At 72.2% G+C, this 55805-nt stretch carries 54 protein-coding genes, 1 tRNA gene and 1 pseudogene (2 of these 56 only partly in view); 33 read left to right on the top strand and 23 right to left on the bottom strand.

Features of this window, described 5'->3' with window-relative positions:
- From ACZ56L_RS06745 to clpB, 4 genes are all read right to left on the bottom strand, one after another.
- A protein-coding gene (locus ACZ56L_RS06745) for a serine hydrolase domain-containing protein (protein WP_471062273.1) crosses the window boundary here: on the bottom strand, positions 1-636 show its 5' portion. It extends 204 nt beyond the left edge of the window; only the first 636 of its 840 coding nucleotides appear in the window; the start codon lies at positions 634-636; the stop codon falls past the left edge of the window.
- 49 nt (positions 637-685) lie between these two features.
- Complete coding sequence (locus ACZ56L_RS06740) at positions 686-1090, bottom strand: thiol-disulfide oxidoreductase DCC family protein (RefSeq protein ID WP_345221246.1); 405 nt, start codon at positions 1088-1090, stop codon at positions 686-688.
- A 111-nt stretch (positions 1091-1201) separates the two neighbouring features.
- The gene (locus ACZ56L_RS06735; RefSeq protein WP_345221244.1) at positions 1202-1744 is read right to left on the bottom strand and encodes a type III secretion system chaperone family protein; all 543 of its coding nucleotides are present in this window, start codon (positions 1742-1744) and stop codon (positions 1202-1204) included.
- 134 nt (positions 1745-1878) lie between these two features.
- Complete coding sequence (gene clpB, locus ACZ56L_RS06730; RefSeq protein ID WP_471062270.1) at positions 1879-4491, bottom strand: ATP-dependent chaperone ClpB; 2613 nt, start codon at positions 4489-4491, stop codon at positions 1879-1881.
- Between the two features lie 157 nt (positions 4492-4648).
- Here clpB and ACZ56L_RS06725 point away from each other — a divergent pair, with 157 nt between their 5' ends.
- Positions 4649-5053 (top strand): pyridoxamine 5'-phosphate oxidase family protein, encoded by a 405-nt coding sequence (locus ACZ56L_RS06725; RefSeq protein ID WP_471062268.1) that lies wholly within the window; start codon positions 4649-4651, stop codon positions 5051-5053.
- 107 nt (positions 5054-5160) lie between these two features.
- Here ACZ56L_RS06725 and ACZ56L_RS06720 read toward each other — a convergent pair whose 3' ends face one another.
- On the bottom strand, positions 5161-5538 hold the full coding sequence (locus ACZ56L_RS06720; RefSeq protein WP_345221239.1) for a (2Fe-2S)-binding protein: 378 nt from the start codon (positions 5536-5538) through the stop codon (positions 5161-5163).
- A gap of 478 nt (positions 5539-6016) precedes the next feature.
- Between ACZ56L_RS06720 and ACZ56L_RS06715 the strand changes: the two genes are divergently transcribed.
- From ACZ56L_RS06715 to ACZ56L_RS06705, 3 genes are all read left to right on the top strand, one after another.
- Positions 6017-6859 carry a helix-turn-helix transcriptional regulator gene (locus tag ACZ56L_RS06715; protein WP_380836720.1) on the top strand — a complete coding sequence of 281 codons (843 nt, stop codon included), beginning with the start codon at positions 6017-6019 and terminating at the stop codon, positions 6857-6859.
- A 34-nt stretch (positions 6860-6893) separates the two neighbouring features.
- On the top strand, positions 6894-7538 hold the full coding sequence (locus ACZ56L_RS06710) for a helix-turn-helix transcriptional regulator (protein WP_471062266.1): 645 nt from the start codon (positions 6894-6896) through the stop codon (positions 7536-7538).
- A 92-nt stretch (positions 7539-7630) separates the two neighbouring features.
- Positions 7631-8185 carry a hypothetical protein gene (locus ACZ56L_RS06705; RefSeq protein ID WP_471062264.1) on the top strand — a complete coding sequence of 185 codons (555 nt, stop codon included), beginning with the start codon at positions 7631-7633 and terminating at the stop codon, positions 8183-8185.
- A 54-nt stretch (positions 8186-8239) separates the two neighbouring features.
- Here the strand turns inward: ACZ56L_RS06705 and ACZ56L_RS06700 are convergent, their stop codons facing one another.
- The 6 genes from ACZ56L_RS06700 to ACZ56L_RS06675 all read right to left on the bottom strand — a co-directional run bounded on the left by ACZ56L_RS06700 (position 8240) and on the right by ACZ56L_RS06675 (position 14637).
- Entirely contained in the window at positions 8240-8686 is a 447-nt protein-coding gene (locus tag ACZ56L_RS06700; RefSeq protein WP_345221235.1) for a heat shock protein transcriptional repressor HspR, read from the bottom strand.
- A gap of 7 nt (positions 8687-8693) precedes the next feature.
- The gene (dnaJ, locus tag ACZ56L_RS06695) at positions 8694-9866 is read right to left on the bottom strand and encodes a molecular chaperone DnaJ (protein ID WP_345221234.1); all 1173 of its coding nucleotides are present in this window, start codon (positions 9864-9866) and stop codon (positions 8694-8696) included.
- A gap of 39 nt (positions 9867-9905) precedes the next feature.
- Complete coding sequence (gene grpE / locus ACZ56L_RS06690; protein ID WP_471062261.1) at positions 9906-10577, bottom strand: nucleotide exchange factor GrpE; 672 nt, start codon at positions 10575-10577, stop codon at positions 9906-9908.
- Entirely contained in the window at positions 10577-12433 is a 1857-nt protein-coding gene (gene dnaK / locus ACZ56L_RS06685; RefSeq protein WP_345221232.1) for a molecular chaperone DnaK, read from the bottom strand. Before dnaK ends, grpE begins: the two co-directional genes overlap by 1 nt.
- A 344-nt stretch (positions 12434-12777) precedes the next feature.
- On the bottom strand, positions 12778-13908 hold the full coding sequence (locus ACZ56L_RS06680) for an LCP family protein (RefSeq protein WP_468691959.1): 1131 nt from the start codon (positions 13906-13908) through the stop codon (positions 12778-12780).
- A 15-nt stretch (positions 13909-13923) separates the two neighbouring features.
- Positions 13924-14637 (bottom strand): NAD-dependent epimerase/dehydratase family protein, encoded by a 714-nt coding sequence (locus ACZ56L_RS06675; protein WP_471062258.1) that lies wholly within the window; start codon positions 14635-14637, stop codon positions 13924-13926.
- Between the two features lie 153 nt (positions 14638-14790).
- On the opposite strand from ACZ56L_RS06675, the gene ACZ56L_RS06670 reads away from it, so the two are divergent.
- From ACZ56L_RS06670 to ACZ56L_RS06655, 4 genes are all read left to right on the top strand, one after another.
- Complete coding sequence (locus tag ACZ56L_RS06670; protein WP_471062256.1) at positions 14791-15390, top strand: sugar transferase; 600 nt, start codon at positions 14791-14793, stop codon at positions 15388-15390.
- 78 nt (positions 15391-15468) lie between these two features.
- On the top strand, positions 15469-15831 hold the full coding sequence (locus tag ACZ56L_RS06665) for a hypothetical protein (RefSeq protein ID WP_471062254.1): 363 nt from the start codon (positions 15469-15471) through the stop codon (positions 15829-15831).
- Between the two features lie 1051 nt (positions 15832-16882).
- A complete protein-coding gene (locus ACZ56L_RS06660; RefSeq protein WP_471062252.1) occupies positions 16883-19165 on the top strand; it encodes a (Fe-S)-binding protein in 2283 nt (760 codons plus the stop codon).
- 258 nt (positions 19166-19423) lie between these two features.
- On the top strand, positions 19424-20389 hold the full coding sequence (locus ACZ56L_RS06655) for a Yip1 family protein (RefSeq protein WP_345221225.1): 966 nt from the start codon (positions 19424-19426) through the stop codon (positions 20387-20389).
- 108 nt (positions 20390-20497) lie between these two features.
- On the opposite strand, the gene ACZ56L_RS06650 is transcribed toward ACZ56L_RS06655, so the two are convergent.
- The 3 genes from ACZ56L_RS06650 to ACZ56L_RS06640 all read right to left on the bottom strand — a co-directional run bounded on the left by ACZ56L_RS06650 (position 20498) and on the right by ACZ56L_RS06640 (position 21867).
- Positions 20498-20995, bottom strand: a complete 498-nt coding sequence (locus ACZ56L_RS06650; protein WP_345221223.1) for a phosphoribosyltransferase — start codon at positions 20993-20995, stop codon at positions 20498-20500.
- Between the two features lie 8 nt (positions 20996-21003).
- A complete protein-coding gene (dcd, locus tag ACZ56L_RS06645) occupies positions 21004-21579 on the bottom strand; it encodes a dCTP deaminase (RefSeq protein ID WP_345221221.1) in 576 nt (191 codons plus the stop codon).
- 84 nt (positions 21580-21663) lie between these two features.
- Complete coding sequence (locus ACZ56L_RS06640) at positions 21664-21867, bottom strand: hypothetical protein (RefSeq protein ID WP_229897511.1); 204 nt, start codon at positions 21865-21867, stop codon at positions 21664-21666.
- 124 nt (positions 21868-21991) lie between these two features.
- Here ACZ56L_RS06640 and ACZ56L_RS06635 point away from each other — a divergent pair.
- From ACZ56L_RS06635 to ACZ56L_RS06595, 9 genes and pseudogenes are all read left to right on the top strand, one after another.
- A tRNA-Gly gene (locus ACZ56L_RS06635) sits at positions 21992-22065 on the top strand.
- Between the two features lie 135 nt (positions 22066-22200).
- Positions 22201-23181 carry an HNH endonuclease gene (locus ACZ56L_RS06630; protein ID WP_471062248.1) on the top strand — a complete coding sequence of 327 codons (981 nt, stop codon included), beginning with the start codon at positions 22201-22203 and terminating at the stop codon, positions 23179-23181.
- A 31-nt stretch (positions 23182-23212) separates the two neighbouring features.
- Complete coding sequence (locus ACZ56L_RS06625) at positions 23213-23461, top strand: type II toxin-antitoxin system CcdA family antitoxin (RefSeq protein WP_471062246.1); 249 nt, start codon at positions 23213-23215, stop codon at positions 23459-23461.
- Positions 23458-23859: a DNA-binding protein gene (locus ACZ56L_RS06620; protein ID WP_471062244.1), complete on the top strand. Its 402-nt coding sequence runs from the start codon at positions 23458-23460 to the stop codon at positions 23857-23859. The genes ACZ56L_RS06625 and ACZ56L_RS06620 overlap by 4 nt, the downstream gene beginning before the upstream one ends.
- A 728-nt stretch (positions 23860-24587) precedes the next feature.
- Positions 24588-24972 (top strand): annotated as a pseudogene (locus tag ACZ56L_RS06615) (hypothetical protein).
- A 164-nt stretch (positions 24973-25136) separates the two neighbouring features.
- Positions 25137-26672 (top strand): ATP-dependent DNA ligase, encoded by a 1536-nt coding sequence (locus ACZ56L_RS06610; RefSeq protein WP_471062242.1) that lies wholly within the window; start codon positions 25137-25139, stop codon positions 26670-26672.
- A 608-nt stretch (positions 26673-27280) separates the two neighbouring features.
- Positions 27281-27745: a cytidine deaminase family protein gene (locus ACZ56L_RS06605; RefSeq protein WP_345221164.1), complete on the top strand. Its 465-nt coding sequence runs from the start codon at positions 27281-27283 to the stop codon at positions 27743-27745.
- Positions 27742-28575, top strand: a complete 834-nt coding sequence (locus tag ACZ56L_RS06600; RefSeq protein WP_471062240.1) for a sulfurtransferase — start codon at positions 27742-27744, stop codon at positions 28573-28575. Before ACZ56L_RS06605 ends, ACZ56L_RS06600 begins: the two co-directional genes overlap by 4 nt.
- Before the next feature lie 133 nt (positions 28576-28708).
- Positions 28709-29230 carry a hypothetical protein gene (locus ACZ56L_RS06595; protein WP_471062238.1) on the top strand — a complete coding sequence of 174 codons (522 nt, stop codon included), beginning with the start codon at positions 28709-28711 and terminating at the stop codon, positions 29228-29230.
- A gap of 98 nt (positions 29231-29328) precedes the next feature.
- On the opposite strand, the gene ACZ56L_RS06590 is transcribed toward ACZ56L_RS06595, so the two are convergent.
- Positions 29329-30918, bottom strand: a complete 1590-nt coding sequence (locus tag ACZ56L_RS06590; protein ID WP_471062236.1) for an alpha/beta hydrolase — start codon at positions 30916-30918, stop codon at positions 29329-29331.
- Positions 30919-31254: 336 nt separating this feature from the next.
- On the opposite strand from ACZ56L_RS06590, the gene ACZ56L_RS06585 reads away from it, so the two are divergent.
- From ACZ56L_RS06585 to mnhG, 6 genes are read left to right on the top strand one after another with little or no spacing between them, the layout of a single operon-like run.
- The gene (locus ACZ56L_RS06585; RefSeq protein ID WP_471062234.1) at positions 31255-34239 is read left to right on the top strand and encodes a Na+/H+ antiporter subunit A; all 2985 of its coding nucleotides are present in this window, start codon (positions 31255-31257) and stop codon (positions 34237-34239) included.
- On the top strand, positions 34236-34898 hold the full coding sequence (locus ACZ56L_RS06580) for a Na(+)/H(+) antiporter subunit C (RefSeq protein ID WP_471062232.1): 663 nt from the start codon (positions 34236-34238) through the stop codon (positions 34896-34898). Before ACZ56L_RS06585 ends, ACZ56L_RS06580 begins: the two co-directional genes overlap by 4 nt.
- Positions 34895-36487, top strand: a complete 1593-nt coding sequence (locus ACZ56L_RS06575; protein ID WP_471062230.1) for a Na+/H+ antiporter subunit D — start codon at positions 34895-34897, stop codon at positions 36485-36487. Before ACZ56L_RS06580 ends, ACZ56L_RS06575 begins: the two co-directional genes overlap by 4 nt.
- The gene (locus ACZ56L_RS06570) at positions 36484-37218 is read left to right on the top strand and encodes a Na+/H+ antiporter subunit E (RefSeq protein ID WP_471062228.1); all 735 of its coding nucleotides are present in this window, start codon (positions 36484-36486) and stop codon (positions 37216-37218) included. Before ACZ56L_RS06575 ends, ACZ56L_RS06570 begins: the two co-directional genes overlap by 4 nt.
- Complete coding sequence (locus ACZ56L_RS06565) at positions 37215-37511, top strand: MrpF/PhaF family protein (protein ID WP_471062226.1); 297 nt, start codon at positions 37215-37217, stop codon at positions 37509-37511. The genes ACZ56L_RS06570 and ACZ56L_RS06565 overlap by 4 nt, the downstream gene beginning before the upstream one ends.
- Positions 37508-37867: a monovalent cation/H(+) antiporter subunit G gene (mnhG, locus tag ACZ56L_RS06560; protein ID WP_471062224.1), complete on the top strand. Its 360-nt coding sequence runs from the start codon at positions 37508-37510 to the stop codon at positions 37865-37867. Before ACZ56L_RS06565 ends, mnhG begins: the two co-directional genes overlap by 4 nt.
- A 70-nt stretch (positions 37868-37937) precedes the next feature.
- On the opposite strand, the gene ACZ56L_RS06555 is transcribed toward mnhG, so the two are convergent.
- Positions 37938-38957, bottom strand: a complete 1020-nt coding sequence (locus tag ACZ56L_RS06555; RefSeq protein ID WP_345221144.1) for a PRC and DUF2382 domain-containing protein — start codon at positions 38955-38957, stop codon at positions 37938-37940.
- Positions 38958-39319: 362 nt separating this feature from the next.
- Between ACZ56L_RS06555 and ACZ56L_RS06550 the strand changes: the two genes are divergently transcribed.
- The gene (locus ACZ56L_RS06550; RefSeq protein ID WP_471062222.1) at positions 39320-41701 is read left to right on the top strand and encodes an ATP-binding protein; all 2382 of its coding nucleotides are present in this window, start codon (positions 39320-39322) and stop codon (positions 41699-41701) included.
- 56 nt (positions 41702-41757) lie between these two features.
- Here the strand turns inward: ACZ56L_RS06550 and ACZ56L_RS06545 are convergent, their stop codons facing one another.
- On the bottom strand, positions 41758-41895 hold the full coding sequence (locus ACZ56L_RS06545; protein WP_345221140.1) for a hypothetical protein: 138 nt from the start codon (positions 41893-41895) through the stop codon (positions 41758-41760).
- 294 nt (positions 41896-42189) lie between these two features.
- Between ACZ56L_RS06545 and ACZ56L_RS06540 the strand changes: the two genes are divergently transcribed.
- The 3 genes from ACZ56L_RS06540 to ACZ56L_RS06530 all read left to right on the top strand — a co-directional run bounded on the left by ACZ56L_RS06540 (position 42190) and on the right by ACZ56L_RS06530 (position 44449).
- On the top strand, positions 42190-42612 hold the full coding sequence (locus ACZ56L_RS06540; protein WP_345221138.1) for an ATP-binding protein: 423 nt from the start codon (positions 42190-42192) through the stop codon (positions 42610-42612).
- 96 nt (positions 42613-42708) lie between these two features.
- Complete coding sequence (locus ACZ56L_RS06535; protein ID WP_345226346.1) at positions 42709-43197, top strand: cation:proton antiporter regulatory subunit; 489 nt, start codon at positions 42709-42711, stop codon at positions 43195-43197.
- 19 nt (positions 43198-43216) lie between these two features.
- Positions 43217-44449 carry a cation:proton antiporter gene (locus ACZ56L_RS06530; protein ID WP_345221136.1) on the top strand — a complete coding sequence of 411 codons (1233 nt, stop codon included), beginning with the start codon at positions 43217-43219 and terminating at the stop codon, positions 44447-44449.
- 127 nt (positions 44450-44576) lie between these two features.
- Here the strand turns inward: ACZ56L_RS06530 and ACZ56L_RS06525 are convergent, their stop codons facing one another.
- On the bottom strand, positions 44577-45242 hold the full coding sequence (locus ACZ56L_RS06525; RefSeq protein WP_471062219.1) for a CatB-related O-acetyltransferase: 666 nt from the start codon (positions 45240-45242) through the stop codon (positions 44577-44579).
- 144 nt (positions 45243-45386) lie between these two features.
- Positions 45387-46625, bottom strand: a complete 1239-nt coding sequence (locus tag ACZ56L_RS06520; RefSeq protein ID WP_471062217.1) for an MFS transporter — start codon at positions 46623-46625, stop codon at positions 45387-45389.
- Between the two features lie 170 nt (positions 46626-46795).
- Between ACZ56L_RS06520 and ACZ56L_RS06515 the strand changes: the two genes are divergently transcribed.
- Together ACZ56L_RS06515 and ACZ56L_RS06510 are read left to right on the top strand one after the other, a co-directional pair.
- Entirely contained in the window at positions 46796-47695 is a 900-nt protein-coding gene (locus tag ACZ56L_RS06515; RefSeq protein WP_471062215.1) for a winged helix-turn-helix transcriptional regulator, read from the top strand.
- A 115-nt stretch (positions 47696-47810) separates the two neighbouring features.
- Positions 47811-49403, top strand: coding sequence for an alpha/beta fold hydrolase (locus tag ACZ56L_RS06510; RefSeq protein WP_471062213.1), 1593 nt, complete (start codon positions 47811-47813; stop codon positions 49401-49403).
- Positions 49404-49418: 15 nt separating this feature from the next.
- Here the strand turns inward: ACZ56L_RS06510 and ACZ56L_RS06505 are convergent, their stop codons facing one another.
- The gene (locus tag ACZ56L_RS06505) at positions 49419-49652 is read right to left on the bottom strand and encodes a hypothetical protein (RefSeq protein WP_471062211.1); all 234 of its coding nucleotides are present in this window, start codon (positions 49650-49652) and stop codon (positions 49419-49421) included.
- A gap of 201 nt (positions 49653-49853) precedes the next feature.
- Here ACZ56L_RS06505 and ACZ56L_RS06500 point away from each other — a divergent pair, with 201 nt between their 5' ends.
- The 3 genes from ACZ56L_RS06500 to ACZ56L_RS06490 are packed head-to-tail and all read left to right on the top strand — an operon-like array spanning position 49854 to position 52107.
- Entirely contained in the window at positions 49854-51011 is a 1158-nt protein-coding gene (locus ACZ56L_RS06500; protein ID WP_471062813.1) for an LLM class flavin-dependent oxidoreductase, read from the top strand.
- Positions 51008-51634: an FMN reductase gene (locus tag ACZ56L_RS06495; protein ID WP_471062209.1), complete on the top strand. Its 627-nt coding sequence runs from the start codon at positions 51008-51010 to the stop codon at positions 51632-51634. Before ACZ56L_RS06500 ends, ACZ56L_RS06495 begins: the two co-directional genes overlap by 4 nt.
- Positions 51635-51684: 50 nt before the next feature.
- A complete protein-coding gene (locus tag ACZ56L_RS06490) occupies positions 51685-52107 on the top strand; it encodes a universal stress protein (RefSeq protein ID WP_471062207.1) in 423 nt (140 codons plus the stop codon).
- Positions 52108-52145: 38 nt separating this feature from the next.
- Here ACZ56L_RS06490 and ACZ56L_RS06485 read toward each other — a convergent pair whose 3' ends face one another.
- The 3 genes from ACZ56L_RS06485 to ACZ56L_RS06475 form a co-directional block, all read right to left on the bottom strand.
- Positions 52146-53033 (bottom strand): ABC transporter permease, encoded by an 888-nt coding sequence (locus ACZ56L_RS06485; protein WP_471062205.1) that lies wholly within the window; start codon positions 53031-53033, stop codon positions 52146-52148.
- Positions 53030-54040 carry an ATP-binding cassette domain-containing protein gene (locus ACZ56L_RS06480; RefSeq protein WP_345221116.1) on the bottom strand — a complete coding sequence of 337 codons (1011 nt, stop codon included), beginning with the start codon at positions 54038-54040 and terminating at the stop codon, positions 53030-53032. Before ACZ56L_RS06480 ends, ACZ56L_RS06485 begins: the two co-directional genes overlap by 4 nt.
- Before the next feature lie 264 nt (positions 54041-54304).
- A complete protein-coding gene (locus ACZ56L_RS06475; protein ID WP_471062202.1) occupies positions 54305-54724 on the bottom strand; it encodes a hypothetical protein in 420 nt (139 codons plus the stop codon).
- A gap of 187 nt (positions 54725-54911) precedes the next feature.
- Here ACZ56L_RS06475 and ACZ56L_RS06470 point away from each other — a divergent pair, with 187 nt between their 5' ends.
- Positions 54912-55805, top strand: the 5' portion of a protein-coding gene (locus tag ACZ56L_RS06470; RefSeq protein WP_401754989.1) for a hypothetical protein. Its footprint extends 12 nt past the window's final position; only the first 894 of its 906 coding nucleotides appear in the window; the start codon lies at positions 54912-54914; its stop codon lies beyond the right edge, outside the window.

Below are 55805 nucleotides of genomic sequence, written 5' to 3'. Positions count from 1 at the left end.
CCGCTCGACGAGCAGGCCGGTCACCAGAGCGGCGGCGGCCCGCGGCGTGGCCCACAGCCCCCCGGCCGGGAGGATGGCGCCGGTCATGGTCCAGGGGCGGCGCGGCCGCCCGAACAGGCCCCGGCTGAGCAGCCGCCGGTCCTGCGGCGGCGCGGCGGACACCTCGGTGACGTCCAGCGGGCCGAGCACGTGCCGGTCGAGCAGTTCCTCGTACGACAGGTCCGCGGCGGCGGCGAGGGCGGCGCCCAGGACGGCGTACCCGAGGTTGGAGTACTCCTCGACGGCGCCCGGCTCGGCCACGGTCAGCGAGCCCAGGTCGCGGAGCAGCACGTCCAGCGCGGCGGCGTCGAAGTCCGCGTAGGGATCGCGGCGGCGCAGCCCCGGCGGCACCCGGGGCAGGCCGGAGGTGTGCTGCGCGAGGTGCCGCAGGGTGATGCCGGTGCCGGGCGGCACGGGGAGGAACTCCTCCAGGGGCGCGTCGGTGTCGACGGTCCCGGCGTCGCTCAGCCGGGCCAGCACGGTGCCGGTGAGCGCCTTGCTCAGGGAACCGATCTGGACGTAGCGGTCGGCGGCGTGCCCGTGCCGGATCTCGGGGCTGCGGCCGCTGCGGAATATGCAGGTGGGGACGTGGCTCACGGAGGGTTCTCGTCGCTCTCGTCGGGGCGGGGCGCTCGGCGGGACGTGTTCAGTCGGGCGGGCGGGGGACCGCGCAGGCCGCGGTGCCGCCGGGCAGCCGGTGCCGGTTGGCCGCCACCCACCGGTAGACCAGGTGGGCGAGGGGGCGTACGAACGGCAGCCGCAGAACGAACCCGGCCGCACGGTAGCGGCGGGCCGGGGACGACCCGAGGAAGCGGCTCACCGCGTCCGCGCCGCCGTAGCGGGCCGCCCCCCGGTGGAACAGGACGACTTCCCGGTCCAGCCGTGCCAGATGCGGCCCGGTCAGCTCCTCGGGAAGGGCCTGCCAGGGCACGGCGGCGATCCGGGGTCTGGCGTGCTCACGGATCAGCCGCACCGAGCTCTCGCAGAACCCGCAGTCGCCGTCGAAGGCCAGCACGGTGCGCGCCGGGGAGGTCTGGGGGCCGCTGGACATGAGTTCCTCTCGTGGTGCGCGGGGAGGGGCGTGGGCCCGGCACGACGCAAGCCCGGTCGCCGTGGCGGCCGGGCTTGCGTCGTGCGGGCGTGCCGCCGGGGTCCCGGGGGCTCAGGCCTCGTCGTCGCCCTTGTCCTTGTCGTCCTCCACCGCGGAGTCGACGTCCTTCTCCAGGCCGAGCTGCTCGACGACCCACTTGTCGAACTCGATGGAGGCGCGGACCCAGCTGACCGTGGAGGACACGAAGTGCTCCAGGGAGACGCCGGTGCCGATCAGCATCTGCGCCTCGCCGATGAGGCGGACGGAGCCGTCGTCGTGGGTGTGGCTGTAGACCTTCGGCCACAGGGTGCGGCGGTTCCAGTCGTCGAGGAGCTCCAGGAGCTGGAGCTTGTCCTCGATGCTGTGCGGGCGGTCGTAGAACGTCCGGACCGAGAAGACCTGCTGGTCGTCCTCGCCGCGGAACATGAAGTACGTGCGGAACTCTTCCCACGGCGCGGCGAGGTCGCCCTCGTCGTCGACGACGTACTTCAGCTCCATCTGGTCCAGAAGCTGCTTGACCAGGTCCTGGTCGGGGATGACGGGGCCTGCCGGTCCCTCGGGCTGCGGTTCGGGCTGTCCCCCGAAATTCGGAATCGAGGACGGGTCGATGCTCACCGTGTATTTCCCTTCGTACGGTTGCCGTCATCCTCTCCCATTGCGGGAGGGGGAACGCAAGCCCCGGCGGGTGCGATCCGCTGCGCGCTGAGAGAACACCGCGCGGCGCACCCGCCGGGACCGGCCCGTGCTCCTTACAGCTGCTTCTCGGCGGGGGCGCCCGCAACCGGCCCCACCAGCAGCTCGTCCCCGACGCGCTCGACGCGGACCGTGTCGCCGTCGGTGACCTCGCCGGCCAGGATCTCCTTGGCCAGCCGGTCGCCGATGGCGGTCTGGATGAGGCGGCGCAGCGGCCGGGCGCCGTACGCCGGGTCGTTGCCCTCCTCCGCCAGCCAGGCCAGGGCCTCGGGCGTGACGTCCAGGGTGAGCCGGCGGTCGGCCAGGCGCTTGGCGAGGCGGGCCACCTGGAGCTCGGCGATGTGGGCGAGCTCGTCCTTGTTCAGGGCCGAGAAGACGACCAGGTCGTCGAGGCGGTTCAGGAACTCCGGCTTGAAGGAGGACCGCACAACTTCGAGGACCTGCTGCTTCTTGACCTCCTCGGGGCTCGCCGGGTCCATCAGGTACTGGCTGCCGAGGTTGGAGGTCAGGATCAGGATGGTGTTGCGGAAGTCGACCGTCCGCCCCTGGCCGTCGGTGAGGCGGCCGTCGTCCAGCACCTGGAGCAGGACGTCGAAGACCTCCGGGTGCGCCTTCTCGACCTCGTCCAGCAGCACCACGCTGTACGGGCGCCGCCGCACGGCCTCGGTGAGCTGGCCGCCCTCCTCGTACCCGACGTAGCCGGGCGGCGCGCCGACCAGCCGCGCGACGGAGTGCTTCTCGCCGTACTCGCTCATGTCGATGCGGACCATGGCGCGCTCGTCGTCGAAGAGGAAGTCCGCGAGGGCCTTGGCCAGCTCGGTCTTGCCGACGCCGGTGGGGCCGAGGAAGAGGAAGGAGCCCGTGGGGCGGTCGGGGTCGGCGATGCCGGCCCTGGTGCGGCGGACGGCGTCCGAGACGGCCCGCACGGCCTCGCCCTGGCCGATCAGGCGCTTGCCCAGCTCGGCCTCCATGCGCAGCAGCTTCTGCGTCTCGCCTTCGAGGAGGCGGCCGGCCGGGATGCCGGTCCAGGAGCCGACCACGTCGGCGATGTCGTCCGGGCCGACCTCCTCCTTGACCATGGTGTCGACCTCGCGGACCTCCGCCTCGGCCTCGGCGGCCTCCTCCAGCTCGCGCTCCAGGCCGGGGATCTCCCCGTACAGCAGCTTGGAGGCGGTGTCGAAGTCGCCGTCGCGCTGGGCCCGCTCGGCGGTGCCGCGCAGCTCGTCCAGCTTCTCCTTCAGCTCACCGACCCGGTTGAGGCCCTGCTTCTCCTTCTCCCACCGGGCGTTCAGCCCGCGCAGCTCCTCCTCCCGGTCGGCGAGGTCGCGGCGCAGCTTCTCCAGGCGCTGCACGGAACCGGCGTCGGTCTCGTTCTTGAGCGCCAGCTCCTCCATCTTGAGCCGGTCCACGACGCGCTGGAGCTCGTCGATCTCCACGGGGGAGGAGTCGATCTCCATCCGGAGCCTGGACGCGGCCTCGTCCACCAGGTCGATGGCCTTGTCCGGGAGGAAGCGGGAGGTGATGTACCGGTCGGACAGGGTCGCGGCGGCGACCAGCGAGGAGTCCGCGATCTGCACCTTGTGGTGGGCCTCGTAGCGGCCCTTGAGCCCGCGCAGGATCGCGATGGTGTCCTCGACGGACGGCTCGGCGACCAGCACCTGCTGGAAGCGGCGCTCCAGGGCGGGGTCCTTCTCGATGCGCTCGCGGTACTCGTCGAGCGTGGTCGCGCCGACCATCCGCAGCTCGCCGCGGGCCAGCATGGGCTTGAGCATGTTGCCCGCGTCCATGGCGGAGTCACCGCCCGCGCCGGCCCCCACGACGGTGTGCAGCTCGTCGATGAACGTGATGATCTGGCCGTCGCTCTCCTTGATCTCGGAGAGGACGGTCTTCAGCCGCTCCTCGAACTCGCCCCGGTACTTCGCGCCGGCGACCATCGCCCCGAGGTCCAGCGACACGAGCCGCTTGTTCTTGAGCGACTCGGGCACGTCCCCCTTCACGATGCGCTGCGCCAGCCCCTCGACGACGGCGGTCTTGCCGACGCCGGGCTCACCGATGAGCACGGGGTTGTTCTTCGTACGGCGCGACAGCACCTGCACCACGCGCCGGATCTCCTGGTCGCGGCCGATGACCGGGTCCAGCTTCCCGTCGCGCGCGGCGGCCGTGAAGTCGGTGCCGAACTTCTCCAGGGCCTTGTACTGGCCCTCCGGGTCCGCAGTCGTCACGCGGCGTCCTCCCCTGCTCTTCTCGAAGGCGTCGAGCAGCTTGTCCGCGCTCGCGCCCTGGTCCTTCAGTACGTCGGCGGCCCGGCCGCCCTTGGCGGCGAGCCCGATCAGCAGGTGCTCCGTCGACAGGAACTCGTCCCCGAGCTCCTTGGCGCGCCGCGCGGCGTCGGCGACGACGGCCAGCATGTCGCGGTCGGGCTGCGGCGGCGAGACCGTGGACCCGGTGACGCTGGGCAGGGCGGCGAGCAGCCGCTCGGCACCGGACCACACGGCTGCCTGGTCCGCCTCCACCGCGGCCAGCAGGTCGGTGATGTTCTCGTTGTCCTGGCCCTCCAGCAGGGCGAGCAGCAGGTGCGCGGGGGTCAGATCGGGGTGGCCGTCGGTCACGGCCCGGTCGGTGGCCGCGTTGATCGCGTCCCGGCTCCTGTTGGTCAGCTCGGCTTCCACGTCTGCACTCTCCTCCTGTACGCCCTCACGGCATCGGCAAGCCGCCTTGCACGTGCCTCGCGGCACGACCTCCATGACTCATCCAACGTGCACAAAGTTGAGTCTATTCCACTCAGCTTTACGATGCGTGGCCGGGCCGGGGGTTACTGTGCGCTGCATGGCCATCGACCTGCACGACCCGACCCCGTCGTTCCGCGCCTTCTGGAGCGAGTACCACCTCTGCACCCTCACTACCCTCCGTCGGGACGGCACGCCACACGTGGTGCCGGTAGGGGTGACGTACGACCCCGAACAGGGCGTCGCCCGGGTGATCTGCTCACGCGGCAGCCGCAAGGCGGTCCACGTGCGGGCGGCGGGCGAGGCGGGCGCCCGGGTGGCGGTGTGCCAGGTGGCGGGCGCGAAGTGGTCGACCCTGGAGGGCGTGGCCCGGGTGCGCGACTCCGCCGACGATGTCGCGGACGCGGAACGCCGGTACACGGAGCGCTACGGGCGGCAGCCGCGGGAGAACCCGGAGCGGGTCGTCCTGGAGATCACGGTGACCCGGGGCCTGGGCAACGCGTAGGCGGGGCCGGACGCACGCAGCACAGCGGCGCCCTCGTGTTCAGGTTCACGAGGACGCCGCTGTGTGGGGGAAGCGCCTGGGCGATCTACTGCGACGGGGGAATCGCGTCAGGCACTGCGGGGGGTGGCTGCGGTGGCCCGCTGGGCGGACCGGGAAGAGGCCGTGCGCGCGACGGAGCGGGGGGTGGCGCGCGGGGCGCCCTCCGTCTCGTAGAGCTGGTGGTCTGCCTTCTCGAGGTTCACGAAGATGTTGCCGTAGCGGACTTCGCACCGGATGGGCTGTGGGGCGCCCCGGGGCCGGCGCAGACACCGGTAGGCACGGACTTCCTCGTCCCTCTCGCGGACGACCAGGATCGGATCGCCGAAGAGGGTCACCATCAGCGAGTCACCGGGCTCGGGGAGCGCGGAGACGAGATCGACGAGGTGCCAGCCGCCGCGCATGACGCGGGCCACTTCGCGTCTGAAGGCGGGGTCGTCCGACGGCATGTCAGCCCCAGCCCAGGTCGGTCTTGACGGAGCTGGGGGAGTTTCCTCCGCCTGCGGCCAGGCCCCAGCCCAGGTCCGGCTCTGACATCTGCACGGCACCCCGACCGAGGTCCTCGGGCGATGCGACAGCACCGCTCACGCCAGCACCCACGCCGAGCACAAGTCCCGCAGTAGTAGCGGCGACAAGCACAGAGCGAAGCATTTTCTTACGCATAGTCGGCTTCGTCCTTACTTGATGGCTTCCTCGACCCCGTGATGAAGACGATGGCCCATCCAGGCACGTCAACACCACTGGGCCGATGCATCATGTTCCTGTACGTTCAGGACCCTGGGGGGTGGGCATATGCGTGAAGAGGGTAAGAAATCGGTACATCCGCACAGTGTCAGTGAGCTGTGCGAACCCGGAGCGCAGCTTTACGCCATCGCCCTGCGCACCGGCCGCATAGCGCGCAGCGAGGTGCAACCCGCGCCCTGCCTCATGGATTTCGCCCTGGTCCACCCCGACCCTGACGACGCCAACTGGCTTCTTCCGGTTCCACCGTCGGCCGCACTGGGCCAACTCCTGCACCCCATAGAGAAGGAAATGCAGGACCGCAGGCTGTTGACGGCCCAACTCGCCGACGCATTCGAGCCGTTCATGGCCATCAGCGCGCAGGTCTCCGCGACCACACATTCCATCACGGTTCTCGAAGGCCTCAAGCGCATCAACGACACGCTCGACGTCTCGGCCGCCCAGTGCCAGAAGGAAGTCCTGACGATCCAGCCCGGAGGCGGCCGTCGCGAGAACATCCTGGAACAGGCCCTGAAACGAGGCCAGCCGCTCGTCGACCGCGGCGTCGCGATGCGCACGCTCTACCAGCACACCGTCCGGCACAGCCAGGGCACCCTCGCGTACGCCGAGCGGATGGCCCAGGGCCAGGTGGAGATACGGACCCTGGAAGAGCTGGTCGACCGTCTGATGATCTTCGACCGTTCCGTCGCGTACATCCCCGTCAACGACGACCGCCACGTGGCGCTCGAGATCCGACAACCCGCGCTCGTCGCCTACCTCACGCAGGTCTTCGAACAGTTCTGGAACCACGCGGTGCCCCTGCTGGAACCCGTCGCGTACGACCCCACCCCCGAAGGCATCTCCGGAGTCCAGCGCTCCATCGCCAAACTCCTCATCGAGGGGTACGTGGACGAGGCCATCGCCCGCCGGCTCGGCATGAACGTCCGCACCTGCCGCGCCCACATCGCCAAACTCGCCGCGTCCCTGGGCAGTGGGAGCCGCGCCCAGCTCGGCTATCTGATAGCAAAGTCGAACATCCTCGACCCCTGACCCCACCTGCGCCCCTCCCCCGAACGGAACAGCCTTGCTCCCGGCGATCACCGTCCTGGAAGGACTCGAGTGCATCAACGCCGCCCTTGACGTGGCTTCGGCGGAATGCAGCACAGAGGTACGCACGCTCCAGCCGGGTGGCGCCCGGTCCGAGACCCACCTCACCCAGGCGCTGGAACGGTCCAAACTCTTCGGCCGGCGCCGCATCCGCATGCGCTCCCTCTACCAGCACACCGCCCGCCACAGCTACGGCCTGCACGCCTACCGCGACCGCCTCTCCGGCATCCACCTGGAAATCCGCACCCTCGAAGAACTCGTCCCCCGCCTGATGATCTTCGACCGCACGGTCGCGTACATCCCCGCCGGTCCCGACACCACCAGCGCCCTGGAACTCCGGGACCCCATCCTCATCACCTTCCTGACCGCCGCCTTCGACCACTTCTGGCGACAGGCCGTCCCCCTGGACGACCCGCTCCCCGCCGACGCGGCCGACATCCGCCGCTCCATCGCCCGCCTCCTCGTCGACGGCCTCGTGGACGAGGCCATCGCGCACCGCCTCGGCCTCAACATCCGCACCTGCCGCGCCCACATCGCCAAGCTCGCCGCCTCCCTCGGCGGCACCACCAACCGGGCGCAACTCGGGTACCTCATCGCCACGTCGGGCATTCTCGACCCCTGAGCCGTCGGAAGTCCCCCGCGGCGCGCAACCCCCCGCCCCGCGCCACGGTCTCCAGAGGTGAGCCAGCCAGTCCCCCTCCCGAAGGCCACGGCATGACCGACCCCGCCCCCGCCCCCCTCGACCTCACCGAGCCCCCCGCGCCGTCCCGCCCGCCGCTGGACGACCCGCTCTTCGGCGCGGTCACCGTCACCGTCGAGACGCACACCCGCGTCACCGTGTCCGGCCCCGGGCTCCCCCGTACCGTCCTGATCCGCGTCCCGGGCGACGACGCGCCCGACGCGCACATCGGCATCGGCACCCGCGACGCCGCCGCCCTCGCCCTGACCGTGGACGGCGTCCCCGCCGGCATCGCCCCCGGCAAGGGCCGCCTCCGCCGCTCCACGTACAAGGTGGACGCCACCCACGCGGGCACGCGCTACCGCCTGGTCCCGGCCTCGCTCGGCACCAGCGCCTTCCTCCGCGACAGCACCGTCCTCGGCGAGTTCACCGCCGACGGCGACGCGACGGTCCTCGTGGAGTGGCGCGAGGACGCCGCCCCCCGGCCCGCCGACGCCTCCGTCGGCTACGCCCTCGCGGCGGCGTACGGCACGGGCGGCCAGCCGATGTGGATGACCCTGGTCGACGTGGTCACGGAGCTCATCCCCTGAGCACGCCGAAAGGGGCCCGGGAGCGGTCGCTCCCGGGCCCCTTCCGGCGCGGTCTCAGTCCTGCGGCCGCTTCGGCCGCCACACCACCAGCGCGCTCGTCTGCTGGACGTCCTGGTACGGCACCAGGTCGCGGCGGTACGAGGCGTGCACCTGGGCCTCGCGCTGCTGGAGGGCGGCGGCCGCGCCGTCCACCGCCGCCGAGAGCTCGGCGACGCGGGACTGGAGCGCCGCGACCTGGTTCTCCAGCTCGATGATGCGCTTGATGCCGGCCAGGTTGATGCCCTCGTCCTGCGACAACTGCTGCACCGTGCGCAGCAGTTCGATGTCGCGGGCCGAGTAGCGCCGGCCGCGCCCGGCCGTGCGGTCCGGGGAGACCAGGCCGAGGCGGTCGTACTGACGCAGGGTCTGCGGGTGCAGGCCGGAGAGCTGCGCGGCGACCGAGATGACGTACACCGGTGACTCGTCGGTCAGCTCGTAGGGGTTCCGTCGTCGGCCGTCCATCGCTCTCCTACGCTCCCTTCGCGTCCTGGAACAGTGCGGCCCTCGGGTCGTCGCCCGCGGTGGCCTCACGGTAGTTCTCCAGGGCTTCCCTGGCCTTGTCGTTCAGTTCGGTCGGTACGGCGACCTCGACGGTGACCAGGAGGTCGCCGCGGGTGCCGTCCTTGCGGACCGCGCCCTTGCCGCGGGCCCGCATGGTGCGCCCGTTGGGCGTCCCGGCGGGCAGCTTGAGGGTGACCGGCGGCCCGCCGAGCGTGGGCACCTTCACCTCGCCGCCGAGCGCCGCCTCCGTGAAGGAGACCGGCACCGTGACGGTGAGGTTGTCGCCCTTGCGGCCGAACACCGGGTGGGCGTCGACGTGCACGACGACGTACAGGTCGCCGGCCGGTCCGCCGCGCTCGCCCGGGGTGCCCTTGCCGCGCAGCCGGATGCGCTGCCCGTCGGTGACACCGGCGGGGATGCGCACCTGCATCGTGCGGGAGGACTTGGCCCGGCCCGAGCCCTTGCAGATGTCGCAGGGGGTCTCGGCGATCAGGCCGCGGCCCTTGCAGTCGACGCACGGGTCGGTGAGCGAGAAGCCCCCACCGCCGCCCCGCGAGACCTGGCCGGTGCCGACGCAGGTCGGGCACACCCGGGGCGTGCCGTTCTTGTCGCCGGTGCCGGAACAGGCCTTGCAGGGGGCCTGGGAGGACATCCGCAGCGGGACGGTCGCGCCGTCGACGGCCTCGGTGAAGCTGAGGGTGACCTCGGACTCGATGTCCTGGCCCCGCCGGGGCTGCGTGCGGGTGCCCGCGCCGCCCCGGTTGAAGAGGCCGCCGAACACGTCGCCTATGCCACCGCCGAAGCCGCCCGTCTGGGTGCCGCCGGCCGCGCCGCCGAAGAGGTCGCCCAGATCGAAGTTGAACGAGCCACCCGCCGCCCCGGGGCGGGGGCCGAAGCCCCCGTTGCCGAAGAGGGCGCGTGCCTCGTCGTACTCCTTGCGCTTCTTGGCGTCGCCCAGGACGTCGTTCGCCTCGGAGATCTCCTTGAAGCGCTCCTCGGCCTCGGCGTTGCCCTTGTTGGCGTCGGGGTGGAACTCCCGGGCCAGCTTCCGGTACGCCTTCTTGATCTCGGCCTCGGTGGCGTCCTTGGGGACGCCGAGAACCTTGTAGTAGTCCTTCTCGACGAAGTCCTTCGTGCTCATTTCCCCGACGTCCCTCCTCTCGGATCCAGCAGTGCGGCACTACCCCTTCTCGGGGTCACCGCTCTCCTTCTTGTCGTCGGAGGAGGCTCCCGCCGAGGAGTCCTCCGACTTGTCGGCCGCCGCGCCCGGCTGGGGCTCGGCCACCGCGACCCGTGCGGGCCGGATCGTGCGCTCGCCGATCCGGTAACCCGGCTGCAGGATCGCCACACAGGTCGTCTCGGTGACGTCCGGCGCGTAGCTGTGCATCAGGGCCTCGTGGATGGTCGGGTCGAAGGGCTCGCCCTCCTTGCCGAACTGCTGGAGGCCCATCTTCGCGGCCACCGTCTCCAGGGATTCGGCGACGGACTTGAAGCCGCCGACCAGTTCCCCGTGCTCCCGGGCCCGGCCGATGTCGTCGAGCGTCGGCAGCAGCTCGGTCAGGAGGTTCGCCGCGGCGATCTCCTTGACCGTGACCCGGTCCCGCTCCACCCGGCGACGGTAGTTCTGGTACTCCGCCTGGAGACGCTGGAGGTCGGCCGTGCGCTCGGCGAGCGCCATCTTGGCCTGGTCCAGCTGGGCGGTCAGTGCGACGTCCTTCGCGGCGTTCGCGTCGTCGGCCGGGGCCGCCGAGCCCTCCTCCGAGGAGGGGGTCTCAGCGGCCTTCGGCTCGGCGTCGTCCGCGCCGGGAGAGACGTCGGGCTTCTCCTCGAAGCCCGGAGTCTCCTCCGTCATCAGGCAGCGCCGCCCTTCTTGTCCTTCTCGTCGTCGACGATCTCGGCGTCGACGACGTCGTCGTCACCGTGCGCCTGGCCGGCGCCCGGAGCGGCACCCTCGGCGCCCGGGGCGCCCTGGGCGGCCGCGTCGGCGTACATCGCCTGGCCGAGCTTCTGCGAGACCGCGGCGACCTTCTCGGTGGCGGTGCGGATCTCGGCGGTGTCCTCGCCCTTGAGCTTTTCCTTCAGCTCGGTGACGGCGGTCTCGACCTCGGTCTTGACCTCGCCCGGGACCTTGTCCGCGTTGTCGGTGAGGAACTTCTCCGTCTGGTACACGAGCTGCTCGGCCTGGTTGCGGGTCTCGGCGGCCTCGCGGCGCTTGTGGTCCTCCTCCGCGTACTGCTCGGCCTCCTCGCGCATCCGGTTGACCTCGTCCTTCGGCAGCGAGGAGCCGCCGGTGACGGTCATCTTCTGCTCCTTGCCGGTGCCGAGGTCCTTCGCGGCGACGTGCATGATGCCGTTGGCGTCGATGTCGAAGGCGACCTCGATCTGCGGCACGCCGCGCGGGGCCGGCGGCAGACCGGTCAGCTCGAACATGCCGAGCTTCTTGTTGTACGCCGCGATCTCGCGCTCGCCCTGGTAGACCTGGATCTGCACGGACGGCTGGTTGTCCTCGGCCGTGGTGAAGATCTCGGAGCGCTTCGTCGGAATCGTGGTGTTCCGCTCGATGAGCTTGGTCATGATGCCGCCCTTGGTCTCGATGCCCAGGGACAGCGGGGTCACGTCGAGGAGCAGGACGTCCTTGACCTCGCCCTTGAGGACACCCGCCTGGAGCGAGGCGCCGATGGCGACGACCTCGTCCGGGTTGACGCCCTTGTTGGCCTCGCGGCCGCCGGTGAGCTCCTTGACGAGCTCGGCCACGGCCGGCATGCGGGTCGAGCCGCCGACGAGGACCACGTGGTCGATCTCGGAGAGGGCGATGCCCGCGTCCTTGATGACGTTGTGGAACGGCGTCTTGCAGCGCTCCAGCAGGTCGCTGGTGAGCTGCTGGAACTGCGAGCGCGTGAGCTTCTCGTCCAGGTGCAGCGGGCCCTCGGCGGAGGCCGTGATGTACGGCAGGTTGATCGAGGTCTCCGTGGAGGAGGACAGCTCGATCTTCGCCTTCTCGGCGGCCTCGCGCAGACGCTGCAGGGCCATCTTGTCCTTGGCCAGGTCCACGCCGTGGTTGCCCTGGAACTGCTTCACCAGGTAGTCGACGACGCGCTGGTCCCAGTCGTCACCACCGAGGTGGTTGTCGCCGTTGGTGGCCTTCACCTCGACGACGCCGTCGCCGATCTCCAGCAGCGAGACGTCGAACGTGCCGCCACCGAGGTCGAAGACCAGGATGGTCTGGTCGTCCTTGTCGAGGCCGTACGCGAGAGCGGCGGCGGTCGGCTCGTTGACGATGCGCAGGACGTTGAGGCCCGCGATCTCACCGGCCTCCTTCGTCGCCTGGCGCTCGGAGTCGTTGAAGTACGCCGGGACGGTGATGACCGCGTCGGTCACCTTCTCGCCCAGGTAGGACTCGGCGTCGCGCTTCAGCTTCTGCAGGATGAAGGCGCTCATCTGCTGCGGGTTGAAGGACTTGCCGTCGAGGTCGATCTTCCAGTCCGTGCCCATGTGGCGCTTGACCGAACGGATCGTCCTGTCGACGTTGGTGACCGCCTGACGCTTGGCCACCTCGCCGACGAGCACCTCGCCGTTCTTCGCGAAGGCGACGACGGACGGCGTGGTCCTGGCGCCCTCGGCGTTGGTGATGACGGTGGGCTCGCCGCCTTCGAGAACGCTGACGACGGAGTTAGTCGTGCCCAGGTCGATGCCGACCGCACGTGCCATTTCGGATTCCTCCAGTTACGTACTTGAGTGGATCTGGCTCAAGGATGCATCACTCTCGCGCCCACGTCAACAGACCTGAGTCGCCCCCACTCAACTCTTATGCGGTCCTTACTCGCAATGGCCGAACGGCCTCGCGTTTACGCAGGTCAGCGCGTTGCAGCGGAAGTGAGAAGTGCAGCCGGTCCAGGAACGCGGGTGCCCCACCAGCCCCCGCAGGCGCCCCGCGCCTCCTACCCGAGACCGCACGGCTCACTCACCGCACCCCGTCCAGGGTCACCGGGACCGCCTCCCCCCGCATCCCGACGACACACGCCAGGACCTCCCCCGGGCCCCCGCGCCCGTGCTCACTCGTACGCGTCGTGGACCGGCTCGTACTCCGGCTCGGGGTTCTCCTCGGGGGGCTCCCTGCGGGCCCTCTCCAGTGCGGCGAGCACCGGCTGGTCCTTCCTCACCGCCTCGAACACCCGCCGCGCCTCGGGCTGTTCCAGGTCGAGCCGGTACCAGTGGTCCTGGGCCTGGTGGTGCGGGAGGGTGGTGAAGGTGAGCGCCCCCGGCGGCAGGGCGCGCAGGCTGTCGGCGACCTCGTACAGCTCGCCGAGCGAGTCGAGTCCGGAGTCGGCGGTCAGCGCGGCGGTCGCGGCGTCGAGCACCGGGTAGAGGCGGGCCGGGTTGGAGAGGGTGCCGTTGCCGCGGATCTTGGCGACGAGGCGGTTCACGAAGTCCTGCTGGCGGCTGATCCGGTTGAGGTCGCTGCCGTCGCCGACGTACTTGCGGGCCCGGACGTAGCTGAGCGCGGTCCGCCCCTTCAGCAGGTGCCTGCCCGCGTCGAGGTCGAGGCCGACGTTGGGGTCGTGCTCCGGTTTCTCGAGGTCGACCTCGACGCCGCCCACGGCGTCGACGATCCGGGTGAAGCCCTGGAAGTCGACGATCAGGTGGTGGTCGATCCGGATGCCGGTCAACTTCTCCAGCGTACGGATGGTGCAGGCGGCCCCGCCGAACTGGAAGGCCCAGTTGAACTGGGCGTTCTGCGCCCGGCTGTGACTGCCGTCCGCGCGCGGGCAGCTCGGCACGTCCACCCGCAGGTCCCGGGGCACGCTCAGCACTTCGGCGCGTCTGCGGTCGGCGGCCAGGTGCAGCAGCATCACCGTGTCGCTGCGCCCGCTGCCGGCCTCCTCGCGCCAGTCGGAGCCGAGCAGCAGGATGTTGCGCGCCCTGCCCGGGTGCCGGGCCGGGCGGTCGACGCCGTGCTCGGCGAGCGCGGCCGCGGTCGCCTCGTCGGTCCTGATGTTGCCGTCGATCTTGCGGTACGCCAGCCAGCCCGCGACCCCGGCCAGCCCGAGGAGGAGGGCCAGCCCGGCGCAGACCAACCGGAGCGTGCGGCGGCCCCGGAACCGGGCCCGCCGCGACGGGGCCCCCGGCGCGTTCCCGTCCCCCTGCGCGTCCGCGGCCCGGGGCGTGCTCTCGTCCTTCGGCATATCTGCCACCCCCTCTCAGGCCACCGGCATCAGCTCGGGAACCCGGTGCGCCGCGCACCGGTCGTCCGTGCGGCGCGGTCCCTCCTCGACGGAGACCGCGGGCTGCCGGCCCGGCGCGGTGCGGGCGGGCGCGATGCCGGGTCGGCGGCGGCGCGGGCCGTCGCCGGGCGACGGGATGTGCGCGGCCGTGGCGGACGAACCGGCCGGCCCGGCGGGCGGAGCGGCGGGTGCGAGCGCGGACAGCTCGTCCGGGCCGCCCGGCCCGACCGCCCCGCGGACCTGCGGGCGGACCGTCTTCAGCACACCGTCCACCAGCTCGCCCACGGAGCACAGCGAGCGGGCCCGGGGGCCGAAGGTCTGTACGGTCCCGGCGGCATGCGTGCCGTACACCGTGCGGTACGCCGTCACGGCGGCCCCGGCGAAACGTTTCGCCTCTTCGTGGCGGGAGCGCGGGCCCGACGGATCGACCTCGCCCCGGTACGTCCCGGACTCGGGGCGTGCCCGGGTGTCGCCGTGGCTCCCGGAGGTGGAGACGAGGACGGAGCGGGCGCCCTTCGCGGTCGCCGGGTCCGGGGCGTGCCGCGTGCCGTCGGAGCGGGCCCGCAGGGTCTCCTGCGGGTGGCGGAGGCAGCCGACGGGGCAGCCGACCTCCTCGCAACCCGCGTCGAGCAGCCGTCCACACAGGTGGGAGCCGATGAACCCGGCTCCCCCAGTCACCACGGCACGCATGCCGACCAACACCTCTCCGCGCCTCTTCGATCCGGCCGGGTGACACGGGCGTGGCGTCGACCGCACCGGATGCAGTTCATCGTGGGAGAGTCATTGCCACAAAACCGGCTATTCGCATTAAGCCGGTCAAAGATCCCACGAAAGGGTGCGGCGATGCGGGCACCGTCCGCGAAACGGGCATTCGATCTGACCGGCAGCCTCCTCCTGCTCCTCCTTCTCGCCCCGCTGCTGGGGGCCTGCGCCGCCGCCGTGGCGTTCACCTCCCCCGGCGGCGCCTTCTCCCGGCAGGTCAGGGCGGGACGGGGCGGCGAGCCCTTCGAACTGCTGAAGTTCCGTACGACGCGCGCCTCGACCGCCCCGGGCCGGGCCCGCCCCGCCGTCCTCCACGGCAACGGAGGCCACCTCTTCCCGCTGCGCGCCGACCCGCGCGTCACCCCGGTCGGCCGTGTCCTGCGCCGCTTCGCGCTCGACGAACTCCCGCAGCTCGTCAACGTCGTACGCGGTGAGATGTCCCTGGTGGGCCCGCGCCCGCTGCCGGTGGCGGACTCCGGCCGCACGGGCCTGGCCCCGGGGCGGCTCGGGGTGCGGCCGGGCATCACCGGCCTGTGGCAGGTCAGCGGCCGCTCCGACCTGCCCTGGAACGAGATGGTGCTGCTGGACCTGGAGTACGTCGACCGTCACTGCCTCGGCCTGGACCTGACGATCCTGGCCCGCACGGTCCCCGCCGCGCTGACGGCCCGCGGCGCGCGCTGACGCCCCCCCCCCGGCACCCTCCGCCCGTCCAGCTCCCGCGCCGGCCGCTCCAGGAGCGGCGACGTACGGCTGCCTGCAGTGGGCAAGGACCGCCCGGAAGGCCGGTCGGACTCCCCCGCGCGGCCACGACTGGGGCACCCTCCCCTCGGCGACGGACCCCCGGCCCACTCGTACAGCGCGGCCGTCCGGGCCACCCGCACCGGCTCCGCGTGCCGCTCGGCGAACATCCGGACGCAGGGCGAGGAGGCGGGCGGCGGCCACCCGCAGCGCGGGCCCGGTGGGCTCGGCCCCACCGGTGACCGCGCCGACGCCCTCGGCCCGCACCGCCTCGGCCCCCGAGGACCCGGCGAAGACGGGCACCGGCAGTCCGGCCGCGAGCGTCTCGGCGTACACGGGCAGCGGCCGGGGGAGACCGGCCCGCGCCAGGACGACAGCCCGTGACGCAGCTCCGCGTGGTCGAGTGCGCCCAGGAAGCACACCGAGGCCCCGGGGGGCCGACCGCCGCCCGGCACTCGGCGGCCAGGTCGCCGTCACCGACCACGTCCAGCGGCTCGCCCTCGGGCCACCGCCGAAGCAGCTCCGGCATTCCCCCTCCGCGCCGAGCCGTCCCACGCACACCCAACACTCCCTTCCCGTGCAGGAGTTGACCTGGCGCGCGTCGGCCACGAAGTCCGGTACGAGCGACAGCCGGCCGCCCGGGACGTCCGCCTTCCCGTACGCGCGGCGACTCGGCTCGGAGAGCACGACGAGCGCGCCCGCCCGCGCGAGCAGCGGATCGCCCGCCGCCCGGGGCCCCGGCAGGAATCCTCGCGCAGATCCGCCCAGCGGGTGCAGGCGGCGCGCAGGGCCCGCTCCTGGTCGCGGACGGCCTCGTTCTCACCGCCGGGCGCACCGGAACCGCAGAAGTTGTGCACCAGCGCGATCCGCACCGCTCATCGAGCCCCCCTGCCCGACCGGCCGGGACGGACGCGGGACGGTCCGGACCGGACGGGCGGGGTTGTCGCGCGGGCGGCACCACCACGGCCGGTCCCGTCCACAGCCGACGCGGGGCGCTCACGCGGTCCCCGACGTGACGTACGGACAACGGTCCAGCCGGGCACTGCCCCGGTCGCACGCCCAACGGCAGGTGCGCTCCGGCCCGGCGCGCCGCACGCACGTTTCGCACCGCACGCACGTTCACGGCATTTGCCGGCCTTGGGGCCAATGGCAGCCTTGGAACCAACCACCCACCGACCGCCCCAGCCCTTCCCGAAGCGCGGAAGCACGGAAGCACGGAAGCGCACGGCACCGACCGGAAACCCCCGGTGCGACCTCCCTCACTGAGGGTCGCCTGAGCGACACAGATCACCGGCTCGCTGGATACTGTGCGACGGCATAAGTGGGTAATCTCAGCTCGACTGGATAAGTTACCGCTTAGTAATCAAGAAGCCCGGTGCCGCAGCCGCCCCGGGCACCCCCCTTACCCACCCTCGCAGGCCCGAGGAGCCCCCCAATGCAACTCGCCGCGATCATCGTGTCGCTGGTCCTCATGGCAGTCGGCGCCGCGCTGTTCGGCCGTGCGATCGTCCAGATCTATCGCTTCGTACGGCTCGGACAGCCCGTGCCCGCCGGCACCCGTACCGACTATCCGTGGCAGCGCGCGGTCACCGTGGTCAAGGAGTTCCTCGGCCACACCCGCATGAACAAGTGGGGCGTCGTCGGCGTCGCGCACTGGTTCGTGGCGGTGGGCTTCTTCTCGCTGCTGCTGACGATCGTCAACGCCGTCGGCCAGCTCTTCCAGGCCGACTGGATGCTGCCGGTCATCGGCACGTGGGCTCCGTACAACATGTTCGTGGAGTTCATCGGCACGATGACGATCCTCGGCATCCTCGCGCTGATCGTCATCCGCCAGTTGAGCAAGGCGGACAAGCCGGGCCGCAAGTCCCGCTTCGCGGGCTCCAACGCGGGCCAGGCGTACTTCGTCGAGTCCGTCATCCTGATCGTCGGCATCTGCATCTTCACGCTGCACGCCCTCGAAGGCGCCCAGCACCACGTGGACAGCTACGAGGCGTCCTTCTTCCTCTCGTACCCGCTGCTGGCCTGGTTCCGGGGCATGGACCTCGGCACGCTCCAGCAGCTCACGTACTTCTTCGCGGGCCTGAAGATCGCCACGTCCTTCATCTGGATGATCACGGTCGCGCTGAAGACCGACATGGGTGTCGCCTGGCACCGCTTCCTGGCCTTCCCGAACATCTTCTTCAAGCGCAGGGCCGACGGCGACGTCGCGCTCGGCGCGCTGCTGCCGATGACCACGGGCGGCAAGGAGATCGACTGGGAGGACCCGGCGGAGGACGCCGTCTTCGGCGTCAGCCAGGTCGAGCAGTTCAGCTGGAAGGGCATCCTCGACTTCTCCACCTGCACCGAGTGCGGCCGCTGCCAGTCGCAGTGCCCCGCCTGGAACACGGGCAAGCCGCTCTCCCCCAAGCTCCTGATCATGTCCCTGCGCGACCACGCGCACGCCAAGGCCCCGTACCTGCTGGCCGGCGGCGGCAAGGACATGGAGGGTACGGAGAAGGCCTCGGCCGAGGCCCTGAAGGACGTGCCGGCCGCCGCCCTCGCGGAGGCCGAGCGCCCCCTGATCGGCACCGCCGAGGAGAACGGCGTCATCGACCCCGACGTCCTGTGGTCCTGCACCACCTGCGGCGCCTGCGTCGAGCAGTGCCCGGTGGACATCGAGCACATCGACCACATCGTCGACATGCGCCGCTACCAGGTGATGATCGAGAGCGCGTTCCCGTCCGAGGCGGGCACGATGCTCAAGAACCTGGAGAAGAAGGGCAACCCCTGGGGCCTGGCGAAGAAGCAGCGCCTGGAGTGGCTCAAGGAGCTCGACTTCGAGGTGCCGGTCGTCGGCAAGGACATCGAGGACCTCACCGAGGTCGAGTACCTGTACTGGGTGGGCTGCGCCGGCTCCCTGGAGGACCGCGCCAAGAAGACCACCAAGGCCTTCGCGGAACTCCTCCACATGGCGGGCGTGAAGTTCGCGATCATGGGCGGCGATGAGAAGTGCACGGGTGACTCCGCCCGCCGCCTGGGCAACGAGCCGCTCTTCCAGCAGCTCGGCCAGGAGAACGTGATGGCCCTCAACATGGCCTTCGGCGAGGAGTACGACGACGACGGCAAGGTGACCGAGGACTCCAAGAAGCCCCGCACCGCCAAGAAGATCGTCGCCACCTGCCCGCACTGCCTCAACACGATCGGCAACGAGTACCCGCAGATCGGCGGCGACTACGAGGTCATCCACCACACCCAGTTGCTCCAGCACCTCATCGACGAGGGCAGGCTGACCCCGGTGACCCCGGTCGAGGGCCTCATCACGTACCACGACCCCTGCTACCTGGGCCGTCACAACAAGGTCTACACGCCGCCGCGCGAGATCATGTCCGCCGTCCCCGGCCTGCGCCAGCAGGAGATGCACCGCCACAAGGAGCGCGGTTTCTGCTGCGGCGCCGGCGGTGCGCGGATGTGGATGGAGGAGCGGATCGGCAAGCGGATCAACAACGAGCGCGTGGACGAGGCACTGTCCCTCAACCCGGACATCGTGTCCACGGCCTGCCCGTTCTGCCTGGTCATGCTGACCGACTCGGTCAACGGCAAGAAGAACGACGGCAAGGCCAAGGAGTCCGTGACGGTCGTCGATGTGGCGCAGCTCCTGCTCGAATCGGTCAGGACGCCGGCCGACCCGGCCGGCTCCGACGAGCCGGCGGACGCTCCGGAGCCCGAACCGGTGAAGTAGTCCGTACGTCCGTGTGAGCGGCCGGTTCCGCCCGAGTGGCGGAACCGGCCGCTCTGTGCTGCGCGGGGGGCGTACGCCGTCCCCGACGTCCCGCGTCCCTTCCCAGATCGCACCGGCCGCCGCCCCCTCGGCCGCCCTCCACCCCCTCCGGCGGACCCCCCGGGGTTCCCCTAGGGGATGTCACAGCTCGGCGGCAAAGGCCCCCGTATTCGCCACCGCCCGTCCCCGGCCGTATCCGGAGCGGGTACGTTCGTCGGCGTGGCTGGATTCAGGATCGGACGCGGCCGGGACAACCGCACGCAGCAGCAACCGCAGCGGCAACAACCGCAGGCGCAGCCGTACGGAGGGCAGCAGGCACCGCCTCACCCCCCGTACGGCGGTCAGCAGTGGCCGCAGAACCCCGGTTACGGGCACGGGGACCCACGGGGCAACGGCGGCTACGGAGGCGGCGGCCCCGACGAGCCGGAGTACTTCGGCGACCCGCAGGGCGGTTACGACCCCCGCGGCAACGCCCCCTACGACCCGTACGCGCCGGGCGGCGGCCCCGCCCCGTACCCGGCGGGCCCCCACGACCCGTACGCCGCGAACAACCCGGGCCACACCCAGGCCTTCAGCATCAACGAGGACCCCTACGGCGGCGGCGACACCTACCGGGCCGGCAACGCCCCGCCCCCGCCGGTCGGCCCGCGCCTGCACTGGAAGGAGCTGCTCTCGGGCATCGTGCTGCGCCCGGGCGCGACCTTCTGGCAGATGCGCGACCACCAGGTCTGGGCGCCGGCCCTGATCGTGACGTTCCTCTACGGGATGCTCGCGGTCTTCGGCTTCGACAAGGCCCGCGAGGACACGATCAACGCGACCTTCTCCAGTGCCGTGCCGTACGTCCTGATCACCGCGGTGGCGATGACGCTGTGCGGCCTGATCCTGGGCGCGGTGACGCACACGGTGGCCCGCCAGCTCGGCGGCGACGGCTCCTGGCAGCCGACGATCGGCCTCTCGCTGCTGATCATGTCGATCACGGACGCCCCGCGCCTGCTGCTCGCCGTGTTCCTGGGTGGCGACAACGGCCTGGTGCAGATCATCGGCTGGGCCACCTGGCTGGCCGCCGGCGCGCTCTTCACCTCGATGGTCAGCAAGTCCCACGACCTCCCCTGGCCGAAGGCCCTGGGCGCCTCGGCGATCCAGTTGGTGGCGCTGCTGTCCCTGATCAAGCTGGGCACGCTCTGACACGTACCCGCACACGGAGGGCCCGGGGCGATGTCATCGCCCCGGGCCCTCCGCCGTACCGCGCTTGCGCGCGCCTGTGCTGACGCCTCTCCGCTGACGCGCCTCCGCTTACGCGTCGAGAACCTGCCCGGCACGCCGCACGACGGGCTTCTCCACGGACCACGGGAAATTGATCCACTCGTCGGTCCGCTTCCACACGTACTCGCACTTCACCAGCGAATGCGACTTCTCGTAGATGACCGCACTGCGCACCTCCGCCACGTGCTCCAGGCAGAAGTCGTGGACCAGCTTCAGCGTCTTTCCGGTGTCCGCCACGTCATCAGCGATCAGCACCTTCTTGTTGCTGAAGTCGATGACATTCGGCACGGGCGCCAGCATGACCGGCATTTCCAGGGTCGTGCCGACCCCGGTGTAGAACTCCACGTTCACCAGGTGAATGTTCTTGACGTCGAGCGCGTACGCGAGCCCACCCGCCACGAACACCCCACCGCGCGCGATGCTCAGCACGATGTCGGGCTCGTACCCGTCATCGGCGATCGTCTGCGCCAGCTCGCGCACCGCGTGCCCGAAGCCCTCGTAGGTCAGATTCTCTCGTACGTCACTCATACCGGCTATCACACCTGCGTCCGATGGAAATTGAGGAAGGACCGCGAGGCCGTGGGCCCGCGCTGCCCCTGATAACGGGACCCGTACCGCTCGGACCCATAGGGAAACTCAGCCGAGGAGCTCAACTGGAACAAACACAGTTGACCGATTTTCATTCCCGGCCACAACTTGATGGGCAGCGTCGCCAGATTCGACAACTCCAACGTCACATGCCCGGAAAAACCAGGGTCGATAAACCCTGCGGTCGAATGCGTCACCAGCCCCAGCCGCCCCAGCGAGCTCTTGCCCTCCAGCCTCGAAGCGAGATCGTCCGGCAGGGTGATCGTCTCGTAGGTCGAAGCGAGCACGAACTCACCCGGATGCAGGATGAACGCCTCGTCCCCCTCAGGTTCCACCAGCCGCGTCAGATCCGCCTGCTCGACAGCGGGATCGATGTGCGGATACCGATGGTTCTCGAACACCCGGAAGTAACGGTCCAGCCGGACGTCGACACTCGACGGCTGCACCATGGATGCGTCGAACGGATCAATACGTACGCGTCCGGCATCGATCTCGGCCCGGATGTCCTTGTCTGAGAGAAGCACCCACCGAGGATACGCAGAGCGCGCGGGCCCGCCCCAATCGGACAACCCCACGCGCTCGCACGACTACAACCCGCAGCTACTGCCCTACTTCTCCCCGGCCACCGGCACGGCGTGCCGCAACCGCGCACACCGAGGACATCTCACGAGCCTCCCGGGCCCGATCCGCCCCTCACCGAGCTGCCGCAACGGGAACGAAGAGGTGCTGAACACGTGCCCCTCGGCACAGCGGACGACGGTGCGATCCATCAAGTCCCTTCCCCAAACCACGCGTGGACGAAGCTGCCACATTAGGGGATATACAGGACCCCCCACCAAGCGGCACTCCGCACCTCGTCCCCCCACCTCTGGACACCGGGAGCCCGACATGGGGTACAGTGTCCGACGATGCGGCAGCAGCTCAACGGCCGTTTTCGCGGGTGTAGTTTAATGGTAGAACATGAGCTTCCCAAGCTCAGAGCGCGAGTTCGATTCTCGTCACCCGCTCCACGAATCACACACGAAAGCCCCAGGCCAGCGGCCCGGGGCTTTGTTGTTGTGCAGGCTTCCCCTCGCACCTCGCGCCAGTTCCGGGGCGTGCGCTCGCGGGGGTCCGCTGTCGGTGGCCACCCATATGCTCTCGCCATGAGTGATGTCGACGCAGCGATCACCATCGCAAGCGGCAGAGCATGGTCGTTCCTGGTCGCCGGCGAGGAGCGCCAGTTCCAGGGGAACGCCGGCTATGAGGATGTGGCGGAGGAGTCCTACAGCTACGACTCGACCGTCGGAAATCATCTGCGAGTTGCAGTCGGCGACCTGGTGGTGGTGAGGAACAGCTTCGAAGCCCTTGGCGTGGCGTACGTCGAGAAGCTGGATGTGACACCCGACCAGGAGAAACTCCGCCGAAGGTGCCCGAGTTGCAGGAGCACGGGCTTCAAGGAACGCGTCACGGAAGCGCCCCGTTTTCGGTGCAGTCCCTGCGGAAGCGTCTTCCCTGATCCGACGGTGGAGGTGATACCGGTGAGCACCTACCGGGCCCACTACGGCGGAACTTGGCAGCCGCTTGAGGGTTGCCTGAACAAGGCTCAACTGGCAGAACTCAGCCTCAGCAAGTCCGACCAGCAGTCGATCAAGGCCCTGGACCGCGAACGTACGCTCGCCGCCGTCGCCGCCCGCGGGATCCGCCTTCCGGGCAAAGGGCATGCCCCACGGGCAGGCCGCCGACATCCCCTGGAGCTCCCCGGCGGGAGGCGGCGGACGACGATAGCGGCTCGGCGCGGACAGGACGCCTTCCGCAGAGCGCTGGTTGCTCGCTACGGCATGATCTGCGCCGCAACAGGGCCGGCGCCGGCCGAGGTGCTGGAGGCTGCCCACATCCGACCCTTCGCCAAGACCGAGCGCCACCGCGTCGAGGAAGGGCTGTTGCTGCGTGCCGACATCCACCGCCTCTTCGACAGCGGACTGCTGGCCATCAGCCGCGACCTGAGGCTGCACACCGCCCCGAGTCTGCGTGGCCACCTCAAGTACAGCGAGCTGGAGGGCGCGCCTCTGCACATCCCGACGGACTGCGTCCTGGACCTTGACGTCGTCGACGAGCACCATTCGACCGTCACGGCCACGTGGTGAGCTTGCGCGCATACTCCAGTATGCTCGCTGTATGTCTTCGACGACGCGGATCACTGTCACCCTGCCCAGCGACCAGGTGGCCGAGCTCCGCAAGCTCACGGACAACATCTCCGGGTACGTGGCGGAAGCAGTGGCCCGCCAGATCCGGCACCAGCTGCTCGGTGATGACTTGCGACGCCATGAAGAAGAGCACGGCAGCTTCACCGAGGAGGAACTTGCCGAGGCTCACTCGAAGATCTTTGGCGGCGCCGGCACCGACGAGCGATCGAGTGTCGCATGACGGAGCGCGTCGAAACCGTCGTCCTGGACTCCGAAGGACTATCGGCCTGGATCGCGCAGGAACGGAAGGTTCTCGCGATGCTGCGGGTGTTCCACGACATGGGCGCCGACCTGGTCGTAGGGGCGAACACGATCGTGGAAGTCAGTCACGCGCGCACGAACATGCCACGCCTCAGCTGGTCGCTTTCGCGGGTCCAGGTGGAACCGGTCACCGAGCAGGCGGCCAAGGCCGCAGCCGAACTCCTGAAGGACAGCGGGCTGCACGGCCACAAGTACGCCGTCGACGCCACCGTGGCGGAGGTGGCCCTGCGGCAGCCGGGGCCGGTCGCGCTTCTCACCTCCGATGCCGACGACATGATGAAGTTGTGCGGCGGTCGCGTCCGCATCGTCTCCCTCTGAACCATCAGAAACCTCGACTGGGGTACCTCCGCCAACACCTCGGGGCCGAATTCGGCCGGTTCGTGGCTTCACAGCCGGGCCGAGGGGCGGGACGCTCTCCGCAACCACCGCAGCAGTGGCAGGGGACTCGTTTGAGGGGGGCGGCATGGCGAAGTGCGGTGCGCGCACCAAGGCCGGCGGTCGTTGTCAGCGGAAAGTCGTGACGGGCACTTCCCGTTGCCCCGTGCACCAGGGTGCATGGTCGGCATACGGCGTGGCCCAGCGCAAGGAGAAGGAGGCGCAGGCGAAGAAGCGCGGGATACGGAAGAAGCGCTAGTGTCGGCGCGAGCGTCTTGAGAAGTCGCACCCGCGCGGGGCATGTACACAGGGCCGTGCCACAACGTGCCAGTAGGGGCGGTAAGCAGCGGTCACCAGGGGCTTCACCGGAGCTGTACGCGAACACCCCCAGGTGGCCACCGCCCCAGGTCAGAGGCCATTCATGGGCTGAAGTGCGGGGTGATTCCCAGGCTCAGAGCGCGAGTTCGATTCTTGTCACCCGCTCCACGAATCACACATGAAAGCCCCAAGCCACCGGCCCGGGGCTTTGTTGTTGTTCCGCGCCAGGTGGATGTTGCAGGCGGCCAGGGTCCGTGGCCTGGGATTCTGGCCTGCTGGTGTGGGCTCGGTTGCTGAGGGCGTCGGCGAGAGGTTGGAGGTAGCGGGTGGCTCAGTCGCCGTCGGAGGGGCGGGTGGCGCTGTCGGGGATTGCCCAGCCGGTCGGCGCGAGGGGTTTCTCGGCGGCCGGGCCGACCACTTCGGCTCAGGGCGAGAACAGTCTGACGTGCGCCCATTTCCGTACCGCTGTCGCCGTCGTGGCGGCCATGGCCGAGGTGGGCATCGACATCTCGCGGCAGGTCCCGGAGGTCCTCATCGTCGAGGCGGTGGCGGAGTCGGGCGTCTGCATCAGCTTGGGTTGCGGCGACACCTGGCCCGTCTTTTCCGGCAAGCGTTGCCTGGACTGGCAGCTCGAAGGGCCCGAGGGGCAGGGCGTCGAGGCTGTCCGTTCCGTCTGTGACGAGAGCTGGGTCCTGGTCGGGGCTGATCGGTGAGGTCGCGCCGGAGCCGGTCGGGTGAGCGGATGTGCCCGCTGTGTGGCGGGGAGGGGTGGGTGCGGTCCTGAGGGGCAGGAGAGGTCTGTCGTGTGCGGGTGGCCCTCGGCGTGCGCGGGTCGTGGGTGCGGTGGACGATCGGGGGAGGGCCGGTCGTGGTCCGTCGGTGGTGTGGTGGCGGGAGGGCGTGTGAGGTTCGTCGAGGTGGCGAGGGCTTCCCGGAGTGTCGGGGCGGCTTCCGGGCGTACCCGGAAGGTGGCGTTGCTGGCGGAGGTGTTCCGGGGGGCGGCGGGGGCGGACGAGGCGGCGTTGGTGGTGACGTACTTGTCGGGGAGGCTGCCGCAGCGGCGCATCGGGGTGGGGTGGGGGGTGCTCAAGGACGCCGCGGGGCCGGCCGCGGAGGCGTCCTTGGAGGTGACGGACGTGGACGCGGCGTTGGGCCGGATCGCGGCCGTCGCCGGGCAGGGAGCGCGGGCGGAGCGCAAGCGGCTGGTCGACGCACTGCTGGGGGCGGCGACGGAGGAGGAGCGGGAGTTCCTGGTGCCGCTGATTCGCGGGGAGCTGCGGCAGGGCGCGCTGGACGCGGTCGCGGCGGAGGCGTTGGCGAAGGCGTACGAGGCTCCGGTGGAGGGCGTACGGCAGGCGCTCATGCTCGGCGGTTCGCTCGCGGAGGTGGCGCGGGCGCTCGCGGCGGGCGGGGCCGGGGCGTTGGAGGCGTTCCGGCTGGAGGTGGGGCGGGCGGTGCTGCCGATGCTGGCGCAGAGCGCGAAGACGCTGGCGGAGGCGGTGGAGCGGGTGGGGGTCTGCGCCGTTGAGGAGAAGCTCGACGGGGTGCGGATCCAGGTGCACCGGGGTGGTGGCGAGGTGCGGGTGTTCAGCCGGACGCTCGTGGAGATGACCGGGCGGGTGCCGGAGGTGGTGGAGCTCGTACGGGAGCTGCCCGGCGGGGACCTGGTGCTGGACGGGGAACTGCTCGCGGTCGGGGAGGACGGGCGGCCGCGGCCGTTCCAGGAGACGTCGGGGCGGGTGGGGAGCGCGGTCGGGGCGGACGGGCTGCCGGTGGGGGTGCCGCTCACGCCGCTCTTCTTCGACGTGCTGTACGGGGAGGGGCGTGAACTCCTCGGAGTACCGGACGCCGAGCGTCGTGCCGTACTGGAACGGGTCGTGCCGGACGAGGAGTTGAGGGTACGGAGGGTAGCCCCGGTCCGGCCGGGCGAATTGGCGGCGGCGGAGGAGTTCCAGCGGGAGGTGCTGGCGCGGGGGCACGAGGGGGTCGTCGTGAAAGGGCTCGACGCGGGGTACCGGGCGGGGCGGCGGGGGGCCTCGTGGGTGAAGGTGAAGCCCGTGCACACGCTGGACCTGGTGGTGCTGGGGGCCGAGTGGGGCAGCGGGCGGCGGACCGGGTGGCTGTCGAACCTGCACCTGGGGGCGCGGGGGGAGGACGGGTCGTTCGTGATGCTCGGGAAGACGTTCAAGGGGCTGACGGACGAGGTGCTGGCGTGGCAGACGGCGCGGCTGAAGGAGCTGGCCGTGGCGGAGGAGGGGTGGGGGGTGCGGGTGCGACCGGAGCTGGTGGTGGAGATCGCGTTCGACGGGGTGCAGAGGTCGACGCGGTATCCGGCGGGGGTGACGTTGAGGTTCGCGCGGGTGGTGCGGTATCGGGAGGACAAGGGGGTGGGGGAGGTTGACGGGGTGGAGGTGGTGAAGGGGGTGTTGGGGGGTTAGGGGGTGGAGGTTGCGTCGCCGACGGAGATGGGGTGGGGGATGCGGCGCGCAAGAGGTAAGGGGGAGGGAAGGGCGGCCCGGGCGTCCGAGGGGACGGGGGTTGCGTCGTCGGCAGGAGCGGGGTGGGGCTGCGGCGCGCGAGAAGTGAGGGGAGAGGGGAGGGTGGCCCCGGTGCCCGAGGGGGCGGGGGTTGCGTCACCGACGGGGATGGGGTGGGGGGAGCTGCGGTGCACAAGAAGCGAGGGGGAGGGGAGGGTGGCCCCGGCGCCCGAGGGGACGGAGGTCGCGTCGCCGACGGGGATGGGGTGGGGGGAGCTGCGGCGCACAAGAAGCGAAGGGAAGGGCAGCCCCGGCGTCCGAGGAGACGGAGGTCGCGTCGCCGACGGGGATGGGGCGGGGGGAGCTGCGGCGCACAAGAAGCGAAGGGAAGGGCAGCCCCGGCGTCCGAGGAGACGGAGGTCGCGTCGCCGACGGGGATGGGGCGGGGGGAGCTGCGGCGCGCAAGAAGCGAGGGGGAGGGAAGGGCGGCCCCGGCGTCCGAGGGGGCGGAGGTCGCGTTTCGGAGGGGGTGAGGGTGGCGGGGGAGAAGGATACGTAGCATGCCCGGCATGGATGACGGAGTCGGATCGGCACGGGAGCTCACCCACGACGAGGTCGAGCTCATCGCCCACGCGCGGCGCATCGTCGATGCCCACGGCGACGGCGACCAGGACGGCAGGCACACCATGGGCGCCGCCGTCCGCAGCGCCGACGGGAGCGTGTACGGCGGAATCAACCTCTACCACTTCACCGGCGGCCCCTGCGCCGAACTCGTCGCCCTCGGGCACGCCCGCGCTTCCGGGGCCCGGGAGTTGACGACGATCGTCGCGGTCGGGGATCGCGGGCGCGGTCCTGTCGGGCCGTGCGGACGGGACCGGCAGGTGCTGCTCGACCACCACCCCGGCATCCGCGTCCTGCTGCCCACACCCGAGGGGGTGCGGAGCGTGGTCGTGGAGGACCTGATGCCGTACGGAGCGCGGTGGACGCCCGACGAGGGCATGTCCTCGCCGCACGCCGAGGGGGAGGCGACGTGACCGCCGCACTGGTGGGGGCCGACTGGCTGGCAGCGCGCCTCGGACACGAGGGGGTCGTGGTGCTGGACGCCTCCGTGGGGGCGAACCGGCGGAAGGGGCCGTGGATCCCCGGCGCGCTCGTCTTCGACATCGACGGGGAGATGTCCGACGCGGCGAGCGACATCCCGCACACCATGCCGAGTGATGCGCAATTCACCGAGCGGGTAAGGGGGTTGGGGGTACGGAGCGCCGATCAGGTCGTGGTGTACGACACCGTCGGGATCTACTCCAGCGCCCGCGCCTGGTGGATGCTGCGCGCGGCCGGGTTCGAGCAGGTGGCGGTGCTGGACGGCGGGCTCCCCGCGTGGCGCGCGGCGGGCGGGGCCGTCAGCGGCACTCCCGCCGAGCCCCCTGCCCGGGCCGGCGACTTCACGGCACGCGTCTCCCCCGGAGCCTTCCTCGGGCGGGACGACGTGCGCAGGGCGCTGGGCTCCCCCGGCGTCCGCGTCCTCGACGCACGCTCGCGCGGGCGTTTCGCGGGTACGGAACCGGAGCCGCGGGCGGGGCTGCGCGGCGGGCACATGCCGGGGGCGGTGAATCTGCCGTTCGGGGAGCTCCAGGACGGGGAGGGGCGGATGCTTCCCGGGGCGCGCTTGCGGGCGAGGTTCGACGAACTCGCCGTTGGTGCGCAGCAGTTGGTGGTGAGCTGTGGGTCGGGGGTCACCGCGTGCGTGCTGGCGCTCGGGGCGGAGGCCGCCGGGTACGGGGAGCGGGTGGCGGTGTACGACGGGTCGTGGAGCGAATGGGGGCTGGAGGGGGCCGGGACGCCGGTCGTGACCGGGGAGGCGTAGTGGCACGGGCGTGACCCGCGCGTGCCAAGCGGGCATCAAGCACACATCAAGGAACGGGCAGGAGTTGGCGAAATGCGTCAGCGTGCCGTCAACTCCCGCCGTAAGAGGTGCTTTTGCTGCTTAACCTCCCCCCATGGGACCCGAGGGAGGGCCGCCCCGCGAGACGGCGTTCGACGCGGAATGGGCCGACGCGGTACGGCACGCGGTGCGGTGTGCGGTGGCGTTTCTGGTGATGCTGCTGGCGGTCGACGCGGGCGCGGGGGCGTCGAGCTGGGTGCGGACGGCGGTGTGGGCGGGGCTGGCGCTGGTGCTGCTGGTGATCCTGGTGCCGGTGCGGGTGGCGGCGGGGAACGGGTGGGTGTCCGTGCGCGGGCTGCTGGGTGAGCGTGTCGTACGGACGGACCGGCTGGTCGCCGTGCGGTGGGCGGAGGGGGTCTCCGGGCGGGTGGTGCTGCGGGACGCGCACGGCGGGCGGGTGGAGCTGGATACCAGGGTGCTGGCGGCCAATCCGGAGCTGTGGCGTCTGGTGGACGAAGGGGTGCGGGTGTCGCGGGCGGCGACGCTGCGGTGCGGGACGGCGGAGACGCGTCGGCTCGGGGAGCGGGTGGACGGGGAGACGGCGCGGGCGGTGTTCCGGGTGTCGGGGTTGGAGTAGGGGACGAAGTGGGTTGGTTGGGCGGGGTGCTGGCGTAGGACGGGATGTGTCGCCGGGGCGGTTGCCACCGGGGTCCCCCGCCCTCGGTCGCGTCGCCCTCAGCAGCTCACGTCCGACCCCGGACGCACGCCCCCGGTCAGGAAGGCCGTGACGCGGGCGTCGCCGCAGGCGTTGCCCGTGCCCAGGTAGGAGCCGTGGCCCGTGGTGTTCACGCTGACCAGGCGGGCCCGGTCGCCCAGCGCCTCGCGCATTTTCAGGGCGCCGAAGTACGGGGTGGAGGGGTCCCGGCGGTTCTGGACGACGAGGATGTTGGAGGGGCCCGAGGACGTGATCCGGGCCGGTTCATCAGCCGGGGCCCACTTCCAGAAGGAGCACGGGGTGATGTTGGCCGGGAAGCCCGCCGTCAGCGGGTACCGGGCGCGGTCGGCCAGGACGGCTCGGCGGTGGGCGGCGACCGTCCCCCGCCCCTCGGGCCACCGCACGTCGTTGCAGATCACGCCGATGGTGGTCGCCGCGTCGGCGTCCGGGACCGGCCCCGCGACGTCGGGGGTGAGCACCGGCCTGACCTCCGGGTCCGTACTCGACGCGGCGGCGATCAGTCTGGCCAGGGCGGGGTGGTTGGCCTGGCCGTAGAGGGTGTTCTGGAGGGCCTGGCGGAGGCGGTTGCCGGTGAGGGGGGTTCCGGGGGTCGTCGACTCCTTCGGCGCACGGTCCAGGCGCGCCGCCAGCGCGAGCACCAACGGACGTACGAGAGCGGGGTGTTGGGCCAGTCGTGGCGCGAGCCCGTCCGTCTCGCGGGCCGGGTCGGCCGCCCACGCCGCGAACGCGGGGAAGGCGTCCTCGACGGCCTGCCCCGTGTTGCGCATCCAGGTCCGCGCGAGGTGCGCCGGATCGGGGTCGGCGACGCTGTCCAGCACCCAGCGGTCGGTGTACTGCGGGTACTTCTGCGCGTACACGGCAGCCGCGTACGCCCCGTACGACGTCCCCCACGCGGACAGCTTGCGCTCGCCGAGGGCGCGGCGGAAGAGGTCCATGTCGCGGACCTGGTTGGCGGTGGAGAGGCTGCGCAGGACCGGGCCGCCGTTCTCGGCGCAGAGGGCGGCGGTGCGGCGGGAGCGCTCGATGTTGGCGTCGATGTTCCCGCCCGGGGCGGGCCAGGAGCGGAGGGTCGTCAGGTGGCGGTCGGCGGAGGGGAGGCGGCAGGTGGCGCGGGTGCTGCCGCCGGTGCCCCGGGGGTCGAGGGCGACGAGGTCGTAGGCGTCGCCGAGCCGGTCCCGGAGCTTCGTGCCCCGCTGGGTGAGCCGCTGCACACCGGACCCGCCGGGGCCGCCGGCCAGCACCAGGAGCGCCCCGCGCCGCTTGGCCGGGTCCTCGCTGCGTACGCGGGACACGGCGAGGGAGAGCTGCGGCCCGGCGGGGTCGGCGTGGTCGACCGGCACGGTGAGGGTGGCGCACTCCTGGGTGGCGGGCCCGCCCAGGTCGGGGCGGGGGCAGGGGGTCCAGGCGAGGGCGTCCTGCGGGGTTGGGGCGGCCTGCGGAGCCGAGGCGGCCTGCCGGACCGGGGCGGCCTGGGCGCCGGGGACGGTGAGCGGGCTGATCGCGGCGGCGGTGGAGAGGGCGAGGAGGAGGCTCTTCGAGCGGTAAGTAGGCACATCAGCAAGGTATTTGGGCTTGAGGCGGGGGCCCATCGGGCAGCCCGGTGAGCCGGGGGTGGGGGTAGCCCCCGGCTTCCCGACCCCGACCCCGGCCCCGGCCCACGTCCCGAGCCGACCCATGCCCCGAGCCGGGGCACGGCCACCGGAGCACAACCACCGGAGCGCAGGCGTCGGCCCGCACCCCACACCTCCGCACCCCCCACCCCGCACCCCGCACCCACGCACCCCGCACCCCGCACCCCGCACCCCGCACCCACGCTCCCCCGCCGCCCGAGGCCCCGCCCCCCAAGGGCCGTTCGAGCGGCTGGCCCCCGCCGGGGCGGCGTGTTGAGCACCGGCGCACGAAGTCGCCAAGGTATTCGTACGCTTATGACCTTTTTGGTCCTGGCCCATTTCCTCCTCGCCCTCTGCGCCGCCCCCCTCGTCCGCCGCCGGGGACCGCGTGCCTTCGTCGCGCTCGCCCTTCCTCCGGCCGTCGCCCTCGGGTGGGCGCTGACCCGGTGGGGCGAGGTCGTGGACGGGAGACCGGTCGACGAGGCGTGGACGTGGATCGGGGGGTACGGGGTCGAGGTCGCCTTCCGGCTGGACGCCCTGTCGCTGCTCATGGTGGTCCTGGCGGCCGGTGTCGGCGCGCTCGTGCTGCTGTACTGCGTGAGCTACTTCGACGCGGGCGAGCGTCGACTCGGCCCGTTCGCCGGGCAGTTGCTCGGTTTCGCCGGGGCGATGCTGGGACTGGTCCTCGCGGACGACCTCGTGGTGCTGTACCTGTTCTGGGAGCTGACGACCGTCCTGTCGTTCCTGCTCATCGGGTACGACTGCGAGAAGCGCGGCGCACGCAGGTCCGCGCTCCAGGCGCTCACCGTCACCTCGGCCGGCGGGCTCGCCATGTTCGTCGGGTTCCTGATGATCGGGGACGCGGCCGGAACGTACCGGATCTCGCGGATCGTCGAGCAGCCGCCCGCGCAGAGCACGGCCCTCTCCGTCGCCGTCGTGCTCGTCCTGTGCGGGGCCGTCGCCAAGTCGGCGATCTGGCCGCTGAGCCTGTGGCTGCCCGGCGCGATGGCCGCGCCGACGCCCGTGAGCGCCTATCTGCACGCCGCCGCCATGGTGAAGGCCGGGGTGTACCTCGTGGCCCGGCTCGCGCCCGCCCTCGCCCACGTCGCGCCGTGGCGGCCGCTGATCCTCACCCTCGGCGCCGCGACCCTGCTGCTCGGCGGCTGGCACGCGCTGCGGCAGAACGACCTCAAGCTGATCCTGGCGTACGGGACGGTCTCCCAGCTCGGGTTCCTGATGCTGCTGGCGGGAGCCGGGACGTACCGCGCCGCGCTCGCCGCCGGCGCGATGATCCTCGGGCACGCCCTCTTCAAGGCGCCCCTGTTTCTGCTGACGGGGATCGTCGACCACGCCGCCGGGACCCGCGACCTGCGGAAGCTGTCGGGGGTGGGGCGGGCCCTCCCGTGGGTGGCCGGCGTGGCCGTCGTCGCCGGGATGTCGATGACCGCGCTGCCCCCGCTGCTCGGGTTCGCCGCCAAGGAGGCCGCCTTCGAGGCGCTGCTCGACGGGACGGCCGGGGAACGCCGGCTGCTCGTGTCGGCCGTGCTCGGCTCGGTGCTCACCACCGCGTACACCCTGCGGTTCCTGTGGGGGGCCTTCGCCCGCAAGCCGGGGCGGGCCGACACGCCCGTGCACCGCGTCGGGCCCGCCTTCCTCGCGCCGCCCGCGCTCCTCGCCCTCGGCAGTCTCCTGCTGGGGCCCGGCATCGGGTGGACCGCCGGGCTGTTCGAGCGGTACGCCGCCCAGTACCCGGTGCCGGAACACCCGTACCACCTCGACCTCTGGCACGGCTTCGGCCCCGCGCTCGGGCTCTCCGCGCTCGCCTGGGTCCTCGGGGCGGGGCTCTTCGTCCTGCGCGCCCCGGTGGCCCGGCTCGGTTCGCGGATCGCCTGGCCGTCCGCCGAGCGGGCCTTCGACGGGTCCGTACTGGGCGTGGAGCGGGCCTCGCTCCAGCTCACCGGGTACGTCCAGAAGGGGTCGCTGCCCGCGTACGTCGCCACCGTCCTCGCCGTCATGACCTGCGGGCTGCTCGCCGTGTTCGCCGCCGACCGGCCCTGGCAGCACGACCCGCCCGCGCCCCGCCTCTGGGACACCCCGTGGCAGGCCGTCGTCGCGGCCCTGACCTGCGGCTGCGCCCTGCTGTGCCTCTCCGTGCAGCGCCGCATGCAGGCCGCCGTGCTGGCCGGGCTCACCGGGTACGGCACGGCTCTGCTGTACGTCGTCCACGGCGCGCCCGACCTGGCGCTCACCCAGTTCGGGGTGGAGACGGTCTCCACGGTGGTGCTCGTCCTCGTACTGCGGCGGCTGCCCCTGTTCTTCGGCGACGCCCAGCCACGGCGCCGGCGCGCGACGGGGCTGGTGCTCGCCCTGGCCGGCAGTCTGGCGGCGGCGGTCGCGGTGTGGCTGGCGGCGGGCGCGCGCACGGGCGCCTCGATCGGGACGGCCATGGTCGGGGCGACCGCCGAGCACGGGCTCAAGGACGTCGTCGCGACGATCCTGGTGGACTTCCGGGCCTGGGACACGCTGGGCGAGTCGGCCGTGCTGGCGGCGGCCGTCGCCGGGGTGACCGGCCTGCTGTTCTCGGAGAGCGGGCTGGAGGATCCGGACGTGCCGGGGACGTGGCGGCCCGGCACGCGGACCGCCGCGCAGGCACGGGCCGAACCCCCGCCCTCTCCGTACGACGCGGCCGCGCCGGAGGGCTCCTGGCTCGCGGCGGGCGGCGCGACCGACCCCCGGCACCGGTCGGTGGTCTTCGAGGTGGTCGCCCGGCTGGTCTTCCACCCGGTCCTGATCCTCTCCGCGTACCTGCTCTTCTGCGCGGAGAACCTGCCGGGCGGCGGTTTCGTCGGTGGGCTGGTCGCGGGAATCGCCCTGACGATCCGTTACCTGGCGGGCGGGCGGCACGAGTTGGCGGCGGCCACCGGCTTCCACGCCGGGTTCTTCGTCGGCCTCGGGCTCGCGCTGTCCACCACGGTCGCGCTCGCGGGGCTGTTCTTCGGCGGGACCGTGCTGCACTCCTGGTCCTGGCACGGGCATCTGCCGCTGATCGGGGAGTGGCACGCCGGTACGTCCGTCGTCTTCGACGTCGGGGTGTACCTGCTGGTGACGGGCGTCGTCCTGGAGACGGTCCGGGCGATCGGCGCGTGGGCGGACCAGGGGGCGGAGGGGGCGGAGCCGACGGAGGGAGCCGATTCGGCGGAGGAGGGCGAGCCGGCGGCGGGGGCCGGTCGCCGGGTCCGTCCCGCCGGCACGGGCCCCGCCGGACCTCGTGCCCGCACCCTTCCGGAGGAGACCCCGTGACCGTCAGCGCCACCCTGCTCGCCTGCGCCGTCGTGCTGACCTTCGTCGGCAGCGTCCTCGTCCTGACCCGCAGCCTCACCCGGGTCCTGATGGGCGTCATCGTCGCCGGCAACGGGGTCAACCTCTTCGTCCTCGCCGGGAGCGGACCGGCCGGGAAACCGCCGCTGCTGTACCCGGGGGTGGACCACGCCACGGTGAGCGATCCGTTCCCGCAGGCCATCGCGCTGACGGCGGTGGTGATCACGCTGGGCGCCACCGCGTTCGTACTGGCGATGGCGTACCGCAGCACACAGCTCACCGGTACGGACTTCGTCCCCGACGACGTGTCCGACCGCCGGGTCGCCCTGCGCGCGCAACTCGCGATGGAGCGGCGTCAGTTGCTGGCGAGAGCCCACGCCGGGAAGACGGACCGGCACAGCGCGCGCGGGGCGTGGCGCGAACTCTGGCGCGAGCAGCGCCGCCGGCTGCGCAACGACCGCGCGTACCAGGCCCGCGCGGGCGGTTACGCGGACAACCGCTGGGACGACGTCCTCGGCACGGACCCGGGGGAACGGGGGGACCCGGAGGAACGGGGGGACCCGGGGGACCCGGCCGCCCCGCCGGCCCCACCGCCCCCCACGAACCCCGAGCCCCCGACCCGTCCCCAGGAGTCCCGTTGAACGCGCTCGTGCCGTTGCCCGTCGTGCTGCCCCTCGCCGTCTGCGGGTGGTCGGTGGCCGTCGGGCCCCGGTTCGTCGCCGCGCAGCGTGTCGTGTCCGTCGCCGTGCTGGGCGCCGTTCTCGCCGTCGACCTCGTCCTCCTCGTCCAGGCCGACCGGACCGGACCCCTCGCCGTCCATCTCGGCGACTTCGCGCCCCCGCTCGGCGTGACGCTCGTCGCCGACCGGCTGTCCGCGCTCATGCTGACCGTGTCCGGAGCGGTCACCCTGCTCGTCCTGCTGTACGCGCTGGGGCAGGAGGGGCGGGCGCGCGGGCCCCGGCCGTTCTCCTTCTTCCACCCCGCCTACCACCTCCTCATCGCGGGCGTCTCCCTGACCTTCCTCGCCGGTGACCTGGTCAACCTCTACGTCGGCTTCGAGATCATGCTGATGGCGAGCTTCGTGCTGATCACCGTCGCGGGCAACGAGGCCCGGCTGCGCGCCGGTTCGACGTACGTGATCGTCTCCCTCGCGTCCTCGCTCGTCTTCCTAGTCGGCATCGCCCTCACCTACGCCGCCACCGGCACCGTGAACTTCGCCCAGCTCTCCCTGGCACTGGGCGAACTCCCGGCCGGCATCCGCACCCTCGCGCAGGCCCTGCTGCTCACCGTCTTCGGCGTGAAGGCCGCCGCCTTCCCGGTCGGGGCCTGGCTGCCGGACTCCTACCCGACCGCCCCCGCGCAGGTCACCGCCGTCTTCGCCGGCCTGCTCACCAAGGTCGGCGTGTACTGCATGCTCCGCACCGAGACCCTGCTCTTCCCCGGCAACCGGCTCGCCCCCGTCCTGATGACCGTGGCCTGCGCCTCCATGCTGGTCGGCATCCTGGGCGCGGTCGCGCAGACCGACCTCAAGCGGCTGCTGTCGTTCACCCTCGTCAGCCACATCGGCTTCATGCTGTACGGGCTGGCGCTCGGCAGCGCGGCCGGGATCGGCGGCGCGATCGTCTACACCGCGCACCACATCACCGTGCAAGCGACCCTCTTCCTGGCCTGCGGGCTGCTCGAAGAGCGGTACGGGACGACGGAGCTGACCCGGCTCGGCGGGATCGTCCGGGCCGCGCCGCTGCTGGCCGCGCTGTGGTTCGTGCCCGCGATGAGCCTCGCCGGGATTCCGCCGCTGTCCGGGTTCCTCGGCAAGCTGGGGCTGGTCCGGGCCGGGGTGGCGGACGGCGGGGCCTGGGCGTACGCCGGGGCGGGCGTCGCCATGGCGACGAGCCTGCTCACGCTGTACGTCGTCACCAAGGTGTGGAACCTCGCCTTCTGGCGCACCGCCCCCGCCCCGGACGCCGCGCCCGCCCCGGCCCTCACCCACCCGGCGGACCCCCCGCCCCTGGGCGGCGGCGCGACCGTCGTCCGCACCGCGACCGCGCCCCGCACGGAGGCGGCGTCCGGCCGGGCCGTGCTCCGCCTGCCCACCGCCGTGACCGCGGCCGCCGTCGCGCTCGGCCTGGCGTACACCTTCCTGGCCTCCCCCCTGATCGGCGTGGCGGACCGCTCCGCCGCCGAACTCCTCGCCCGCACCCCCTACATCGAGGCGGTGCTCGGACCGTGAGCGCACCCGGCACCACCACCCCCCGCGCCCGGCGCGGCCGCCTCGACCTGCCGCTGATCGCCTGGCTGACCGTGATCTGGATGCTGCTCTGGTCCGGCGCGACCTGGGGCAACCTCATCAGCGGGCTCGCGGTCGCCACCGTCCTGTGCCTGCTCTTCCCGCTGCCGCCCGTCGAACTCGGCCTGCGGCTGCGCCCGTTGGGCATCCTGCTGCTCGCCAGGTCCCTGCTGCGCGACATCGTCGCCGCCAGCCACGCCGTCGCACTGCTCGCCTGGTCCGGGCGGGTCGGTCCGGCGGCCGTGGTGGGGGTGCCGCTGCGCTGCCGTACGGACCTGATGCTCGCGGCGACCGCCGTCGCGGTCTCCAGCGTGCCCGGCGGCGCGCTCATCGAGGTCGACGCGGCCGCCGCCACCCTGTACCTGCACGTCTCGGGTGCGGACGACCCGCGGACCGTGGCCCGCACCCGGCGTGACGTATGGCGGCTGGAGCGGCTGGTGGTACGGGCGTTCGGCACCCGGGAGGAGCTGGCACGGGTGCGGCGGGACCCTCCGCCGACCGATCCCCCGCCACCCCCGTCGCCTGAATCCCCGCCGGCCGATCCCCCGCCACCCCCGTCGCCCGAATCCCCGTCGCCCAAAACCCCACCGACCGGATCCCCGCCGGCCGAAGCCGCGCCGCCTCCCTCGTCCGAGCCCCCTTCTCCCCCCGCCGGAAAGGCCCCCCGCCCGTGAAGCTGGCCGCCGACGTCCTCCTCAACGCCGCCCTCGCCGTGCTCGCCCTCGCCGGGGCCCTGGTGCTGATCCGGATCGCCCGCGGGCCCTCGATGCTGGACCGGGCGGTCTCCGTCGACGTCGCGGCGGCCCTGATCGTCGCCGGGGTCGGCGTCGAGGCGGCCCTGACGGAGACCCGCTACTACCTGTCGATCATGCTGGTGCTGGCCTTCCTCGGCTTCACCAGCTCGGTCTCGATCGCCCGGTTCATCGCCCGGCGGGACCGCCCCACGGCGAAGGAGCGCGCCTCGTGAACGACCCGAGCCCCTGGTCCGGCGCCGCGGACCTGATCAGCTCGGTCCTGATCCTCATCGGGGCGGTGAACTGCCTGTCCGGCGTCATCGGGCTGCTGCGGCTGCCGGACGTGTTCACCCGGAGCTACGCGGCGACGAACCCGCAGACCTTCGGCATGCTGATGCTCCTGGCCGGGGTCGCGCTGCGGCTGCGCTCCACCTTCGACCTGGGGACGCTGGTCCTGGTCGCCTTCTTCCAACTGCTGACGAGCGCGGTCGCGGCCCACCTCGTCGCCCGGGCCGCGTACCGGACGGGACTGGCCGACGACACCCCCCTGCTCTACGACGAACTGGCCGACCGCCACCGCCACCGCTGACGCTGACGCGGATCCCCGCGCCCCCGGGGAGGGGGCGCGGGGAGCACGAAAGGGAGACCCCGGAGGGGAGTCAGCGCTTGGTGGTGGGACCGCCGAGGTCGCCGTCGGCGTACTTGGCGCGGACGCCGTCGTTGAAGTCGACCTCCTCCTTGCGCACCTGGCCGGTCATCTCCTTCTGCTCGGTCACCTTGTAGACCTCCAGCCGCACCCGCTCGACCGGCACCGTCTCCTTGCGCATCACCGCGCGCTCCTCGTGCAGGACGACCTCGACCTGGCCCTCGCCGATCTGCGCCGCCGTGCGGCCCGCGCGGCGCTCCTCGTCCGTGATCGGGACGCGGGTGACCCGCACCTCCTCGTGGCTGACCGCCACGGACTTGGTGACGTCCTCCGTCACGACCCGCTTGCGGAGCTGGGCCCGGCCCGCCTCGCGTTCCTCGGTCGCGAAGCTCAGGCGCTCCTCGGAGAGCAGGAGCTCCTCGGTCTGGCCCTTGACGCCGTCCGCACCGGCGGCCGAGCGGGCCCCGGCGCCCGCCAGGGTGCGTCCGCCCGTGCCGTCCGACATGGTGTCGGCCAGCGGACGGGCCGTCGTCCTGCCGCGGTCGGCGGCACCGGAGGCGGCCGCGGCCGCCGTACCGGTCGCTGCCGTACCGGCGGCCGCCGCACCCGCGGCGCCTGCCGCGTGGCGGCCCGTCGACGTCGTCTGCGTCGTCTGTGTCGTCTGCGTCGTACGGCCCGCGGCGCCGTTGCCGGAGAGGCGGCCGGTGTCGCCGGGACCCGACAGCCCGTAGTGCCGGTACAGCTCGCCCTCCTCGGACCGGTCCAGGTGGCCGTCCACGTCGATCCTCGGGGCGTCCTTGATGAGGTCCTTGCTGTGCGGCACGCGCAGGCCGCTGTCCGTGCGCGTCGAACCGGCCAGGGGCACGAAGGTCTCCTTGGTGCCGAACAGCCCGGTCCGTACCGTGACCCACTCCGGTTCCCCGGTGGTGTCGTCGCGGTAGACCTTCTGCACGGCCCCGACCTTGTTGCCCTCTGCGTCGACCACGTTCGCGCCGGACAGGTCCTCGGGGGTGTAGCCGTTGGGAGCGGTCATGGGCTTCTCGTCTCCTTCCGCGCAGCGTCGGTGCGGCACTGATGCGGCACCGATCCAGTGCGATGCCCTGCGCATACGTCCAGTGCGCGCCTCTCCCGCCGCGTTCGCTACCCCAGTGATCGCGCGAACACCCTCCGAAAGCGCCCCCGGACCCGCCGGGGAGCCGCCCCACCGGCTGTATCAGGCCCTGCACGGTCTGTCGGGCCCGTTCCGCCCCAGGTACTCCGTTCGAGTGAACCCGGTTCTGGAGGCGGTCTTGCTCCGGGCCGTCACGACCTGTCACCGTGCGGTCCGTACGCTGACACGTGATGCCCTGACGGGCCACACTGGTGGGCACATCGAGAACCGCGTGTGGGGGCGACATGGCACTCGGCTACACCCGGCGCACCGGCACGCTGCCCGTGGAAGTGACCGGTTTCGTGGGGCGGGTCTCCGAGCTCGACCGCGTCCGGGAACTGCTGCGGCGCTCGCGTCTTGCCACGCTGATCGGGCCGGGCGGCGTCGGCAAGAGCCGTCTCGCACTGCGTACGGCGCTGTCGCTCAAGGGCGACTACGACGACGGGGTCGTGCTGGTCGAATTGTCCGCGCTGCACGACCCGGAGCTGCTGCCGGGCGCCGTGGCGAGCGCGCTGGGGCTGCCCGAGCAGTCCGGGCGGGTGGTCGTGGACGTCGTCGTCGAGCACCTGGAGGAGCGCCGGGTGCTGCTCGTGCTCGACACCTGCGAGCACCTCCTCGACGCGTGCGCGCTGCTGGCGGACCTGCTGCTGCGCGAGGCGCCGGGCGTGACGGTGCTGGCGACCAGCCGGCAGCCGCTGGACGTCCCCGGCGAGCACACGCTGCCGGTGCCGCCGCTGGGCGACGTGGACGCCGTCGAGCTGTTCGCGCAGCGGGCGGCGGCCGTCGTGCCGGACTTCGAGGTGACCGACGACAACCGCGACGACGTGCTCGCCCTGTGCCACCGGCTGGACGGCATCCCGCTGGCCATCGAGCTGGCGACGGTACGGCTGCGGGCCCTGCCCCTGGCGCAGCTCGCCGCACGTCTGGAGCACCGCTTCCAGGTCCTCACCGGCGGGCGGCGCAGCGCGAGCCTGCCCCGGCACCAGACGCTCCGTACCGCCATCGACTGGAGCCACGAGCTGTGCTCCCCGCAGGAGAAGCTGCTGTGGTCGCGGCTGTCGGTATTCGCCGGCTCCTTCGACCTGACGGCGGTCGAGGAGGTCTGCTCCGACGACTCCGACGACTCAGCCGCCCCCGACGGCTCGACCGCCCCCGACGGCTCGGGGAGCGGCGGCGGCCCGCTGCCCCGCGAGGAGATCCTGGAGCACCTGATAGGGCTCGTCGACAAGTCCGTCGTGCTGCGCGACGGCGACGAGGGTGCCCGCTACCGGCTGCTCGACACCATTCGGGAGTACGGGGCGGACAAGTGCGGCGCCGCCGAGCGCGAACGGTGCGGGCGCCGGCACCGCGACCACTACCTGGGCCGCGCCTCGTACTTCTTCGAGATGCTGCTCAGCGCCGAACAGGTCCCGCTGTACTGGCAGTTGCACCGCGACCTCGCCGACCTGCGCAGGGCCCTGGACTACTCGCTCGCCCGCCCCGACGGGGTGCGCCCCGCCCTGGTGATGGCGGCCCGGCTGTGGCCGTTCTGGTCGACGGCCGGGCTCTTCGCGGAGGGCCGCTACTGGCTCGACAAGGGCCTGACCCAGGAGCCGGAGCCGTCGCGCGAGCGGTCCCAGGCGCTGCTGTGGGGCAGCCTGCTGGCCGTGATGCAGGGCGACGTGGGCGTGGCGCACGCGGGCTTCACGGAGACCATGGAGGTCGCCCGGGCCGCCCGTTGCGAGCTGGACCGGATGCTGGCGCTCGGCTACCTCGGCGGGATCGCCTGGCTGTTCGGGGAGACCGCACAGGGCCGCGAGGCGCTGACCGAGGCGCTGGCCGGGCTGGTGCGCATCGACGACCCGCTGGGCCTGACCCTGTTCCACTACGCCAACGCGTACTGCTTCGCCCTGATACGGCGTTCCGACGACTCGGACGCGCACGCCGACCAGGCGCTGCGCCGGATCAAGGAGGCCCCGGGCGGCGGGGTCGGCGAGTGCATGATCACCAGCCAGGTGCTCGGCATCAAGGGCATGGCCGCCTGGACCCGGAACGACCACTCCGAGAGCGTGCGCCTGGCCCGGGAGTCGCTGCGGGCCAGCCGGGAGCTGCGGGACGTGTTCGCCGCCACCAACTCCCTGGAGCTGCTCGCCTGGGGCTCGGCGGAGACCGGCCGCCACAGGCTGGCCGCCTGGCTGCTGGGGGCCTGTTCCGAGCAGTGGCGGAAGATCGGCTCGCCGATGATCGGGGTGGCGATCTACCAGGACGACCACTCCCGGGTGGAGACGGTCGTACGCGAGCAGCTCGGCGAACCGGAGTACCGGCTGCTCTACGAGCAGGGCGCGCGCCTCACCCTCGACCAGGCCGTCGAGCTGGCCCTGGCCGGGGCCTCCCGCCCGGTGTCCGCCGCGACCGCGGCCGACGGCAGGTCGTCCCTGGAGCACCTGACCCGGCGCGAGCGGGAGGTGGCGACGCTGGTCTCGGCGGGGCTGACCAACCGGGAGATCTCGGAGCGGCTGGTGATCTCCAAGCGGACGGCGGACGCGCACGTCGAGCACATCCTCGCCAAGCTCGGCTTCTCCTCGCGCACCCAGATCGCGGCGCTGGCGGGCGACGGGCCGGCGCTCGACGGGCCGGCAGGTGGGTGAGACGGCGGCGAGCGGGACGGCAGCGGGCGGGATCGCGGCCGGGTGGCGGCCCCCGCCTACTTCGACGGGCGACGCAGGTACCGCGCCGCCGCGTTGAGCACCGCGTACGCGAAGAACAGCGCGAGGAGGACCTGGGCGGCCACGGGCAGTTCCGGGCCCGGGGCGGCGGCGAGGGCGGTGCTGAGCGACGTCATGCGTCGCGTGTGCCCCCGTTCCGCGCGGGAACGCGGGCCCGTCCGGGGTCCGCCCATTCGGGCGACGCCGCCCCGCCGCCGTTCGACCCCGTTCGGCACCATTCTGGGCCCTTCATTCCGCGCCCAAGGCGGTTCGAGGACTTTGGTCCTTTTTGCACCCCCGGCCGGATTCGTAGGACTGAAAACGCGATGATGGGGAAAGTGCGTCAGCAGAGCACCGGACATCACGGGGGACGTCAGGTGTACGACATGGACGGACGGTGCTAGATGGTGCTAACGGCGCGGGAAGCGACAATGACGGTGACCATCCCCTTCAGTGCCAGTGCGACGTACGACGGAGCGCCCGGCACGATCGGGGAGGCCCGCGATTTCGCCGAGGACTTCCTGGCACGGGCCGAGGCGCTGCACGGCGTACCGGTCACCCCGAGGACCTCGGGCACGGTCAAGCTGGTGGTCAGCGAGCTGGTCACCAACGCGGCGAAGTACGCGCCGGGCCCCTGTCTCCTCGACCTCTCGATCGGCAGCGACCGCACCGGCGAACCCGACCTCCAGATCACCGTCTGGGACACCGAGGACAGCATGCCGCAGCCCGGCGCACCGGACCCCGAGCGGATCGGTGGGCACGGCCTGGAACTGGTGCTGGCGCTGGTGTCGCGGTACGACATCCAGCGGATGGCCGGGGGAAAGCGGGTGCGGGTGCACCTGCCGCTGCCCTGAAACCACCGCGTAAAACTGCACAAAGCCCGACAACTCCGGCGGGAGTAAGGTAATGGAAACTTAAAGTTGATCAGTTTCCGCTTCCCGGAGGACGCCATGGGAACCCGCCGCTCCACCCTCCCCGGCATCGGCACCCAGTACGACTTCACCACCGAGGACGGCCGGCACATCTCCGTGGTCGTCCACCACGACGGCCGGCGCTTCCTCGGCTTCTACGACCGCGACGACCCCGACGCCTGCCAGCAGGCCGTCCCGCTCTCGCAGGACGAGGCCACCGCGCTCGCCCACCTCCTGGACGCCGCCCCCATCGACGCCGTGCGCACCGACGGCATCGACCTGGTCACCGAGCACATCCCGGTCACCTCCAAGTCCCCGTACGGCGGCAAGCTCCTCGGCGACACCAAGGCCCGTTCCCGTACCGGCGCCTCCATCGTGGCCGTCCTGCGCAGGGCCAGCGCCCACCCCTCCCCGGAACCGGGCTTCCGCCTGGCCATCGGCGACACCCTGGTCGCGGTCGGCACCCGCGAGGGCGTGGACGCGCTGGCGGAGATCATCGCGGGCACGCCGGCCGGCGTGGACGACTGAGCCGGACGGGACGCACACCATGCACCACACCACCGCCCTCCTGATCGAGCTCGGCGCGGTCATCCTGGCGCTCGGCATCATCGGCCGCCTCGCCGGACGCATCGGCCTCTCCCCGATCCCGCTCTACCTGATAGCCGGTCTCGCCTTCGGCCACGGCGGCCTCATACCCCTGGACGCGAGCGAGGACTTCACCGCCGTCGGCGCCGAGATCGGCGTGATCCTCCTGCTGCTGCTCCTCGGCCTCGAATACAGCGCGAGTGAGCTGGTCAGCAGCCTCAAGACCCAGTACCCCTCCGGAATCGTCGACTTCCTCCTCAACGCGGTGCCCGGCGCGGCGGCGGCCCTCGTCCTCGGCTGGGGCCCCGTCGGCGCGGTCGCGCTCGCGGGCGTCACCTGGATCTCCTCCTCGGGCGTCATCGCCAAGGTCATGACCGACCTGGGCCGCCTCGGCAACCGTGAGACCCCCGTCGTCCTCGGCGTGCTGGTGATGGAGGACCTCGCGATGGCGGTCTACCTGCCGCTGCTCACCGCCATGCTGGCGGGCGTCGGCCTGGCAGGCGGCAGCGTCACCCTGCTGATCTCCCTCGGCACGGTCGGACTCGTCCTGTACGCGGCCCTGCGCCACGGCCGCCTGATCAGCCGCGCGGTGTCCTCGGACAACCCCGAGATGCTGCTCCTGGTCGTCCTCGGCCTGACCGTCCTGGTGGCGGGCGTCGCCCAGCAGCTCCAGGTGTCGGCGGCGGTCGGGGCCTTCCTGGTCGGCATCGCACTGTCCGGCGAGGTGGCGGAGGGCGCGCACAAGCTCCTCTCCCCCCTGCGGGACCTCTTCGCCGCCGTCTTCTTCGTCTTCTTCGGCCTCTCCACGGACCCGGCGGACATCCCGCCGGTCCTGCTTCCGGCGCTGGTCCTGGCCGTCGTCACGACCCTGACGAAGATCGGCACGGGCTGGTACGCGGCCCGCCGCGCCGGCATCGGTGCGCGCGGTCGCCTGCGGGCGGGCGGAACCCTCGTCGCCCGGGGCGAGTTCTCCATCGTCATCGCGGGCCTCGCGGTGGCCACCGAGCCCCGTATCGGCCCGATCGCCACCGCCTACGTCCTGATCCTGGTCATCATCGGCCCGCTGGCGGCCCGCTGGACGGAACCCCTGGTCACGCGGATGCGGGGCGGCCGGGGCCGGAAGCAGGCCGCCGGGCCGCCGACGCTGGAGGACATGATCGCGGCGGAGTCCGGCACGCCCGCCGCCCGGTCGTAACGCGGTACCGCGCGAAGGCCGGGCCCGTACCGCCACGGCGTACGGGCCCGGCTGCCCCGCACATCAACCTCCCGGCAGGTCGGCCTCTCGGCAGGTCAACCTTCCGGCAGGGCGGCCTCTCGGCAGGTCAGCGCGGGGCGACGGCCGCCAGTTCGTCCACGGTGCCCGCCATGATCAGGCGGACGTGCTCGGTGATCAGCTCGACGGGCCAGTCCCACCAGGCGACCCCGACCAGCCGTTTGACGTCCTCGTCACTGAACCGCTTGCGGATCAGCTTCGCCGGGTTGCCGCCGACGATGCCGTAGTCCGGCACGTCGGAGGTCACGACGGAGCCGGCCGCGACGATCGCCCCGTGCCCGATCCGCACCCCGGGCATGACGGTCACGCCGTAGCCGAGCCACACGTCGTTGCCCAGGACCGTGTCGCCGCGCTGCGGCAGGTCCATCAGCAGGTCGACGTTGGGCCCCCACGCGCCGCCCAGCGTCGAGAACGGGAAGGTGGACGGGCCGTCCATGCGGTGGTTGGCGCCGCCCATGATGAACCGCACACCGGTGGCGATCGCACAGAACTTCCCGATCCGGAGACGGTCGGGGCCGTAGTGGTAGAGGACGTTCCGCGTCTCGAAGGCCGTGGGGTCGTCCGGGTCGTCGTAGTAGCTGTACTCCCCCACCTCGATCAGCTCGGACGTCACGAGGGGCTTCAGCAGGACGACGCGGGGCTGGCCGGGCATGGGGTGCAGGGTGCTCGGGTCGGTGACCGCCAACTCGGCGGCGGGCTGGGTAGGTTCACTCATGGGGTCCCCCTCGTGCTGACTGCGAATGATCACCCCGAACCTCTCATGCCCGCCGCCGGGGCCCCACACGGGCCGGTTCCCCGCCCGCCAGGTACGGTGGCCGCCGTCCAGGTCGGTCACGGTCCCGCCCCCACCTGACAGGGCTCACCCGCTGGGGCGCTTGGGACCGAAGTCCCGGAGACGGCCGGCGCGTGCGGCGAGCAGGCACAGCGGGGGCAGGACGGCCGCCGCGCAGACCACCTCCAGGGCCGTACGGGTTCCGGCGTACGTGGCGAGCGCACCCGCCATGAGCGCGCCGACGGGCTGGGCGCCCCAGGAGACGAAACGCACGGTGGCCATGACCCGGGACAGCAGCTCGGGCGGGGACTGGGTCTGGCGGTAGGTGCGGGTGGTGATCGAGCCGATGACGACGCCGAAGGCGAAGCCCGCGTTGCCGAGGGCGAACCAGTACGCGTCGGCGGCACTCGTGGTCAGCGGAATCAGCGCCGCGGCGGCGACGCCGCCCGCCAGCGTGGCCCCGACGACCCCGCGCGCGGTGCCGAACCGCCGGGTGATCCGCACCGCCACCGACGATCCGGCGAGCGCGCCGACACCGTCCATGGCGAGCACCAGGCCGAGCTGGACGGGCGTCAGACCGGCCTCGCGGACCAGATGGAGGGGGGTGAGGGCGAGCAGCGCGGCGCAGACGAAGTTGGTGGCGGTCGCCCAGAGCATGCAGGGCATCATCACCGGATGCCGCGTCACGTACCGCCAGCCCTCGCGGATCTGCCGCAGCGCGCTGTCGCCGGTACGGGGCGCGGGACGGCGCTCGGGGAGGGCGCGCAGCAGGACGGCCGAGACGACGTAGCTGACGGCATCCACCAGGAGCGCGCCGACCGGACCCGCCGCCTGCACGAGGAGACCGCCCGCGGAGGGGCCTCCGGTCTCGGTGACGGCGGCCGTGCCGGACATCAGACTGTTGCGGGCGGCGAGCTGGTGGGCCGGGACGACGGCGGGCAGGAAGGTCGAGTTCGCTATGTCGAACAGAACGGTGCAGGCACCGGTGACCAGGGCGGCGAACAGCAGATGCGGGTACGTGAGGGCATCGCACCACCAGGCCGCCGGCAAGGACCCGAGCGCGCCGAACCGGACGAGATCCAGGGCGACTTGCAGCCTGCGCAGCGGCACGCGCCCGGCGACCACCCCGGCCGGGAGGCTAAGCAGCAGCCAGGAGATCTGACCGGCGGCGGCGAGCAGGGTGACCTGGAGGGCGGAGGCGTCCAGGACGGTGAGGGCGACCAGGGGCAGGGCGAGCCCGGTGACGGCGGTGCCCGCGTGGCTGACGGTGGAGGCACACCAGAACCGCCAGAAGTGGCCGGCGGGGGCCGTCAGGGTCTCGCTCATGCCACGTCCTTCTCCGACGGAAGACGAGTGAGTCCCCTTTGGAGACTGACTCCTGCGAGTGAGTTTCTATCGGAAACTCACTCGGTGCCGCAAGATGGTTCCGACGACGAGCAATGACGAACGACGGCGCACCCGGAGACCCCGCTCGCACTCCGCACGACAGGAGACCCATGGCCAGGACCGTTCCCGAGCGGGATGCCGCCTGCGCGATCGCCCAGGCGGCCGCGGTGATCGGCGACTGGTGGAGCCTGCTCCTGGTGCGGGAGACCGCGCGCGGACACCACCGGTTCGACGCGCTCCTGGAAGAGCTGGGGATCTCCCGGAAGGTGCTGACGGAGCGCCTGGCGCAGTTGGTGGAGGCCGGGGTCCTGGAGAAGGTTCCGTACCAGCACAACCCGGTGCGCCACGAGTACCGGCTGACGGAGCGCGGACGCGGACTGCTGCCCGTGCTGCTCTCCATGCAGGACTGGGCGGACCGCTGGGTGCTCGGCGACGGCTCGCTGAGCGGCACGGCCGACGAGACGAGCGCCGAGGCGCACCGGGTGGCAAGCCTGGTGGGCGAGCGCCTGCCGCACCTGCGACTCCCCCGGCACGTGGACGGCACCCCGTCGGACCCGGTGGCGGAAGGGGCCGCGGCCACCGTCCTGTTCACCTACCCGGCGACCGGCCGCCCGAGCCCGTTGCCCGACGGCTGGGCCTCCATCCCCGGCACGGTCGGCTGCACACTGGAGAACCGGCTGTTCCGCGAGAAGTACGACGACTTCCGAGCGGCGGGAGCCCAGGTGCACGGCGTGAGCACCCAACGCCCCGACGAACAACGGGTGTTCGCGGTCGAGGAGGGCCTGCCCTTCCCCCTCCTCTCCGACGTCGACCTCCGCCTCTCAGCGGCGCTGCGCCTGCCGGTGTTCCGCGCGGGCCAGGCCCTGCGCCTGAAACGCGCCGTCCTGGTGCTGGACCGCACCCGCACGGTGCGCCACGCCCGCTTCCCGGTCCTGGACATCCCGGGCGCGGTACGCGAGGCCCTGGAAACGGCCCGGAACCTGGCCGCCGACCCCGGTCCGACCCGGTAGGCGGCATCCGACGCCCGTCCCCCGGGCGAGGTGGTGTGCGTCGCGCGAAGCGCCCCTCGCCCGTACGGAGGTCCACCGCGTGCGGCCGGGCCCGGGGCCGCCCAGGCTGGGCCGCATGGGAGAGTGCGGACAGGGACGTGCGCGCCGGGCCCGCCTGCCTGCCGGGCGGGCCCGGTACGTCGTCGGGCTGCTGCTCTGCCTGGTCCTCGCCGCCTGCGGCGGGGGCGGCGGGAGCGAGGGCCGGGCCACCGCGCCGCCCCCCGTGCCCGCGCCCCGGGCCGTGTGGCAGGACTGTCCCGTCACCGGTCAGCCCACCCGTGAGTGCGCCGTCCTCAAGGTGCCCGTCGACGCCGCCGAGCCCGGCTCCGGGGACCTCGACCTGGCCGTCTCCCGGCTGCCGGCCACCGACAAGCGGCGGCGGGTCGGCGTGCTCGTGCTGGACCCGGGCGGGCCCGGCCTCCCGGGGCTCTACACCGCCGCCGCCCTGCTGCCGCCGCAGATCCGCGCGCGGTACGACGTCGTGGGGTACGACCGGCGCGGCTCCGGCCGGAGCACGCCCGTCGACTGCGGTGAGCCCGGCGGCACGATCGGCAGGCCGGCGGACGAGGGGGAATCCGCCGATCCGGCGCGGGCCGATCCGGCGCGGGCCGATCCGGCGGCCGTCGAGCGGGACGCGAAGGCGTACGTCACCCGGTGCCGTGCGAAGTACGGAGAGCTGCTGGCACATCTGGGGACGGACGCCACCGTGGCCGACCTGGAATCGGTACGGCTGGCCCTCGGCGAGGACAAGCTGAGCCTGCTCATGGCCAGTTACGGGACCATGACCGCCCAGGCCTACCTGCGCACCCATCCCGACCGCGTCCGCGCCGCCGTCCTCGACGGCCCGGTCGATCCGGCGCAGTCCGGCGTCCGGGCGGCCCTGGCGGGTTCGGCGACCGAGGAGGAGGCCTCCGGCACCGCCGGGATGACCCCCGAGCAGAAGAGGGCCGCCCAACTCCGCGCGCGGACGGCCGGGTTCCGGGCCTGGTGCACCACCTCGGGCCCCGCCGAGTGCGCCGTCGCACCCGAACCGGACGAGGCCCTGGCCGCCGTCGCCGCGAAGGAGCCCGACGCCCTGGCCGGGGCCGCCGCCGCCGTGATGGTCGTCCCCTCCGACTGGCCGGGCTTCAGCCGGGCCCTCGACAGGGCGGCGGACGCGACGCCGGGCGACAGCGACGCGTACGCGAGTCTGCGGACGTACGCCGAGAAGGGCTTCCCGAAGGACGTCGCCGCCGCCCTGAAGGACCCGGGGGCCGGGACCGCCTTCGAACTCGGCGTCAAGTGCGCCGACTTCGGGTGGCCGAAGACCACCGCGGGGCTCCTGAAGGAGGTCGCGCGGGAGGCGAAGAGCCGGGACGCGGAAGGCAGTGCCGCTTATGACGCGGCGTTCTACGCGCCCTGCGCCGTCTGGCCGCGCGGCGGGCCCCCGCTCGGCGCGATCAGCGCGCCCCGGGCCCCGCGGCCGCTGCTCCTCAACGCCGAGAAGGACATCCGTACGCCCCTGGCCGCGGCCCGGAAGGTGGCGGAGCGGCTGCCCGCCGCGCTGCTCACGGCCGGCGGACAGCTCCACGGCCTGGCCCGGTCCGGCGATCCGTGCGTGAACACGGCGGTGGAGAGGACGCTGGTCGACGGCCGGGCGGCGAGGGACGGCACCTGTCCGGAGGACTAGGTCACGGCCCGGCGTTCAGTTGAAGCGGCGCAGGTGTTCCTCCGTGGGCCGGAAGCGTTTGGAGCAGTTGCCGCACCACCAGCGCCAGTGGTGCTCGTCGCTCTCCCGGATCTCGGCCCGGGTGTCCTTCCAGAGCAGGCCCTGACGGCAGTGGGGGCAGGTGGGAGGGATGGGGGGCGGCGAGGGGACCCCCTGGGCGGAGGCACCGGGGGCGGGGGCGTCGGTGCGTGCTGTCGTACGTGTGGACATCCCGGCAGAGTGCACCGCCGCAAGCGCGGCGTGGAGCGATTTCGTGCAGGCATCACCCCTTCGGGTAGCCGGGCGTGACCGGGCGGGGCCCCGGGCGCACAGGGGCGGGAATAGATCCCGTACCGCACCCGTTCTTGAGGTCGTTCAATATTCAACCGTCATGCGACGGAATCACACCAGGCGGGTGCCCCGATGAACGCGATGCAGTTCGGAATCTTCACCGTCGGCGACGTCACGGCCGACCCGACGACGGGCCGGACGCCGACCGAGCACGAGCGGATCAAGGCGATGGTCGCCATCGCCCAGAAGGCCGAGGAGGTCGGCCTGGACGTCTTCGCGACCGGTGAGCACCACAACCCGCCGTTCGTCCCGTCCTCCCCGACCACGATGCTCGGCCACATCGCCGCGCGCACCGAGCGCCTCATCCTCTCCACGTCCACCACCCTCATCACCACCAACGACCCGGTGAAGATCGCCGAGGACTACGCGATGCTCCAGCACCTGGCCGACGGGCGCGTCGACCTGATGATGGGGCGCGGCAACACCGGCCCGGTCTACCCGTGGTTCGGCAAGGACATCCGCCAGGGCATCGCGCTCGCCGTGGAGAACTACGCGCTCCTCCACGAGCTGTGGCGGAAGGACGTCGTGAACTGGGAGGGGAAGTTCCGCACTCCGCTGCAGTCCTTCACCTCGACCCCGCGCCCGCTGGACGGCGTCCCGCCGTTCGTCTGGCACGGCTCGATCCGCTCCCCGGAGATCGCCGAGCAGGCCGCGTACTACGGCGACGGCTTCTTCGCGAACAACATCTTCTGGCCGAAGGACCACTTCCGGAAGCTGATCAACCTCTACCGCGAGCGCTACGCGCACTACGGGCACGGCACCCCCGACCAGGCCGTGGTGGGCCTCGGCGGCCAGCTCTTCCTGCACAAGAACTCGCAGGAGGCCGTGCGGCGCTTCCGTCCGTACTTCGACAACGCCCCGGTCTACGGACACGGCCCGTCCCTGGAGGAGTTCACCTCCCAGACCCCGCTGACGGTCGGCTCGCCGCAGGAGGCCATCGAGAAGACCCTCACCTTCCGCGAGAGCTTCGGCGACTACCAGCGTCAGCTCTTCCTCATGGACCACGCGGGCCTGCCGCTGAAGACGGTTCTGGAGCAGCTCGACATCCTCGGCGAGGAGGTCGTCCCGGTCCTCCGCGAGGAGATGGAGAAGAACCGTCCGGCCGGCGTCCCGGACGCCCCGACCCACGCGGCCCGCGTGGCCCAGGCCCTCGCCGACACCACCGGCTCCGACAGCGACACGAACACCGGCTCCCACAGCGACTCCGCCCACGGCACCGAGGAGGTCTCGGCATCATGACCACGTCCCCGCACCCGGCCGCGCCCCGTCTGGTCGTCGTCTCGGCCGGCCTGAGCGTCCCCTCCTCCACCCGTCTCCTGGCGGACCGTCTGGCGGAGGCGGCGCGCACCGAACTGCCCACCGCCGCGGTGGAGTTCGTCGAGCTGCGCGAACTGGCCACCGCCATCGCGAACCACCTGGTCACGGGCTTCCCCAGCGAACCCCTGCACCGGGCGATCGAAGCGGTCTCGACGGCGGACGGCCTGATCGCCGTCACCCCGGTGTTCGCCGCCTCCTACAGCGGGCTGTTCAAGTCCTTCTTCGACCTGATCGACCCGGACGCCCTGACCGGCACCCCGGTCCTGATCGCGGCGACCGGCGGCACGGCCCGCCACTCCCTCGCCCTGGAGCACGCCGTCCGGCCCCTGTTCTCGTACCTCCACGCGCTGACCGTCCCGACCTCGGTCTTCGCCGCCTCGGAGGACTGGGGCGGGGAGGGAGACGCGTTCACGGCCCACCTCCCGGGCCGGGTCGTCCGGGCAGCCGCGGAGCTGGCCGCCCAGATGCGGATGCGGAACGCCCGCCCGGAGGCCGAGGAAGTGACCCCCTTCGCCCAGCAGCTCTCCGACCTGCGCCTCGACTGACCGTTTCACGTAGATTGACCGGAAAGAAACCGTCCTGAAGGGGAGCTCCCATGGCAGCAGGAAAGATCGTCGTCGGTGTGGACGGCTCGGACCATTCCGTGCGCGCCCTGCACTGGGCCGCCCGCCAGGCCGGCCTGGCTGGTGCGGAGCTGGTCGCGGTGACGGCCTGGGAGTACCCGGCCTGGGGCGGCCTGACCCCGGAGGCGGCCACGTACGACCCGCAGCGCGAGGCGGCGAAGGTGCTCACCGAGACCGTCGAACGGGCCCTGGGCGCGACGGCCGCCCGCCAGGTCACCCGGAAGACCCACAAGGGCAACGCGGCCGAGGCCCTGCTGCGGCAGGCGGAGGACGCCGAGCTCCTGGTGGTGGGCGCCCGCGGGTACAGCGGCCTGAAGGCGACGGTGCTGGGCTCGGTCTCCCTGCACGTGGTCCAGCACGCGCCGGTCCCGGTGACGGTGGTGCACGGGACCTGACCGCCCCGCCCCCGGCGGGAGGCGGGGCGACCGGCCGCTCACTTGCGGTTGTAGAGGCGCATCGTGGCCGACCCGAAGACCACCAGGAAGAACGCCGCCCAGCCCAGGGACCACGCGATGTCCGCCCCTGGCCAGTTCCCGGCCATCAGCTCCCGCACCGCCGTGGCGACGTGCGACACCGGACTGTTGTTGACGAACGCCTGGAGCCAGCCCGGCATCGTCCTGGGGTCGACGAAGACGTTGGACAGGAAGGTAAGCGGGAAGATCACCATCATGCTGACGCCCATCACCGACTTCTCCGAGCGCAGCATCAGCCCGAACATCGTCCAGATCCAGGAGAAGGCGAAGGAGAAGACCATCAGCAGGGCCACGCCGGCGAGCACGCCGAGGACCCCGCCCCGGGGGCGGTAACCGATGACCAGGCCGACCCCCAGGATCACCGCCGAGGCGATCAGGTAGCGCACGACGTCACCCAGCAGATAGCCGACCATCGGCGCCGGACGCCACATCGGCAGCGTGCGGAAGCGGTCGAAGACGCCCTTGGTGATGTCGGTGTTGATGGCCAGGCCCGTGTACATCGTGATCATGACGATGGACATGACCAGGACGCCGGGGAGCAGGAACTGGATGTACGAGGAGACGGAGCCCGCCAGTGCGCCGCCGAAGAGGTAGGCGTACATCAGGACCATCATGATCGGGAAGGCCGTGACGTCGAAGAGCTGTTCCGGCACGTGTTTGATCTTCAGCATGGCGCGCCAGCCGAAGGTCAGGGAGGACGTCAGCGCGCTGGGCCTCGCCGGGCGGTCCCTGGCGACCAGGAGGGCGGCCAGCTCCTCCGCGTCGGGTGCCTTGACCAGGGCGTCCAGGTCCTCGGACTTCTTGCCCGTGGGGGTGGCCGCGGCCTCCGTGCCGGTGTCGGTGGTCATGCCGTCACGCCCTTCTTGTCCGTGAGGGCCATGAAGACCTCGTCGAGGCTGGGTTGGCCGAGGGCGAAGCTGTCGACCGTGATGCCGGAGCGGGCGAGGGCCGCGAGGGCCCGGGCGGCCTGCTCGGCGGCGCCCTGGTCGGTGCCGCTGCCGTCGACGGTCGCGGTCAGCGCGACCGGGTCCGGGTCGAGCTGGACGGTCGCCCGCATGGATTCCGCGAGGATGCGCTCGGCCTCCGGGCGCTGCCCGGCGTCCCGCAGCCGCAGGTGTACGGAACCGGAGCCCACGGAGGCCTTCAGCTCGCCCTTGGTGCCCTCGGCGATGACCTTGCCGTGGTCGATGACCGCGATCCGGGAGGCGAGCTGGTCGGCCTCGTCCAGGTACTGCGTGGTGAGCAGGACCGTGGTGCCCTGCGCGACGACCGCGCGGACGATGTCCCAGACCTGGTTGCGGCTGCGCGGGTCGAGGCCCGTGGTGGGCTCGTCCAGGAAGAGCAGGTCCGGCGTGTTGAGGATGGAGGCGGCGATGTCGATGCGGCGGCGCATGCCGCCGGAGTAGTTCTTCACCTGCTTGCCCGCCGCCGCCGTCAGCCCGAAGGCCTCCAGCAACTGGCCCGCGCGGGAACGGGAGTCGGCCTTGGAGTGGCCGAGCAGGCGGGCCAGCAGGATCAGGTTCTCGGTGCCGGTGAGGTCCTCGTCCACGGACGCGTACTGCCCGGTCAGGCTGACCCGGGAGCGCACCGCGTCCGCCTCCTTGACCACGTCCCTGCCGAAGACGTGGGCCGTGCCTCCGTCCGGGCGCAGGAGGGTGGCGAGCATCTTCACCGCCGTGGTCTTGCCCGCGCCGTTGGGCCCCAGGACGCCGTAGACGGTGCCCGCGGGGACGGCGAGGTCGATGCCGTCGACGGCGCGGTTGTCGCCGAAGACCTTGACGAGGCCGTGGGTGCGGATGGCGAGGTCCGCATCCGCGCGGGACGCGGGCGCCGCGTCTGCAACTGGGTGGGTCAACTTCCCTGCTCCTTCAGCCGGTTCACACTGGTGTTCTACGGCACCCCGGAGCCGGACCGCACGCCATGCCGCCAAATGGACCGTACCTGAGGGGAGTTGAGCGTTTCTCCGCATTTTTCTTCGGGCGTTGGTCGCCGTCGTGCGTTCAGTGCGCAGCCACCGCGTCGGTGCTCGGTCCGAGCGCGGCCACCGCGCCGGTGGTTCAGCCCGAGCGCGGCCACCGTGCCGGTGGTTCAGCCCGAGCGCGGCCACCGTGCCGGTGCCTCAGTCCGTGTGCGAGTAGCAGTAGTAGTACGTGCCGATGGCGATCCCCGCGCCCACCGCGAGCCCCAGCACCGCCGAGCTCAGCACGCTGCCGTCGCCCCGGCTGGCCAGGAAGCCCATCGCCACCGCCGTCAGGACGCCGAAGCCCACCGCCCGCAGGCCCGGTGTGACCGACCGCAGCGCCTGCCAGATGCCCGCGAACAGGGCGGCGAAGAGCAGGCCGCAGACGAGGCCGAGCCAGACGTTGCCCGCGGTCAGCTCGCCGCCCCTGCGGTCGACCAGGCCGACGTACAGACCGTAGACCAGGCCGAGCGCGGCGGAGATGCCGCCGATGGCGCGCGGGGTGGCCGTGCTCCGGGTGACGCCGACGGGGAGGGGCTGGTCCGCTCTCCGTCCAGGTATCACTGCGTGTGCTCCCATGACAGCTCCGTCCCTCCGGGCCGTACTCGGTGCGTACGGCACTCGAGCCCCCGCGTTCGCCCATCCAGGTCACACCCGGTCGGCGGACGCGGCAAGTGGATCAAGGCCGCTTCCCGGAACCGCCCAGGTCACCGCTACGGCGGCGCTCCGCTCGCGCGGGCGCGCGGGCCCGGCTTGAGTGGGGGACATGCTGCTGCGCCGATTCCTGCCCGTCGCCCTGCTCGCCCTCGTGGCGCTGCTCGTGCCCCTCGGCGCGGTCGCCGTGTGGGCGCGCGCCGAGGTCCAGGACACCGGGCGGTACGTCGACACCATGGCTCCGCTGGCCGACGACCCGGACGTGCAGAAGGCCGTCGTCACCCGCCTGACCGGCGAGATCATGAGGCAGGTCGACCTCGGCCCGCTCCAGAACGGCGCGGAACGCCTGATCGGCGAGGCCGCCCGCTCCTTCACCGGCACCCAGTCGTACCGGAACGCCTGGAACACCGTCCAGCGCGTCACCCACGATGCCTTCCGCGACGCGCTCGCCGCCGAGCGGGGCAGCGGCGACCGGGTCCTGCTCGACCTCGCGCCCGTCACGGCCGAGCTGAAACAGCGGCTCACCGACGACGGGGTGCCCTTCGCGGGCCGGATTCCGGTCGTCCACACGGACCTGACGCTGGTCGAGACGGACCGACTGGACACCTGGCGGTCGGTCTACGCGTTCCTGCGCGGCGCGGCGTGGTGGGCGCCCGTGGCCGCGGGGCTGCTGGCGGTGGCGGCGGTCGCGCTGTCCGTACGGGGGCGGAGGCTGCCGGCCCTCGCGATGGCCGGCGGCGCGGTCGTCCTCGGCGCGCTGCTGCTGGCCCTGGTGCTCGCGGTGGCGCACAACCTGGTCCTGTCGCACCTGCCCGAGGACCTGAGCCGGGCGGCGGCCGAGGCCCTCTACGCCACGGCGACGGGCCGCCTGCGCACGGCCGGCTGGTGGCTGGGACTCGCCGGGCTCGCGGTCGCCCTGTCGGCGGGCGGCCTGTGGTGGGTCCGGGGGCGGAGGGTGAATTCCGGCACCCCTTCGGAGCAATGGGCTCGCGAGGACACGACGGCG

The organism is Streptomyces sp. NPDC039736 (genome assembly GCF_055596485.1).
This window is presented reverse-complemented; position numbering and strand designations above follow the sequence as displayed.

Coding starts and splice junctions, on each gene's coding strand:
- ACZ56L_RS06740 (WP_345221246.1), bottom strand. CDS start 1,090: ATGTCCAGCGGCCCCCAGACCTCCCCGGCGCGCACCGTGCTGGCCTTC.
- ACZ56L_RS06725 (WP_471062268.1), top strand. CDS start 4,649: ATGGCCATCGACCTGCACGACCCGACCCCGTCGTTCCGCGCCTTCTGG.
- ACZ56L_RS06720 (WP_345221239.1), bottom strand. CDS start 5,538: ATGCCGTCGGACGACCCCGCCTTCAGACGCGAAGTGGCCCGCGTCATG.
- ACZ56L_RS06715 (WP_380836720.1), top strand. CDS start 6,017: ATGGATTTCGCCCTGGTCCACCCCGACCCTGACGACGCCAACTGGCTT.
- ACZ56L_RS06705 (WP_471062264.1), top strand. CDS start 7,631: ATGACCGACCCCGCCCCCGCCCCCCTCGACCTCACCGAGCCCCCCGCG.
- ACZ56L_RS06700 (WP_345221235.1), bottom strand. CDS start 8,686: ATGGACGGCCGACGACGGAACCCCTACGAGCTGACCGACGAGTCACCG.
- dnaJ (WP_345221234.1), bottom strand. CDS start 9,866: ATGAGCACGAAGGACTTCGTCGAGAAGGACTACTACAAGGTTCTCGGC.
- grpE (WP_471062261.1), bottom strand. CDS start 10,577: ATGACGGAGGAGACTCCGGGCTTCGAGGAGAAGCCCGACGTCTCTCCC.
- dnaK (WP_345221232.1), bottom strand. CDS start 12,433: ATGGCACGTGCGGTCGGCATCGACCTGGGCACGACTAACTCCGTCGTC.
- ACZ56L_RS06680 (WP_468691959.1), bottom strand. CDS start 13,908: ATGCCGAAGGACGAGAGCACGCCCCGGGCCGCGGACGCGCAGGGGGAC.
- ACZ56L_RS06675 (WP_471062258.1), bottom strand. CDS start 14,637: ATGCGTGCCGTGGTGACTGGGGGAGCCGGGTTCATCGGCTCCCACCTG.
- ACZ56L_RS06670 (WP_471062256.1), top strand. CDS start 14,791: ATGCGGGCACCGTCCGCGAAACGGGCATTCGATCTGACCGGCAGCCTC.
- ACZ56L_RS06660 (WP_471062252.1), top strand. CDS start 16,883: ATGCAACTCGCCGCGATCATCGTGTCGCTGGTCCTCATGGCAGTCGGC.
- ACZ56L_RS06650 (WP_345221223.1), bottom strand. CDS start 20,995: ATGAGTGACGTACGAGAGAATCTGACCTACGAGGGCTTCGGGCACGCG.
- ACZ56L_RS06640 (WP_229897511.1), bottom strand. CDS start 21,867: ATGTGGCAGCTTCGTCCACGCGTGGTTTGGGGAAGGGACTTGATGGAT.
- ACZ56L_RS06630 (WP_471062248.1), top strand. CDS start 22,201: ATGAGTGATGTCGACGCAGCGATCACCATCGCAAGCGGCAGAGCATGG.
- ACZ56L_RS06625 (WP_471062246.1), top strand. CDS start 23,213: ATGTCTTCGACGACGCGGATCACTGTCACCCTGCCCAGCGACCAGGTG.
- ACZ56L_RS06620 (WP_471062244.1), top strand. CDS start 23,458: ATGACGGAGCGCGTCGAAACCGTCGTCCTGGACTCCGAAGGACTATCG.
- ACZ56L_RS06605 (WP_345221164.1), top strand. CDS start 27,281: ATGGATGACGGAGTCGGATCGGCACGGGAGCTCACCCACGACGAGGTC.
- ACZ56L_RS06595 (WP_471062238.1), top strand. CDS start 28,709: ATGGGACCCGAGGGAGGGCCGCCCCGCGAGACGGCGTTCGACGCGGAA.
- ACZ56L_RS06590 (WP_471062236.1), bottom strand. CDS start 30,918: ATGGGCCCCCGCCTCAAGCCCAAATACCTTGCTGATGTGCCTACTTAC.
- ACZ56L_RS06585 (WP_471062234.1), top strand. CDS start 31,255: ATGACCTTTTTGGTCCTGGCCCATTTCCTCCTCGCCCTCTGCGCCGCC.
- ACZ56L_RS06555 (WP_345221144.1), bottom strand. CDS start 38,957: ATGACCGCTCCCAACGGCTACACCCCCGAGGACCTGTCCGGCGCGAAC.
- ACZ56L_RS06550 (WP_471062222.1), top strand. CDS start 39,320: ATGGCACTCGGCTACACCCGGCGCACCGGCACGCTGCCCGTGGAAGTG.
- ACZ56L_RS06545 (WP_345221140.1), bottom strand. CDS start 41,895: ATGACGTCGCTCAGCACCGCCCTCGCCGCCGCCCCGGGCCCGGAACTG.
- ACZ56L_RS06540 (WP_345221138.1), top strand. CDS start 42,190: ATGACGGTGACCATCCCCTTCAGTGCCAGTGCGACGTACGACGGAGCG.
- ACZ56L_RS06535 (WP_345226346.1), top strand. CDS start 42,709: ATGGGAACCCGCCGCTCCACCCTCCCCGGCATCGGCACCCAGTACGAC.
- ACZ56L_RS06530 (WP_345221136.1), top strand. CDS start 43,217: ATGCACCACACCACCGCCCTCCTGATCGAGCTCGGCGCGGTCATCCTG.
- ACZ56L_RS06525 (WP_471062219.1), bottom strand. CDS start 45,242: ATGAGTGAACCTACCCAGCCCGCCGCCGAGTTGGCGGTCACCGACCCG.
- ACZ56L_RS06520 (WP_471062217.1), bottom strand. CDS start 46,625: ATGAGCGAGACCCTGACGGCCCCCGCCGGCCACTTCTGGCGGTTCTGG.
- ACZ56L_RS06515 (WP_471062215.1), top strand. CDS start 46,796: ATGGCCAGGACCGTTCCCGAGCGGGATGCCGCCTGCGCGATCGCCCAG.
- ACZ56L_RS06510 (WP_471062213.1), top strand. CDS start 47,811: ATGGGAGAGTGCGGACAGGGACGTGCGCGCCGGGCCCGCCTGCCTGCC.
- ACZ56L_RS06505 (WP_471062211.1), bottom strand. CDS start 49,652: ATGTCCACACGTACGACAGCACGCACCGACGCCCCCGCCCCCGGTGCC.
- ACZ56L_RS06500 (WP_471062813.1), top strand. CDS start 49,854: ATGCAGTTCGGAATCTTCACCGTCGGCGACGTCACGGCCGACCCGACG.
- ACZ56L_RS06495 (WP_471062209.1), top strand. CDS start 51,008: ATGACCACGTCCCCGCACCCGGCCGCGCCCCGTCTGGTCGTCGTCTCG.
- ACZ56L_RS06490 (WP_471062207.1), top strand. CDS start 51,685: ATGGCAGCAGGAAAGATCGTCGTCGGTGTGGACGGCTCGGACCATTCC.
- ACZ56L_RS06485 (WP_471062205.1), bottom strand. CDS start 53,033: ATGACCACCGACACCGGCACGGAGGCCGCGGCCACCCCCACGGGCAAG.
- ACZ56L_RS06475 (WP_471062202.1), bottom strand. CDS start 54,724: ATGGGAGCACACGCAGTGATACCTGGACGGAGAGCGGACCAGCCCCTC.